The sequence below is a fragment of the Pediococcus sp. genome, assembly GCF_003533255.1.
Lineage (GTDB): Bacteria > Bacillota > Bacilli > Lactobacillales > Lactobacillaceae > Pediococcus > Pediococcus parvulus.
In genome coordinates this window covers 1-57,671 of the sequence record NZ_DOEM01000035.1, presented here as the reverse complement: position 1 = coordinate 57,671, position 57,671 = coordinate 1, and the positions used below count along the sequence as shown (strand labels likewise).

Below are 57,671 nucleotides of genomic sequence, written 5' to 3'. Positions count from 1 at the left end.
CCGAAAGCTTATGAACAATCAGTTGGTTTCTTAAGAATTGTTCAGGGGAAAAATGCGCTTGATAATACAGACATTCATCCAGAAAGCTACAAGGCTGCTAAAAAGTTATTAACTGAAGTTGGGTTAAGTTTGGATCAGATTGGGACTCCAGAAGCTGCACAAGCATTTAAACAGTTAGATCTTAACCAAACAGCAGCTGACTTAGAGATTGGTGTCGAAACCCTTCAAGATATTATTGCCGGATTAGAAAAACCAGGGCGCGACTTGCGCGATGGTATGCCTGCTCCGCTGTTGAGAAGCGACGTGCTTACTTTAGAGGATTTAAAGGTAGGGATGAAACTGCAAGGGACGGTTCGAAATGTGGTTGATTTTGGGGCCTTTGTCGATATCGGGGTTAAACAAGATGGGCTAGTTCATGTATCTAAGTTAACCAAGAAATTTATTAAGAATCCAGGTGAAGCTGTTTCAGTTGGTGATGTCGTCACCGTTTGGGTTGAAAGTGTTGATTTAGACCGACATCGAATTCAACTCACCATGTTAGATCCGGCTGACGCAACAAGTAAATGACAGATTATGAATTACAAAAATTAGTGGAAGAAGTTTCAGAAACTGATTTTCACCGAAAATTTACGCATGAAGCCTACTTTAATTCACGTTTGCGCACTACAGGTGGTCGTTATCAGTTACAGACCCACAACATTGATATTAATCCTCGGATGTTATCAGAACATGATTTACCGACTTTAATTGGCATTATAAAACATGAATTGTGCCACTATCATTTGCACCTGACGCATCAAGGCTATCAGCATCGGGATGCTACGTTTAGGCACTTATTGCGGCAGGTCGGTGGCTCGCGTTTCGCTCCAGCAAGCCCTGTAAAAAGCCGAAAGAAAGTCCGATTGATTTATGTTTGTCAGCAATGTGGTCTTCGTTATCCGCGTCAACGACACATTGATTTGAAAAAATATCGGTGTGGAAAATGTGGGGGTAGATTGCAACTTGTTCAAGCAAGTTAACGTGATTTTAAGGAAAAAGGTTGTAACTATTACCGTTTTTTGCTAATATAGTTTAGGTAATAGTTTTGTTGCACCCATGGCGGAATTGGCAGACGCGCAAGATTAAGGATCTTGTCGGGAGTTCTCCCGGTGGAAGTTCGAATCTTCTTGGGTGCATAATAGGTTTTAAAAAGGTAAGGAATTTATTCCTTACTTTTTTTCTCGCCAAAAATAGGAATACACAAAATTTAAAAATTAACTTTGTGTCGTAAGATTGGTTAAGTAAGCGTTATAAATCTTGAAAAGGTTAATTTCTGTATTAATTGACACAGTATGCTAAACTGATACTGTCTTGTGCAAGTGTATCAACACAGTATCAAAAGATGAGGGTCATCATATGAAAAGAAAAGATCGAATTTATGAATTTGTTTCAGAAAAAACAACTGGTAGTACGGTAACAGAATTGAGCGAGGGTGCCGCTGTAACAACTGAGGAAGTTGCCAATGCGTTGGATTTAATTCGTTCTAATGTGAGCAAGGAATTAAATCAGCTGGTTCGTGAAAACAAACTGACCAAGATTTCTGGACGACCAGTACGATACTGTCGTTTAGTGGAAGAAAATCAAGCTGGGGTCAAAGAAGTTGTAACCTCTCCTTTGGCAGAAGGAAAACGGCGCATTCATAGTGGCCTTGAAAAGCGTGAAATTTCAGAGCAAACAATACACCCCATTAATGAAATTAGCGATGTGTTTGAACACATGATTGGCAACAGTTCCAGTATGCACAACCAAATTGAGCAGGCTAAGGCAGCCATTTTATACCCCCCGCGTGGTTTGAATACATTAGTGATTGGTCCAACCGGTTCTGGGAAAACTTATTTTGCGAATGCTATGTTTGAATTTGCCAAACAACAGCAGCTGATTAAAAAAACAGATGAGTTAATTACGTTTAACTGTGCTGACTATTCACATAATCCAGAGTTATTAATGTCGCATTTATTCGGTTATGTGAAGGGCGCGTTTACCGGCGCTAATGAAGATAAAGACGGCTTGATTCAAGAGGCAGATAACGGGATGCTTTTCTTAGATGAAGTTCACCGGTTGCCACCTGAAGGTCAAGAAATGATTTTTTATTTCATGGATCACGGAACCTACAGCAAACTTGGCGAAACTTCAAAGATACATCATGCAAATGTGCGGTTAGTTTGTGCCACAACTGAAGATCCTGAAAGCTCGCTTCTAAAGACGTTTGTTCGTCGAATTCCGATTACAATTCAGTTACCAGCATTTAACAAGCGAAGTGCAAAGGAACGAATTGAACTTTTGAAGGCTTTATTAAGTATTGAAGCCAATCGGACACACAAACAAATTACTTTAACGGAAGATGTTGTACAGTCCTTGTTGGGCAGTGTCACTTATGGAAACGTGGGTCAGTTAAAGTCTAATATTCAGTTGGTTTGTGCGCGTGGATTTTTGAATAATATTGAGAATAAGGGTGAAATCATGATTTCGGTGGACGATTTACCACCGAATATTAAGGACGGTTTAGTTCATTTAGCTGCTAATCGTCGTGACTCTGGTGAGATTTCTAAATTATTGGAACCTTACATGACGATTCAACCGGATTCTGATACACACGTTTTGACCAACCGGAACGATAGTTATGAATTACCGTATAATTTATATGAAATTATTGGAGATAAAGCCACATTACTGCGGCAGCAAGGCTTAGATCAGGATCACATTAATCATTTTATTAAAACGGATATTAATCTTCATTTAAAAACATTTTCACCGGATGAAGATGATATGCGGGCAGAAGCTAAATTGGCCGAAATTGTGGACCAAAATATCATTGACTTCACAAAAGAGATCCAGACTAAGATTGAAAAGGAATTGAACTATCGTTTTCGCGATAATTTCCTTTATGCCATGAGCTTGCATATTAGTTCCTTCATTAAACGGATTCAGTCTGGGAAGCCGATGCGGACCATGAGTAAAGATTTGGTCGCGATGGTGGAGGATTATCCAAATGAAATGAAAGTAGCTCAAGAAATTAAAACGCAGTTAGAAAATCGGTACAATGTCCCAATTCCAGAGTCGGAAAGTTATTATTTGGCAATTCTATTGGTATCTTTAAAAATTGCACCAACTTCTGGTAAGGTGGGCATTGTCGTTGCAGCACATGGAAGCAGCACGGCGACTTCCATGGTTCAGGTTGTTTCCCAATTATTATCGGATAACTCCGTTCAATCATTCGATATGCCATTAGATATGGAGCCCCAAACAGCCTATAAAGAAATTGTGGACTGTGTCAAACGAGCAGATGAGGGTAACGGTGTGTTGCTTTTAGTTGATATGGGTTCGCTAAGCACGTTTGGAAATAAGATTACCGATGAAACCCATATTCCAGTCAAAGTGATTGATATGGTGACCACAGCCATGGTCTTGGAAGCTGCGCGCAAGGCATCCTTTATTGATACCGATTTGGCGGCGATTTATTCAGAGTTGCGTGAATTTCATGGTTACTCACGGATTAATGTTTCTACAGAACAGAAAGAAAAACACGTTGATTTATCGGAAAAACCTGTGCCGGGAACTATGCAACCTAAAGCAATTGTGGCAATTTGTTCAACTGGTGAAGGGACAGCAAAAAAGATCAAAAACATTTTAGATCAATTATTGGTTGAAAATTTGATTGATGATATTAAGGTGATCCCAATTTCGTTGGTTGGAATGGATCATCATCTGAAAAAAATCCAAGCTAAGTATCAGGTGATTGCAACCACTGGGATTACCCATCCTAATATTCAGGTACCATTTATGCCATTACAAAAAGTTCTTCAAGGTGGCGGTAAGGCCTTCATTAATAAAGTGGTTGAACGGGACTCAATTCAATCAATTGAAGATCATCAAGACGTAAAGTTGACTAAAGAACTTTGTTGGCAATATTTGGACGAATTTTATACTTTTATTAATCCCCACAAAATTACGGATGTTCTGTGGCAATACATTGATCAGCTACAAAGTGACACACAAAAGAAATTTAACGAATCTTTTAAAATCAATCTGATCATGCATATCGCTGGTGCGATTGAACGAACCGTTACCAAAGGGGAAATTTCCGCGCCAAAAGCAGAATTGGAAAAATTGAGTAAATCTGAATGGTATCCAGCGGTTGAAGCCGTTAATGAGAGCCATCTTCGGAGAATTCGGATTGATTTACCAGTTGAGGAAGTTTACTACATTGTTAAACTTCTAGAAACTTGGCAGACTAAGGAAGAAAATCCGGATCAGCCTGTTTCTGGAAATGCAACGCTAGCCCGAAAATAGATGGTTAACGGACTAAATAACACACAAGATTGATACATAAGTAGTGTATCAATCTTGTGTGTTATTTTTAATTGCTTTAAAGTAGGCGTTTTCATCTAGTGTATCTTGGCACGGTTTTTGCTTATATATAAGTGAGTGCAAATAATGATGGTCTTGTACTTAAGTGTCAATGTCTGTCCAACAGATAAATTTAGTTACAGGTTATTAAGAAATTATTCGTTATATTTTTGTTTACTGTAACAATCATAATAGGAGGTATAAAAATGGTAGGGATTATCATTGCTAGTCATGGTGAATTCGCCAATGGGATCTTACAATCCGGTTCAATGATTTTCGGAGAACAAAAGGATGTTAAGGCCGTTACATTAAAACCCAGCGAAGGACCCGATGATATTAAAGGAAAATTGGAAGAGGCAATTGCTTCTTTCGAAAACCAAGATGAGGTATTGTTCTTAGTTGATCTCTGGGGTGGAACACCTTTCAATCAAGTAAATAACTTGTTTGAAGCTCACAAAGACAAATGGGCGATTGTTGCCGGATTGAACTTACCAATGTTAATTGAGGCATATGCTTCAAGAATGTCTATGGATAGTGCCCGTGATATTGCAGCACACATTATCGAAACAGGTGTTGAAGGCGTTAAAGTTCGTCCAGAAGAATTACAGCCTAAAGAAAAGGCTGCTGCAGCTTCCGCACAACCATCAAATGCAGGAGCACCTGGTAAACTTGAGTACGTTTTAGCACGTATCGATTCACGTTTGTTACATGGTCAGGTCGCAACAGCTTGGACAAAGACTACCAACCCTACTCGAATTATCGTCGTTTCGGATAACGTTGCCCACGATGATTTGCGTAAGAGTATGATCCAACAGGCTGCACCATCTGGTGTTAAAGCTCATGTTGTGCCAATTGATCAAATGATTAAATTGGCAAAAGATGACAAACATTTTGGTGGCCAACGTGCCTTGTTACTTTTTGAAACACCTCAAGATGCCCTTAGAGCAATTGAGGGTGGCGTACCTTTGAAGACATTGAATATTGGTTCAATGTCACATTCAGTTGGTAAAGTTCAACCAAATACAGTTTTGGCTTTTGATCAAAATGATATTGATACCTTTGCTAAGTTGAAAAAAGACGGCGTCGACTTCGATGTTCGTAAAGTCCCAACTGATTCAAAGGGTAACATGGAAGATATTCTTCAAAAAGCACAAAGTGAGTTAAACAAACAGAAGAAAGCTTAATATTCAAGAAAAAACGGAGGAATAATCATGACATTAAATGCTATTCAAGTGATATTAGTGATTTTTGTATCATTTCTAGCTGGTATGGAAGGAATTTTGGATGAATTTCATTTTCATCAACCAGTTATTGCATGTACCTTAATTGGTTTAGTAACAGGTAACTTAGTTCCATGCATGATCTTAGGTGGATCACTTGAAATGATCGCTTTAGGTTGGGCAAATATCGGTGCTGCTGTTGCGCCTGATGCTGCTTTAGCATCTGTTGCTTCTGCAATTATTTTAGTTCTTGGTGGCCAAGGCAGAGCCGGAGTTCCATCTGCTATTGCTATTGCTATTCCACTTTCAGTTGCCGGCTTATTATTAACAATTATCGTGCGTACCATTGCAACTGCTGTCGTTCATTTGATGGATGCTGCTGCAGAACGTGGAAGTATTCGCGGTGTTGAAGGATGGCAATTATTCGCTGTATGTATGCAAGGTGTGCGTATTGCAATTCCTGCAGCTTTAATCTTAGCCGTTGGTGCTGGTCCCGTTAAAGGAATGCTAGATGCAATGCCAAGTTGGTTGACAGATGGTTTGGCAATTGGTGGTGGTATGGTTGTTGCCGTAGGTTATGCTATGGTTATCAACATGATTGCAACTCGTGAAGTATGGCCATTCTTTGCCATTGGATTTGTTTTAGCAACCATTAGTGAATTAACTCTCATTGCTCTTGGTGCTATTGGTTTGTCACTTGCTCTTATCTACTTATCACTTTCTCAACAAGGTGGTTCTAACAATAACGGCGGTGGTTCAAACACTGGTGATCCAGTCGGCGATATCATAGATCACTATTAGGGAAAAGGAGGATAACACAAAATGGCTGATAATAAACAATTAAAATTAACACGTAGAGATCACATTTCGATCTGGTTGCGTCAGACCTTCATTCAAGGTTCTTGGAACTATGAACGTATGCAAAATGGTGGTTGGTGTTACTCACTAATCCCAATGATCAAGCGCTTATATAAAACAAAAGAAGAACGTTCAGCAGCATTAAAACGTCATTTAGTATTCTTTAACACTCATCCATATTTAGCTTCACCAATCATCGGTGTTACGATGGCTCTTGAAGAGGATCGTGCAAATGGTGCACCAATTGATGATGCAACCATTCAAAACGTTAAAGTTGGTATGATGGGACCCTTTGCTGGTATCGGAGATCCTGTGTTCTGGTACACTGTAAAACCAATTATTGGTGCCGTTGCAGCTTCACTTGCAATGGGTGGCAATATTATGGGACCTATCTTGTATTTCGTTGTATGGAACGTCATTCGTATGGGCTTCATGTGGTACACACAAGAGTTTGGTTATCGTGCAGGTAGTGAAATCACTAAAGATTTATCTGGTGGTCTTTTACAAAATGTTACCAAAGTAGCTTCCATTGTTGGTATGTTTGTCATTGGTGCCTTAATTAACCGGTGGGTTGTGGTTAAGTTCACGCCCGTTGTCTCAACAGTTAAACAGGCTAAAGGTGCTTATATTGACTGGAGTCATCTTCCATCCGGATTTGCTGGAGTCAAAGAAGCTTTGATTCAACAAGCCGCTGGTCGGTCCTTAACAATTGATAAAGTGACTACTTTGCAAGATAACTTGGATCTTTTGATTCCAGGATTAGCCGCAGTTTTGCTAACATTCTTATGTATGTGGTTATTAAAGAAGAAAGTTTCTCCATTGGTTGTTATTCTTGGATTATTCGTTGTCGGTGTTGTATTCCATATTATTGGTTTAATGTAAAATTAAATTAGTTTAACAGATATAACCTGATGATTAACATTCAGAATATGAATGAAGATCTTGAATAAGTAAAGTCAGAAATGATTTTACTTATTTTTTTAATTTAAGTTTTTTGATCGTTAATTGATTGTTTTGCGTAAATTAGCAAAACGCCTTATAATTATGGTCATTAAGAGGAAGAAATGGAGTAAATTTAAATGCCACAATCAATTAATACAAAAGTTGATTTAGTTATGGAAGGAACCTCATTTTTGGGGATGACCGATTACGGGAAAATTATGATTGGTAATCACGGATTTGAATTCTTTAATGATCGCGATGTTCGGAAATTTGTTCAAGTTCCGTGGGCCGAAGTGGATTACGTCATCGTTTCGGTTATTTTTAAGGGTAAATGGATTCCAAGATTTGCCATTAAAACAAAGAAAAACGGAACCTATTCATTTTCCGCAAAGGATCCCAAAAAGGTTTTACGTGCTATTCGTAAGTATATTGATCCCAGTCATATTGTGCGTTCTTTGGGTATGTGGGATATCATTAAACGACTCTTTACAAGAAAAAGTCGCAGGTAGAGGTTAAGTAGACCACATCATTCAAAATGTGTTTGATTAAATAAAAGGGGACTTATTTTTATGATTGCATATATTATTGCAGGACATGGCGATTTTGCTGAAAGTATCATGAATTCTTCATTTATGATTTTTGGAAAACAAGAAGAGGTTCAGGCAATTAATTTTCAGCCAAATGAAGATCCGGAAGAATTAGAAGCACAGTACAAAAAAAGTGTGGCTGATTTTTCTTCGGAAGATCAGATTGTATTTTTAGTTGATTTATATGGTGGGACACCATTTAATGTGGCCACACAGATTGTGGCGGAAAATGCAGGCCGAATGACCTTGATTGCGGGTCTGAATTTACCAATGTTAGTTGAAGCATACACTGTTCGTGATCAATCAATTGACACTGTTGTCAATCACTTGGAAAAAACTGCTAAAGCAGGGGTTCGTCATTTAGAAATTCAAGATGGCGATAAATAATGCCAATGGAAATATTATTAGCGCGAGTGGATAGCCGGCTGTTACATGGACAAGTTGCTACCTCATGGACTAAAAGTGTGCATCCTAATCGCATTTTAGTGGTTTCTGACACAGTGGCAAATGACGAGCTCCGAAAGACGTTAATTACACAGGCGTCGCCAATGGGAGTTCCTACAAATGTGATCACCATTGAAAAAATGTTGCGTCTCTACCAAGAGCCAATGTTTGATTCATTTAAGGTTCTACTGTTGACGGAAACAATGCAAGATATGCTGCGTTTAGTTAAGGGTGGTGTTGATTTGCATGCGTTGGGTATCGATGTGGGCAGTTTAGCATTTTCTGAAGGCATGACCATGCTAAATGATACGATTGCAGTCGGTGAAAAAGAAGTAGATGCCATTCGTTCCTTGACTGAGTTGGGATTAAATGTGTTTGCTCAAAAAGTACCGAGTGATGGAAAGAAAGATATCTTGCCAATGCTTGAAAAAAACAAGTTGTAGTGATGAAGATTGTGTCAGTGAGGGAGTGACTTACTGAGACAGTCTTTTTTTGCTGAAAAGCTAATTTATTATAAAGATTTACATGGGAATTTCTTCAAATTCGCCAATCCCCAAAAAGATTGGTAAAATAAAGAAAATAGGTTAAGTGAGGAATGAAAGAATGACGGTACATGTTAAGATTGCAGCAACGGGGCATTACGTTCCTGAACGAATTGTCGATAATTTTGAATTAAGCAAAATTATGGATACTAGCGATGAATGGATTCAGATGCATACAGGAATTCAAACGCGCCACTTTGCCATGCATAATGAGAACACATCTGATTTATGTGTGCAGGTGGGAAACCAACTTTTAAATAAGAGTGGGTTGAAAGCAACAGACATTGACTTGATTTTGGTTTCAACAATCACACCTGATAGTTTAACGCCAGCAACAGCTTGTATTGTTCAGGATAAGCTTGGAGCTAACAATGCGTTTGCAATGGATATTTCAGCAGCTTGTGCTGGTTTTGTATTTGGATTAAGTACAGCCGAAAAGTTCTTAAGATCTGGCCGGTACCACAATGCACTCGTTATAAGTGGCGAAACCAATTCTAAGGTGATGGATTTCACAGATCGAACTTCCGCAGTCTTCTTTGGGGATGGCGCTGGTGGCGCACTTTTAGAAGTGACGGGAAACCCTGAAGAAGAATTTTTTGTTGATGAAAAATTGCAGAGTGTTGGAAGCCAACATCAAACCATTCACAGTGGCAGAATTGCTCCCATTCAAGAAATAGCAGCAACTAACTATCCAAAACTAGATGCCTTCTATCAAGATGGGCGGTCCGTATTTTCATTTGCGACTGAAACTGTGCCGACGCAAATGAAACAAATTTTGAGTAAGAATCAGTTAAACGCGGATACAATTGACGCGGTTATTTGTCATCAAGCCAATCTTCGGATTATCGAAAAAATTAGCGATATATTGGCAATTCCAATGTCTAAGTTTCCGGTCAATGTCACGGAGTATGGCAATACCTCATCAGCTGGAATACCAATGGCCTTAGATCAATTAAAACGTGATCCAAAACGGTCAAAAAAGGTTTTATTAACTGGATTTGGGGCTGGTCTCGATTATGCGAGCATGTTGATTAGCTTCTAGGAGGTTATCAGAATTGAAGTTAGAAGATCTCAATAAATTATTAGATAAATTAGAACAAATGAATTTTAGTGAGGTAGAACTTGAAATTGACCAAACTAAAATTCATGTAAAAAAGGGGTTTGATGCCACAACTAAACAAATGGTTTCAGTTAAACCAGAGCAAAGTCAAAGGGATGTAACTTCTGATGAGTTTGTCATTAAAAGTCCCATGGTGGGAATTGTGCACTTCGAAACACCTTTGAAAAATGGCCAGAAAGTGAGTGCCGGTGATGTCGTCGCTCAAATTGAAAGTATGAAATTATTTAATGATGTCACTAGTCCGCGTGGTGGTCTAATTGATGACGTAAGGGTTCAAGATGGTGATTCAGTTGAGTTTGACCAGCCATTATTATCAATAAAAAAGGATAAGTAATTATGTTTAAAAAAGTATTGATTGCGAATCGTGGCGAAATTGCCGTGCGTATCATTAAAGCATGCCATCAATTGAATATCGTAGCTGTGGCTGTATATTCAACAGCCGATCGACAAGCACAATTTGTAAGGCTTGCTGATGAATCTGTCTGCATTGGCCCAGCTAGTGCAAAAAATTCCTATCTTAATCGAGAAGCAATTCTAATGGCCGGAATCAATACAAATGCGGATGCAGTTCATCCAGGATATGGTTTTTTATCTGAAGATGAGCTGTTTGCACAAATGTGTGAAGAATGTGGTATGACGTGGATTGGTCCCCAAGCTAGTCTTATTCATGATTTTTCAGACAAAACAAATTCACGAAGAATTGCTAAACAGCGGGGATTGCCCATTATTCCAGGCTCAGGCATGATTACTAGTGAGACTCAGTTGTATGATCAAGCAAACAAGCTAGGGTATCCAATATTATTGAAAGCTAGTCATGGCGGGGGTGGTAAGGGAATTCGCATGGCACATTCTGCCAAAGAGTTGTTTGCTAAATATCAAATTGTGAAAGAAGAGGCAGATTCCTCCTTTTTAGACGGGTCGATTTATTTGGAAAGGGATTTTGAAGATGCTCGTCATATTGAAGTTCAAGTGTTAGGACTACCGGATAAACTCTTAATTTTAGGTGATCGGGATTGCAGTTTACAACGTCATCGCCAAAAAATTATTGAAGAAAGTAATGCTAGTGTACTGACAAAACCAGAGCGCCAAGAACTTTACAAACTGGTCCACCAGTTATTGGATGATGCCAATTATCAAAGTCTTGGCACAGTCGAATTTTTGTTGGTTCAACACCAGTTTTATTTTCTGGAGATGAATACCCGCTTACAAGTGGAACATAGTATCACTGAAGAAACCAGTGGTGTTGATATTGTTCAAGCCCAAATAAAAGCTGCGGCACATAATTCTTTAGGATTTTCCTATGTAACTTTTGATGGTCATGCCATTGAATGCCGATTAAACGCAGAAAACGATTTGACAAATTTTGTCTTTGAGACGGGAAAGTTGCAAACATTTTTAATGCCAACGGGAGTTCGTGTGGATACTGGTTTGCAGAGTGGTGATAAAGTCACCCCGTTTTATGATCGCTTGTTGGCAAAAATTATTGTTTATGCTCCAGATCGGGATCAGGCGATTCGACAAATGCAAAAGGCTTTATCCCAAGTAGAAGTTTGTGGTATTGGAACAAATTTAACTGAATTAAAACGCGTGGTGGCCAGTCAAAAATTTGTTACGGATCAGTACGATATTCATTCAGTAGGTAAGCTGATGGAGGAATCAAATCATGAGTCATATGCCTGAAGAAAATAGTTGGCAAGTTTGTCAACATTGTGGGAAACATGTGCATGATTTACAGTGGGCACCGGATTTTCGGTGTCCATTTTGTGGTGTCCTGCAACGATTAACAGCTGACCAACGATTAAAAATCACAGTAGATGCTGGGAGTTGGCAAAAAATTGATTTGAAGTTTCAGACAACTAATTTTTTGAACTTTCCAGGTTATTCGGAAAAATTAAAAAGAGCAAAAACTACAACTGATGACGAAGAGGCTATTAAAATTGGGATCGCCAATATTGGTGGCTTTCCAGTAGCAATGGGTGTGATGGACAGTCACTTCATGATGGGAACTTTGAACACAACGGTAGGTAGTGCCATTAAACAAATCATGCAAATTGCAATTGAACAACAATTACCATTGATTTTTTTCGTTGCTTCCGGTGGAGCTCGAATGCAAGAAGGCATTTTTTCATTACTACAGATGAACACAATCTTAAATCAGTGGCCAGATTTGGAAACAACCAAACATGTTGTGATTAACGTTTTAACTGATCCAACGATGGGGGGTGTTTCCGCAAGTTTTGGATTTAAAGCAGATTATGTTCTGGCAGAGGATCACGCTCAAATTGGTTTTGCTGGGAAAAGAGTCATTGGCCAAACCACCCATGAAAAGCCTGCAGAGAATTTTCAAACGGCAGAAGATTTGCTGACCCATGGGTTGGTGGATCAAGTTGTAGCACGTGAGAATATGAGAACTAAGTTGATTACGCTGTTGCGTTTACATAGTGGGGATGATGTTCATGACTAAAACGCTAGAAGAAAAAATTAAGTTAATTCGTTCACCCAATCGTTTGACGGCCCGGCAAGTTATCAGGCAATTAATTTCAGATTTTTTTGAAGTTCACGGGGATCGGTTGCTGGGAGATGATCCAGCATTAACTGCTGGAATTGGGCTCTTTCACAAACAACCAGTGAATGTTTTGGGAATTAATCGGGGAAGCAACATTCAGCAACGGCGCGAATTAAATGGTGGCGCTGTGCGTGTGACTGGTTACCGCAAAGCATTACGAGTCGTTGAAGCGGCGGAGAAGTTTAAACGGCCTGTTATTTCACTCATCAACATGCCTGGCGCAGATGCCAGTGCATTTTCAGAAGAACATGGACAAAGTGAGGCAATTGCAGATCTTATTTTAAAAATGGGTCAGCTAAGCGTGCCTAACGTTGCCTTATTTTTAGGTGAAGGCCATAGTGGAGGTGCGTTAGCGTTTAGTAATGTCAATCAAATTTTAATGCTGGAAAATGCTTTGTTTTCGGTGGCTTCACCAGAAGCGGTACAAGCCATTTTAAAAAACCGGAACAAAACACAAGATGCCAGTGAGTTTATGCCAATGACTGCTCAGCAATTAAAAGAAATCGGGTTAGTAGATCAGATAGTAGTGGAGTCCCCGTCGAATACTTTGATGGACAGGATAGATAAAGCTATAGTAAATTCTTTGAACGAACTAGAGAAATTGAATGGCTTGCAGTTAAAGACGCAACGGTTTAAGAAATTTGAAAATATTACGCAAATATAGCTTATTTCAAGCAAAAAAAGAGAAGTACTTCAATAAAAGTTGAAGTGCTTCTCTTTTTTGTTTGGTTAAACGTTATGGTCTAGTTGGGGCGCCTGTATAAGAACTGTCACTGCTAGAGGTGCTATATCCATATGAGTCAGTACTAGTACTAGTCGATGTGCTGGCAGAACTCTGCTCACTAGTCGATGAACTGGTTGTATCTGTGCTTGAGCTTGAAGCTGTGAGCTTTTTAGTTTTGGACAGCCCTAATTCTTTTCGAATCTTATTTGAAATTTTCCGACGTTCGGCCATGGAAGCAACTTGATAAGATAAACCGTCAATTGTTTCGCTTGTTCCTTCCAATGTGTCAGACTTAACATGATGAGAGGCGTTCTTGTAAGCGAAACGCAGTGCCAACATATCGTTGAAAGTTAGATTCGTTTTCATGTTCTTTTGGATAGAATTCATAATCTTTTGGAAACGAGTGACTGATGAGATTGAGAGGGCCTTTTTAACAATGGCCAAAATGACTTGGCGTTGTCGTTTTTGACGACCGTAATCACCGTTAGGATCATCGTAACGCATTCTTGAATAAGAAAGGGCTTCTTTACCTGTCAGATGAGTTTTAACACCTTTTTTCACGTTGGCTGAACCATATTTAAAGGTTAGAGGTGGTGTGACATCTACACCGCCAACTGAATTAACTAGTTCTTTAAGACCACCCATATTCATCACAACATAAAAATCGATTGGCACATCAAGTAAATTTTGAACTGTCTTAATCGATTGGGTTGCGCCGCCAATATTATACGCAGCGTTGATTTTTTGAGTCGTGTTATTAATGGTGACTTCCGTATCACGCGGAATACTTGTCATATAGGTCGTCTTTTTTTGAGCGTTTAATGAGGCCACAATCATTGTGTCACTCAAGCCTTTGTTTTTTCGTCCAAGGGCACCAGTATCGGTTCCCAAAATTAAAACGTTAAGTGGGTCCTTATTTTTGATTACCTTTGCAACGTTTCGAACGGTCGGTGTTTTTACTTTTTGATATGCCTGTTTTGCTGTTTTTTGGGCACTTGTGTACATGGTGTAAGCTTTAACACCACCAGCGGCCAATAAAAGCAGAGCAATAATGCCAATACTCCACCAAATTTTTTTGTGCGATTTTTTAGAGCTCTTCATGTGTTTCTCACTCACTAAGGTGAACCTCTTTTCAATTATTTAATTTTAAAAATTAAAACGTTTTCCTCGTGGTTACATCATATTTTGGCGGCCTTTTTATGAAAACAAGCTATGAAAATATGCTATACTAATCATTGTTGCACTTATCATACACCATCTAGGGAAGGGATAAAATCACAATTTTTATACATAGTATTCAAGGCGTTATCATAATTATTGTGATGATTGCCGTTGGATATAATCTGTCTTGGCGAAAGTGGTTTGATGAAAGTTCCTCAAAACTGATCGCAAAATTAGTTACTCAAATTGCTTTGCCTGCCTACATGATTAGCACGATTACAAATGATTTTACTGCAAAAAAGCTACTAAGTACACTACCAGATTTGCGTTTTCCGGTTTTGTCGATGTTAATTTTATTTGCATTAGCTGCTGTTTTGTACCGGGTCATGCAAATAAAAGAGCAACATAAGGGACTATTTGAATCAATGTTTTTAAATTCTAACACAGTTTTCATTGGGTTACCTGTGAATATGGCACTTTTTGGGAACCGCAGCTTACCATATGTGTTAGTTTATTATATGGCAAACACCACAATCTTTTGGACGTTAGGTGTTTGGCTGATTCAACGGGATGGTACGGAAACTGAACAATTCAGTTTAAAGACGACATTAGGGAAGATCTTTTCACCACCGCTTCTCGGTTTTATTTTGGGTGTGTTGTTGGTTATTTTTCATATCCAACTCCCACAATTTATCTTAACGGATTGCCAGTACATTGGCGGATTAACAATCCCACTATCTATGTTCTTTATTGGGCTTGCGATTCAACGAGCTGGTATTCAAAACGTCAAAATTAACCGTGATAGTTTAGGGGTTTTGTCTGGAAGATTTATTTTTGCGCCCATTCTCATGAGTCTTTTGGTATTGCCAATGCCTGTGCCAGTGTTAATGAAACAAGTTTTCATTTTACAGTCTGCAATGCCAGTTATGACAAACGCACCAGTGGTTGCAAAATTATATCATGCCGATGAAAAGTATGCGGCCATCATGGTTACGGAAACCACACTTTTGAGTTTGATTGTCATTCCATTATTAATGATGTTTGTTAAGTCTGGATTGGTTACTTAAGATTTTGTAAAGATATAGTAGGAAAAGAACTTTAGTTTAAAATATTTGGGAGATAATAAAGAAATTGAGAAAAACAGTCGGTTACATTAGTTTTTCAACTTTAATGTTTAGTTTGATGGAGATTGCCTTAAAAATGGCGGGCGGCGCATTTGATCCAATTCAATTGAATCTGATTCGTTTTGCAGTAGGTGGATTAGTTTTACTACCAATCGCTTTGAATTCTCTAAAAAAACAGCAACGTAAGCTGAATTGGAAAGATTTAAGGTTGTTCGGGATTACTGGATTTATCTGTGTCATCATTAGTATGACATTGTATCAATTGGCAATTGTTTATTCACCGGCAGCAACAGTTGCAGTATTGTTTAGTTGCAATCCAGTGTTTGCCTTAATTTTTTCGTATTTAATCTTGCATGAACGTTTAGGACGTGCTAATTTAATTTCAGTAGTTGTTTCAGTAATCGGACTGTTGGTTATTGTTAACCCTGCACATTTAACAAATGTCGTGGGACTAACCTTAGGGGTCACTTCGGCATTAACGTTTGGGTTATACAGTATCATTTCCCGTTATGGTTCTCAAAAACGAGATTTAAACGGGATCGTAATGACTTGTTTTACCTTTTTAACCGGGACAGTTGAGTTGTTGGCCATTGTCTTGTTAACACATGTTTCAGCTATCGGTCGTTCAATGGGTCAAGTTAGTTATCTTAAGCAGTTTGTCAATATTCCCGTTTTCGAGAATATTAGTTGGCAGTACTTACCATTGCTCTTCTTCATTGGTGTTTGTGTCACTGGTGGTGGATTTGCATTTTACTTCTTGGCAATGGAGACATCAGATGTTTCAACTGCTTCACTTGTATTCTTTATCAAACCAGCACTGGCACCTGTACTGGCAGCACTGATTTTGAGTGAACAAATTACATTACCAACCATTATTGGAATTGTGATTATTTTGATGGGATCAGTGATTACATTTATTGGTAATCGTTCTAAATCAATTCGTTCCGAAATGGGACAACCAGTTTATCCTGAAAAAGAAGATCAAACTGATTCAAATGACTTAATTGGAAAAGTAGAAAGCTTTAATTCAAATGTTGAAGATGAGGATTAAAAATGACGGATTTAGTCTTATTGCGACATGGTCAAAGTGTAGCTAACCGCGATAATGTCTATACAGGCTGGAGTGATGTACCACTTACCGAACAGGGTAGGCAAGAAGCACATCAAGCTGGTAATCTTATTTTGCAAACGGGGATTCAGTTTGAGGATGTCCATACCTCGATGCTAAAAAGAGCAATCACCACTGCAGACATTGTGATGGATGAGATGCATCAAAATTGGTTGCCAATTCATAAAACATGGCGTTTAAATGAACGGCATTATGGGGCTTTACGTGGACAAAACAAGGACGAAACCCGAAAAACATATGGTGTCCATCAGGTTGCTTTGTGGCGACGAAGTTTTAAAGCCGTCCCACCACTTTTAACGACAACTGAATCAGATCGTCGCTACGTGGAGTTGGGTGATGTTGAGCCACGGGGCGAGAGCCTTGAAATGGCCTATAATCGGTTACTGCCGTATTGGATGGATAAGATTGCACCAAAGCTTTTAGAAGGTAAAAATCAGCTTGTTGTGGCTCATGGAAGTACCTTGCGAGCCTTAATTAAATATTTGGAACAAATTAGTGACGAAGGTATCGATGGGGTTGAAGTCGCTAATGGAGAACCCATTATTTATCAATTCGATGAAGAATTAAATATTATTAGTAAAGAAGTTTTAGACTAAATTAGTAAGGGCGGGTGACCTCTGAATTTCAGAGGTGCCTGTCTTTTTTGATTATCTGATGTTGGTTTAGAAAGGTAGAAAACTACATAATACAGAACTAACAAAAAATAGGTAAAGCTGTCAGTCAGGAATTCACCTGACTTTCGCTTCACCTATTTTTATCGAACTAATCGCTTTGTTTCGTTCACTAATGGACAGTTCCACACAGCAGTTTCATAATTATAAGTAAGATTCCTGCGGGATTGCGATCCCCACCTCCATCTCACTTATAATTACGAAATTAAACACCGTGTTTCACTCACTATTAGGACAACTCCACAACACAAGTCCAAATAAATAAGAACGCCTACAGCAGGAATTCTCCTGCTTACAGCGCTCTTATTTATTTGGACTTTAACGTGTTGTTTCGTTCATTAATCCTTATATGCCAATGCACCCATTGGATCCCATGGCAATAATTGAGTTGGTTCCTCTGCTTGTGCCTTACGTTGGTCTTCTGTTAAGAATTGTTTGTCCACAACGACTTGGTAGCAATATTCGCTCATCCATTCGTCAGTCATGACCATATAACCCTTAGTTCCAACTTTTTCGCCCCAGCTGTTTTCGACTTTCCATTTCTTTGGTTCGCCGTCAACCAAGTCAACACCAGTAATAACCATCGCGTGAGTCATCAAGCTTTCGCTGTAATCCAAACGTTCTGCCTTAGACATTGATAAATCAATATCAAACAAAGCTTCTTCATCGTAAACGCCAAGATCCAATAAACCACGTTTTCTTGGTTCTGAATGCTGACCGACATCACAACCAAACCAAACACTATGACCAGCCTTAAGTTGGTTGATAGCAGCTTGCTTGAAGTCATGCATATTTAAGTTTAAATGCTTAACCTGACGACCACCCACAACATTACCCAACATTTCGATTGAGTATGTGTGGTTAAATGGTTTGTCATCTGTAGGCGCATTGATGATTGAAACATAGTTCTTAAGGTCCCAACCAACAAACTTTTCAAAGAATGACTTAGGTGTTAATCCAGCTTCACGATGGAAGTTTTTGTCATCATCACGGTATTCCCAGTCAAATGTTGTAGGTGGTTCACCAAAGCTGTATGAAGCCATGCGGTAAACTTCTTCCAACATTTTTTCTTTACGTGACTGAACTTGCTCATCTGAAGTTTCAGCATTGTTGACAAGTTCGCGTAATTCAACGGCATCTTTACGAAGTTTTTCGTTTAATAAAGTGTTGAATTCGTTTGATTTGTTACTGTTGTAAGTTTCGGGGTAAACAGATTCAGGGACAATGCCATATTTATCAATGAGGGCACATAACATGTCCCATTGACCACCATCACCTTGAGGTTCGTTTAACAACCATGAAACCTTACGATCTGAGGTTGGTTTGTCAGCAGTAGCGATGACATTTTCGTAGAACCAGTTTGACTTTTCAAACTTGTCCCAGAAGAAAGTGTAGTTTTGAGAAAGTTCAAAATCTTTGATCTTGAATTCTTCAGATAAATGATGACGCATCGTGTTCAATGCGGCAAACATCCAACAACGGCCACTTTGCTTCTGATTGGCAACAGCACCTGTCTCTAAGTCAATTGAGAAAACGGGACTGAAATCAGCACCGCCACGAAGGCCTTCGCTAGCCGCTAAGATACCGTTCTTAGTAACCGCGCGTTCAAGGACTTTAGACTTGTTTTGTTCGTTATAATTTTTTGCGTAACGAGCAACTTGATCTTTAGAAATACTATTATTACTCAATTTGTTCACTCCTAACCTTTAATATATAAACATTGTAGTCGAAAAAGAATAATTAGTAAATGCTTAAATCTTGATTAAAAACTCTTTAGGGACGGGCTTGAATAACCTCGGGACCGTTCTGGCGACCCACAATGATGGTATTCACCATATCTAAGAACAGGCCCTGTTCAACGATCCCAACCTGTTTGATCAGATAATCAGCCAATTCGTGAGGATGTTCAATTTTGCCTAGATGTAAGTCGATGACGTAGTTTTTTGAATCGGTTAGGACATTTTTGCCAGCCTCGTCTAATCGAAATTCAGGATGGAGGTTTTTAGCGGCAAGCTTTTTATAAACCTGTTGACTACCATAGGGAATGACTTCTAAAGGAAGTGGAAATTTTCCAAGCGTCTGAACCATTTTTGATTCATCCACAATCCACATGACTTTTGTTGAGTTAGTTGCGACAATTTTTTCAAAAAGATGAGCCGCACCGCCACCTTTAATGCCCTGAAAATCTGCACTAATTTCGTCGGCTCCATCAATTGTGAGATCAATGTGGTCAACTTCATCAACCGACTTTACTTCGATGCCCAGTGATCCGGCCTGTTTAGCTGTCCGATTAGAGGTAGGGACCCCAATAACATGAAGATTTTCGTTTTTTACACGTTCACCTAGGGCATCAACCATGAATTTTACGGTTGATCCAGTTCCAAGACCCACAACGGTGTTATCTTGAATAAATTTGACAGCTTCTTGACCAACTAATTTTTTGAGTTCATTTTGATCCATTACTTTTCTCCTTTTCTTTTTGAACTTCTGCTTCCGAATGATTTTCAATTAAAGCTTGGTATTCCAAGTGCTTTTTCAAATAAGCACGGGCATATGGACAGAGTGGATAGATTTTCTTGTTCTGTTGTTTTGCAAAATTTAGCATTTCAATCATGAGCTGCTGTGCCATGCCTTGCCCACGTAATGCTGGATTCACAAAAACTTGTTCAATAACTAAGGTTTGGTCATCACGGATTGGAAAATAGGTGACGCACCCGCCAATTTTATCTTGATAGTTAAAACTAATTTTCTGACCATCATTAGTGAATTTCATCCCAACACTTCCTTGTCAAATTGTTAATTCCCCTTAATTGTCACCTCCGAATTTTGCAAAGTCAATTAGGAAACTTAAATTTCCCTATTTTTTAAATGAATTAGTTTACAAAACGGCATTTCAAACGGATAATATACAAAGATTGAACCTTTTAATGCGAAATTAATCATTAGATGAATAAGAAGGGAATTTTTAAGTATGAAGCGTGGTTTTGAAATTGTTTCTAAATATCAAGATAAAAATCTCAATCTTCCATATCGATCCACAGAGCACGCAGCGGGTTATGATTTTGAGGCGGCTGAAGATTTTGTTTTACCCTCTATTTGGAAAGGTAACTTTTTAAAGGTGCTCTGGTCACTACATCATAAGCGACCAGTCAGTGAAACTGACTTGGTGAATGGTAGTAAGGACCTAAAGCCTTTCTTGGTTCCAACCGGAATTAAAGCATACATGCAAGATGACGAGTTTTTGTTGGCCGCAAATCGTTCTAGCAGTCCTTTGAAACGAGGAGTGATACTGCCAAATGGTGTAGGGATTATTGATGCGGATTACTATAATAATGCTGGCAATGAAGGTGAAATTTACTTTCAACTCATTAATATGGGGTTAAGAGATATTACCATTAAAAAAGGTGAACGGATTGGACAGGGAATCTTCATGTCCTATTTACAGGCCGACGGAAAAGATGAACGAGCTGAAAAACGAGTAGGTGGTTTTGGTTCATCTGGTAAGTAGTTAGTTAAAGATTTATAAAGATATTTTCAAACCAATTGTTTTGGTAAGAATATGCTAAAATTGAAGGGAGCAGATACTACTATGGCAAAAGCAAAGACTCAGTTTGTCTGTCAAAATTGTGGCTACGTTTCGCCTCGATTTTTAGGCCGGTGTCCAAGTTGTGGTCAATGGAACACTTTGGTTGAAGAGCGGGTTGAAAGCGAAAAAGTTAATCACAAAGCTCGAGTTAGTTTCGAAGGTAACCGAGCCAAACCGCAACTAATTAGCCAAGTTGATATGAGTGAAACTCCCCGTGTAAAAACAGGTTTGGATGAGTTTAACCGAGTTTTAGGCGGTGGCATTGTAACTGGATCACTTGTTTTGATTGGTGGTGATCCAGGAATCGGAAAATCAACATTGCTTTTGCAAATTTCTGGTCAACTAAGCGAAACAAAGCATCGCGTTTTATATGTATCTGGGGAAGAAAGTGCTGCCCAAATCAAAATGCGTGCCGACCGTTTACATGTTGCTAGTGAGAATTTTTATTTGTTCCCAGAAACTGACATGAATAGCATCCAAGCGGCTATCAAAGAACTCAAACCAACCTATGTGATTATCGATTCGATTCAGACAATGCAGGAGCCGGATATCCAATCTGCTGTTGGTAGTGTAGCGCAAGTTCGTGAGATCACTGCCGAACTGATGCAGATTGCAAAAACTAACAATATTACAATTTTTATTGTCGGTCATGTGACTAAGGGCGGTGCAATTGCGGGGCCGAAGATCTTGGAGCATATGGTGGATACAGTTCTTTACTTTGAAGGCGATTTGCATCACACTTATCGGATTCTTCGGGCCGTAAAGAACCGATTTGGTTCAACTAATGAACTGGGAATTTTTGAAATGCGTGAAACGGGTTTGCAAGAGGTTGCCAATCCTTCAGAAATTTTCTTGGAAGAACGGCTAAAAGATGCTACGGGTTCCGCCATCGTGGTTTCAATGGAAGGGACACGACCAATTTTGGTTGAAGTCCAAGCTTTAATCACGCCCACTACTTTTGGTAATGCAAAACGCACAGCTAGTGGACTGGATCATAACCGAGTTTCTTTGATTATGGCAGTTTTGGAAAAACGGGCTAATTTTTTGCTGCAGAACCAAGATGCGTATTTAAAAGCTGCCGGTGGTGTCAAGTTGGATGAACCGGCAATTGATTTAGCTATTGCAATTAGTATTGCGTCTAGTTACCGCGATAAGGGAACGGACCCGATGGACGCATTTGTGGGTGAAATTGGATTGACGGGTGAAATTCGCCGGGTAAACCGAATTGAACAACGGGTGGCTGAGGCTCAAAAGCTGGGCTTCAAACGTATTTATTTGCCTAAAAACAACCTTCAAGGATGGACACCACCAACTGGTATCGAGGTTGTGGGTGTCGCAACTTTGTCAGATGCGTTGCGAAGAATTTTTAAATAGTAGGTTTAAATTTGAAAGGAGGGATGTTTAATGAAAAGGAATATTATTAAGGCCGTTTTTGCGTTAGCAGGTGGTGCGCTAGGTGCTATTTTGTTACCACCATTATGGCTGTTATTGTCGTTAGGTAATCATTGGTGGCTAAGTAATTCAGTTACAAATTTCGTGGTTGGAGCAATTATTTTCTTTATTATTTCACTGTTCTTAGCCGGCTACATTGAACGATTAATAAGTCGCTTAGAAAAACAGATTTCAAAGATTCCACCGGTCCGTTTGCTATATGGAAGCTTATCAACGGTTGTTGGGCTGGTTTTGGCAATTTTGATTTCAACATTGTTTTATCGTCAACAAATCTTCTTTTTGAATACTGTTGTACCCATCATTTTAATGTTGACTTTGGGTTACTTGGGATTTCGGATTGGAACCACACAGGCTGACGAATGGCGTAAATTGTTCACGCGTCGTAAGGAACCTGAGAATGCCAAAAACGTCTTAGATCGCAAGTATTCAGATAATTTTCATCACTATAAAATTTTGGATACCAATATTTTGATTGACGGTCGAATTTATGATTTGATTAAGACTGGTTTTATTGAGGGAACGCTACTGGTTCCTAACTTTGTTTTGTATGAATTACAATATATTGCGGATTCTTCAGACAGTATCAAACGAGTACGTGGTCGTCGTGGTTTGGATATTTTAAACAAATTACAAAGTGATCATGTTATCCCGGTGGAAATGTATGAAGGTGATTATGAAGAAATTGATGAAGTCGATAGCAAACTTATTCGATTGGCAAAGGATAAGGATGCGGTGATTGTCACCAATGACTATAATCTCAACAAAGTGAGCCAATTTCAAAATGTTCAAGTATTAAATATTAACGCTCTAGCCAATGCATTGAAACCACGGGTCATTCCCGGTGAAAACCTGCATGTGATGGTGGTTAAAAACGGAACAGAACGGCAACAAGGAGTTGCGTATTTGGATGATGGTACCATGGTTGTGGTTGAAGAAGGTAAGTACTTCATTAATCAAGAATTGGATGTTGTTGTCACAAGTGCGCTTCAAACGGATGCCGGGCGAATGATTTTCGCAAAACCGTTACATTCGACACGAGGAATTAGTGAGCGTAACTCAGAAAATAGCTAAGATTGTGGCTTTATTTATTTGAGTGGCAATTGTACAATTGATTAAGCAATAAAATGTGAAAAACTTAGAAAGAGGCGTTAATTTTGGCAAAAAGTAAGATTCGTGTTCGTTATGCACCAAGTCCTACTGGTCATTTGCATATTGGAAATGCACGAACAGCTCTGTTTAATTATCTGTTTGCACGTCATTACAAGGGCAAGTTTATTATTCGAATTGAGGATACGGATACCAGCCGTAATATCAAGGATGGTGAACGTAGTCAGCTGGACAATCTAAAATGGTTGGGGCTGGATTGGGATGAAGGTCCCGATAAGCCTGGTGATTATGGTCCTTATCGTCAGTCTGAACGAAAGGCTATATATGAACCTTTGATTCAAGAGTTGTTGGACAAAAATTTGGCTTATGAATCTTATGAGACAGAAGAAGAGCTTCAAAAACAACGTGAAGAACAAAAGGCACGTGGCGAAATGCCTCGTTATGTTTATGAATACGCTGGGATGAGCGATGACGAAATCAAAGCTAAAATTGCTGAATCTAAGGCAGCTGGTTTAGAACCAGTTATTCGTTTCCGCGTTCCAGAACACAAAACTTATACCTGGGATGACATTGTTAAGGGCAATATTTCATTTGACTCAAGTACAATTGGTGGCGATTTTGTCATTCAAAAGCGCGATGGGATGCCAACGTATAACTTTGCCGTTGTGGTGGATGACCATAAAATGGAAATCTCGCATGTCTTCCGTGGTGATGATCATGTTGCCAACACGCCAAAACAATTGATGATCTATGAAGCATTTGGCTGGCAGCCACCCAAGTTTGGTCATATGAGTTTAATCATAAATAATGAGACTGGCAAAAAGTTAAGTAAACGTGATGAGAGTGTACTTCAGTTTATCGAACAGTACCGTTCACTCGGTTATTTACCAGATGCTATGTTAAACTTCATTGTTTTGCTTGGTTGGTCACCAGTTGGTGAAAGTGAAATCTTTACCCAACGTGAATTAATTAAAATGTACGATGAAAAACGTTTGAGTAAGTCACCTGCAACTTTTGATGGCAAAAAATTGGAATGGATCAATAACCAATACGTCAAGACGGCTGATGAAGATAAAGTGATGGATTCCGCTTTGCGTCAATTGATAAAGGCTGGTAACATTGAAAAAAATCCTGAACCAGAACGGGTTGAGTGGGCACGTAAATTAATTAACGTTTATAAACGTCAAATGAGTTATACTGCGCAAATTAATGAAATGGCTGATTTGTTCTTCAATGGTCCTGATGAGATCAATGAAGAAGCGAAGCAAGAAATTTCGGCAGACACTGCCTTGCCAGTTTTAAAGGCAATGTATGCTCGGTTTGATAAGATGGAAATCTTTGATACAGTCGAAATTTTAGCTGCTATTAAGGCGGTTCAAAAAGAAACTGGTGTTAAAGGGCGTGCGTTATGGATGCCAATTCGAATTGCCATTACCCATGAAATGCATGGACCAGAATTACCAGAAACCATTGAACTTTTGGGTCAAAAGACCGCAATGTCTCACTTGAAAGCAATGATTGATGAACTGGATAAGTAATAAAAAAGGATTGTGGGAGATGAGTTTCTTCACACAATCCTTTTTTAGGTGGTTTCTGGGATATGTGATAAAATCAAAACAGAATATAAAATGAAAAGAGGCCGTTTGAATGATAAACGTTTATAATACAATGACGCGACGAAAAGAAGCGTTTCAGCCCATCACTCCCGGGATTGTGAACATGTATGTTTGTGGTCCCACTGTATATAATTACATTCATATCGGTAATGCACGTAGCATCATTGCGTTTGACACAATCCGACGCTATTTTGAGTATCGTGGTTTTAAAGTGAATTTTGTTTCTAATTTTACCGATGTTGATGATAAAATGATCAATACCGCTAAAAAAGAAGGGACAACGGTTCCCAAATTAGCTGATAAATTTATTCAGGCTTTCATGGAAGATAGTCGCGCAATTAATGTGGAACCGGCAACTATGAACCCCCGGGCAACCGAAAATATCGCAGAAATCATCGATTTTATCCAGGTTTTGCTCGATAAAGGTTATGCATATGTGTCTGACGGGGATGTTTATTATCGAACTCGCAAATTTAAAAAGTATGGTGAACTTTCGGGCCAAAATATTGATGATTTGGAACAAGGCGCCAGTGAACATGTAAATGATGAAGAAACAGCCCGTAAAGAAGATCCCATTGATTTTGCGTTATGGAAAGGTGTCAAAGCAGACGAAATTTCTTGGGAAGCACCTTGGGGTAAAGGTCGTCCGGGTTGGCACATCGAGTGTTCCGTAATGGCCACAAAGTACCTAGGTGAAACCATTGATATTCATGCTGGTGGTGAAGATTTAGAGTTTCCCCATCATGAAAATGAGATTGCACAAAGTGAGGCCAAAACTGGTAAAACCTTTTCTAATTATTGGATGCATAACGGTTTTGTCACGGTTGGCGACGAAAATGAAAAAATGAGTAAGTCGTTAGGCAACTTTGTGACTGTTCACGATATTATCAAAGAAATGGATCCCCAAATTCTCCGTTTGTTTATGGCGACTACCCAGTATCGTCGTCCAATTCAATATACACGAGAAAATTTGACTGAAGCTGGTAATAATTTAGCTAAACTGCAAAATGCCTTTGCCAATCTAAATTATCGTTATGCAGATGCAATTGATGGCGAAGATCCCGAAATAGCAACGCGGGTTAAGGAATTAACTGACGATTTCAATCAGGCTATGGATGATGATTTTAATGCCCAAAATGGGATTGCGGTTGTGTATGAATTGGCCAAAGTTTTAAATGTGTATAGTGAACGCGAAACCGTTAAACGAAACTCACTAGATTTGTTAAAGGCTCGATTTATTGAACTGGTAAGTATTTTTGGAATTAAATTAGAAGAAACAAAATTAGAAGATGAAACGATTAAACAACTCATTACACAACGCGATCAAGCCAGAGAAAACAAGGACTTTCAACGTAGTGATGAAATTCGGGATCAATTAAAAGACCAGGGAATTATCTTGGAGGACACCCCTCAAGGAACTCGGTGGAAAAGGGAATAATATCGAATGACAGAATATGACGATTATAAACAATTAAATGGCATTGCATTAGCGTACTTAGGTGATGCAGTATACGAAGTTTACATCAGAAGACACTTGATTCAAAAAGGCCTGACAAAGCCAACTAAGCTCCATCATACGGCAACCAACTTTGTTTCGGCAAAGGCACAGGCAGCTTTAATTGATGCCATGAAGGCGCAAAAAATCTTAACTGAAACTGAAGAAGAGTATTTTAAACGGGGCCGTAATGCTAAAAGTCATACTTCCGCTAAAAATACTTCCGTTTTGACGTATCGGATTTCCACAGGGTTTGAAGCACTAATGGGGTATCTTTCTTTAAGTGGTCAGCAGGAACGCTTAGATTGGCTTGCTAACTGGTGTATTGCACAAGTAGAGGAAGGAAAAATTACACATGCCACAAAGTAAAAACGAAGATCAGAATGCAGCAGAGACGCAAGGTGATTTTATTATTGGCCGTCATCCAGCAGTTTCCGCTTTAAAGTCGCAACAAACAATCAATAAAGTGTTCATTCAAGAAGGCTTAAAAGCAGATGCAATTCACGATATTGTCAAACTTGCAGAAAAACGCAAACTTATTGTGTCACAGGTGCCTAAACATAAGTTAGACCATTTATCTGATGGACAAAATCATCAAGGCGTCGTACTTGCCATTGCAGCTTTTGAGTATGCTGATTTGGACGATGTTTTCAAAAAAGCCAGTGATAAAGACGAAGCGCCATTTGTCGTTATCTTGGATAATATTGAAGATCCACATAATTTGGGTTCAATTTTACGAACTGCTGATGCCGCAGGGGTTCATGGTGTGATTATTCCAAAACACCGTGCAGTTGGCTTGACTAGTACCGTGGCAAAAACGTCAGCAGGGGCCATTGAGCACGTGCCGGTTGTGCGTGTCACAAACTTGGTCAATACTGTTAAAGAATTAAAAAAGCGCGGCATGTGGATCTTTGGTACTGATATGGATGGTACTGATTATCGTAAATGGGATGCAAAAGGATCAGTGGGCTTAATCATTGGTAATGAAGGTAAAGGAATCTCACCTTTATTGAAGAAACAGGTTGATGAAACATTGACCATTCCGATGGTGGGGCAAGTGCAAAGTTTGAATGCCAGTGTTGCGGCAAGTTTATTAATTTATCAAGGATTTTCAACACGCCATTCTTTATAAAAAGTACGACAAAAAATTCGATTACTCCGACAAAAGTAAAGTTTACTGCGAGGTTTTACAGTGAATTTTGCTTTTTTTGTGGCTATAATCCGCGTCATATCAACGATTTAAACGTGTGTTCCCTTGCCAGCCAAATACTTAATCTGGTATATTATTTTCTCGAGGAGGCTGGTTAGGAGTGACACATGACAAACAACACGTACGAAACTGAGTTAAGTTTAATTGATAAAGCAAAATATGGGGATTCTACAAGCTTTGAGCTATTATTTCATCAGTACAGTCCAATCGTGCTTCACATTAAGGAAAAGTATTTTTTACGAGGATACGAATTGGATGATTGGTTACAGGAGGGAAGGGTGTCTTTCTTTAATACGATCGCGAACTACGACAGTGAACGGCATATTACATTAGGAAAATTCTTTCAAACCAATTTTCAAAATCGGGTCTGCAGTCTTATTCGTCGAGAAATGGCCTTCAAACGGCGTTCAGATTTATTTAGCAATTCTCTGGAGGCAATGCAAGAAGAGAATAGTGACTGTGAGCGTTTGTTCATGACCAAACATGGTGGACCACACGAAATGGCAGTATTGAAGGAAGATTGTGAACGCTATTGTTCAGATCTTTCTGGGTTTGAAGCACAAGTTTTTCGTCACTTTTTTGCCGGAAAAGATTCAGCAGAGATTGCGACTATTCTAAATTGTGATCGTTCAAAAGTTTTAAACGCAATTAGTCGGTGTCGCAGCAAGTTTGAACAACGTGTTTCTCATGATCGGTAAATAAAAATAGGACTCAGGTCCTATTTTTTACTGTCATCAATTTTATTAATTGGTTGAAATTGACATGGTGGAGCTGGCATGATAAAGTTAGATTTGATTAATTAGGGAGATAAATTATGTCGCAAAAACAAATTGCTTTAGCATGTTCAGTTTGTGGATCACGGAACTATACAGTTGCGGCGAATCCAAACAGAACTACAAGATTAGAAGTTAAAAAGTATTGTAAACACTGCAACAAACACACGTTACACCGAGAAACACGCTAGGAGGAAAGTTCAATGAAATTTATTAAAAGTGTTATACAAGAGATGCATGATGTGACCTGGCCAAATGCACACCAGCTCCGCAAAGATGCTTCTTCTGTCATTGGACTCTCAGTATTCTTTGTTGCTTTCTTTGCACTGGTGGACTGGTTAGTTCAACTTTTTCTTGCTTTATTCCAGTAAAAGCATGGCACTAGATCGTTTTTTTTGATACAATAACTGTGTTGGAACTTCGTGTAGACGGAGTTTTTTTATTTTGTTTAAAATCAAAGGAGAAATACAATTGGAAACAGCTGCAAAAAATTGGTATGTTTTGCATACCTATTCAGGATATGAAAACAAAGTCAAAGCTAACTTGGAATCTCGTTCTCTATCAATGGGAATGCAAGATAATATTTTCCGAGTAGTTGTTCCTGAAGAAGAGGAACATGAAAACAAAAATGGCAAAGACAAGGTTACAATGAAAAAGGAATTTCCTGGATATGTTTTAGTGGAAATGGTCATGAGCGATCAAGCTTGGTACATCGTGCGAAACACTCCTGGTGTTACTGGCTTTGTAGGCTCACATGGTTCAGGTAGTAAACCATCTCCATTGTTGCCAGATGAAGCAGAACGAATTCTTCGTCATTTGGGGATGTCAGTACGGCATGCCACAATTGAAGTTGAAGTTGGGGAAACGGTCAAAATTGTTGATGGTGCTTTCTCTGGATTGACCGGGAAAATTACTGAAGTCGACAATAAAAATATGAAATTGAAAGTTAATATCAACATGTTCGGTCGTGAAACGAGTACAGAGCTTGATATGGAGCAAATTGACAAACTGGATTAGGGGTTTGTCCTTTTGATAATTACATGGTATACTTTTAAAGTATGCTTTTGTGCATATGTAAGCGTGGGAGAGGAAATTTAAATCCTCATCATACCACACACGGACTTATAAGGAGGTATGTCTCGTGGCAAAAAAAGTAGCTAACGTTGTAAAATTGCAAATTCCTGCCGGAAAAGCAACTCCGGCTCCACCAGTTGGTCCAGCTTTAGGACAAGCAGGTATTAATATTATGGGATTCACAAAGGAATTTAATGCACGTACAGCTGATCAAGCTGGCATGTTAATTCCTGTTGTAATCACAGTTTATGAAGATCGTTCATTCGATTTCGTTACAAAGACTCCACCTGCTTCTGTTCTCTTGAAGAAAGCTGCCGGTGTTGAACATGGTTCTGGTGAACCTAACACAAACAAGGTTGCAACTGTAACCAAGGATCAAGTTAAGGAAATCGCCGAAACAAAAATGCAAGATCTAAACGCTGCAAACGTAGAGTCTGCAATGCGCATGGTCGAAGGTACTGCACGCAGCATGGGCTTTGAAGTTAAAGACTAAGTTGTTGTAGTCGGATACTCCATTAAAATGGATGTATCAAGTGGGAGGAAAATCCGATAAAACCACATTTGCAAGGAGGAAAACACAGATGGCAAAAAGAGGTAAAAAGTATCAAGATGCCTTAAAGCAAGTTGATACAACAAAAGCATATGCACCAAAGGAAGCTTTGGACTTAGTTAAGAAAATGGATTTTGCTAAGTTTGACGCAACTGTAGAAACAGTTTTCAAATTAAATGTAGATACAAAACAAGCTGATCAACAATTACGTGGCGCTGTTGTTTTACCAAATGGTACAGGTAAAGAACAAACAGTTATCGTTTTTGCTAAAGGTGAAAAAGCTAAAGATGCCGAGGCAGCTGGCGCAGACGTTGTGGGTGACGATGATTTAGTTCAACGTATCCAAGGCGGCTGGCTTGATTTCGATGTTGCAATTGCAACACCTGATATGATGGCTCAGGTTGGACGTTTAGGTCGGGTTCTTGGACCCAAAGGTTTAATGCCTAACCCTAAGACCGGAACAGTTACAATGGATGTAACCAAGGCTGTTACAGAATCTAAAGCTGGAAAAGTTACTTACAGAACTGACCGTGATGGTAATGTTCATGTGCCAATTGGTAAGGTGTCATTTGATGCTGACAAGTTACTTGGTAATTTGACAGTTATTGAAGATACAATCGTTCGTGCACGTCCTGCTTCTGTTAAAGGAACATACGTACAAAACGTTTCTGTAGCTTCAACATTTGGCCCTGGTGTCCATGTTGATTTATCACAGTTTTAATTAATTGTGCATTGACATAGATAGCTTTTCTATGGTAACTTTGATTAGTAAATTATAATAAAATTTGCCTAAGACTCAGGTGACGAGTGATCGTCTTAATTTTTTGCCTGCCGAGGAACGTAGAAATGTAAATTTCCGTATCCCGTCTGGGTGCGGATTTTTTTATAATTAAAAAATTGCTGGAGGTGAAATTTAATGAGTAAAGAAGCAATCGCTAAAAAATCTGCAATTGTTGATACAGCTGTTGATTATTTTAGCAAAGCCGCTTCCGCAATCGTTGTTGATTCACGTGGATTGACTGTTGCAGAAGACACAGAGTTACGTAAGGAATTGCGTGATGCTGGTGTTACGTTGCATGTAATTAAAAACAAAATTTTAACTCGTGCTGCTGAAAAAGCTGGTTACAAAGAGTTAAACGATATTTTTGTTGGCCCAAGTGCTGTTGCATTCTCTGATGAGGACCCAGTTGCACCTGCAAAGGTTTTGAAAAAGTTTGCCGACGAACATGACGCACTTACACTTAAGGGTGGCATGATCGAAGGAAAAGTAGCTACACTTGATGAAATTAACACATACGCTTCAATGCCTAGTCGTGAAGACTTGCTCAGTATGCTTGCTAATGTATTACAAGCACCTGTACGTAATGTTGCTTATGCTGTTAAAGCTGTTGCAGATAAAAAGTCTGAAGAAGACGCTGCATAATTAAATTAGACAAATATAATGGAGGAAACAAAAATGGCATTAGATAAAGACCAATTTATTGAAGACTTAAAAGGTGCTTCAATTACTGACTTAAATGACTTAGTTAAAGCTATCGAAGACGAATTCGGTGTTTCAGCTGCTGCTCCAGTTGCTGCCGCAGGTGCTGCTGGTGGCGATGCTGCTGCAAAGACAACATTCACTGTTGAATTAACAGAGGCTGGATCAGCTAAAGTTAAAGCAATCAAGGCTGTTCGTGAAATCACTGGCCTTGGCTTGAAAGATGCTAAGGACCTTGTTGACAAGGCACCTTCAGCAATCAAAGAAGACGTTTCAGAAGACGAAGCAAACGATGTTAAAGCTAAGCTTGAAGAAGCTGGCGCTACAGTTACTGTTAAATAATCTGTTAACATCCAAAAAGAACTCACAATTGTGGGTTCTTTTTTTATCTTCAAATAAACTTCGAATCCATTATTGACATTGGGAGAAGTGAATGTTAAGTTAAGTAAAAGTTAAAAATATTAGATGTTGATGAGAAAAGTAAGATTGGAAACCTTCTTAAAGAGAACCTCGGTTGGTGCAATGAGGTGTGGGGAAAAAGTCTGAAGATGAGCTCGGAATTGACAACTGGTCGTTAACTGGCTGGTTGTCCGGTAGTAACCGATAACTTACAGAGCATTCCGATTTATTATGGGAGTGCTTGCTGAGTTTAATATTGAAAAATATTGAAAAATTGGGTGGCACCGCGAATGTCTTCGTCCCATAATCTTATACAAGATTATGGAATGAAGACATTTTTGTCAATAGGAGGGTGATGTGGATGACAGCAAACGCAAAAAACGGATTCTTAGAGGCTTATCAAGAATGGCAAAATGTCAGGTTAAGCAATCCTGTAAATATTCTCATGTTAAATTTAATGCCAACAAAGAAAACAACTGAACGGCAGTTTCTGAAAGCCTTCAATCACATGAAACAAGATGTTAGCTTGACCTTCGCCTATCCGGCCAGCCATAGCTTTAAAAATACTTCAGCGGCATTAATGGCGAAATCCTATACCAAGTTTAGTGAAGCTTCAAAAAATAATTATGATGCCTTAATTATTACCGGGGCGCCAATTGAAACGTTAACTTTTGATCAAGTTGATTATTGGCAAGAATTTAAACAAATTATTGCTTGGTCCCATCACCATGTTAAGCAATCCTTATTTGAATGTTGGGCTGCTCAGGCCGCTTTGGCAGTCGAGTTTAATATTAAAAAAGTGAATTTAGACGAGAAAACATTTGGTATTTATTCGGCGACTGAGATTGATAAAGAAAGTCCGCTTGTTACCGGAATCAGGAAAAAGAAAGAATTAAAAATACCACAATCACGGCATATCACGATTGAGCACTTTTCTGGTGTCAAAGTGGTTGCAAGTAATGCTGAAATTGGACCTATGATTCTACATGCTCCTCAGATTAATCAAACCTATTTAACTGGTCACCCTGAGTATGAAGCAGATACGCTAGAAGTTGAATATAAACGAGATTTAAATAAAAAGGAACAGATATTGGCTCCAAAAAACTACTTTGATGGTGACGGCCGCATTCGCTATACTTGGCAAAATAGTCGTCAACTTATCTATCAAAATTGGCTTAACTTAATTTCTAAAGCTGACAATACATTTGCAAAAATTTGAGTCTAAAGGAGGTCTTTGTGATGACAACTATTTCGGTTGGAATGCTGGGTTGTGGTACCGTTGGAACGGGTGTCTTGACGTTATTAAACCGTGCTACTAATCAGATTGCGGAGTCTATAAAAGTTCATTTTAATGTTAAGAAAATTGCTGTTAGTCATCCTGACAAGAAAAGAAATTTGCACTGGGATGAAGATGTTCAATTTACTGGTGAAATTGAAAACGTCACAACTGATCCTTCAATTCAAATTGTGATTGAGGTCATGGGAACCGTTGACCAAGCCTATCACGCAGTTTGTCAAGCTATTAACCACGGAAAAGCTGTGATTACTGCCAATAAGGAATTGATTGCTTTAAAAGGTCCCCAGTTGACCAAACTAGCACGACAAAATCATGTAGATCTTTACTATGAGGCGAGTGTCGGTGGTGGAATCCCAATTTTGCGGGTTTTGAGTGACAGCTTAATTACCGATCAAATTACTGGGTTAACTGGAATCGTAAATGGGACCTCGAATTACGTTTTAAGTGCAATGAAAGATGAAAGTTCTAGTTATGCAGACAGTTTGAAACGCGCTCAAAAATTGGGATATGCAGAGGCCAATCCAATTAATGATTTGAGTGGCTTTGATTCGGCCTATAAATTGGCTATTTTAAGTCAGTTAGCGTTTGGGCATACGATTAATTTAAAACAATTAGAGCGCACTGGAATTGATAAAATTACGTTGGATGAGCTCAGTGGGGCGGCACACTGGGGGTTGACCATTAAGCCAGCGATTGTTGCTCGAAAAAAGGAGCATACCTTATACACGTTAGTGGCGCCTGTGGCAGTTACGAAACAGCATCCGCTTGCCAATGTGAGTGGCGTAGAAAATAGTGTGTTAGTTACGAGTACTGCTCTGGGAACAACGTCGTATACAGGAGCAGGAGCCGGTTCTGAGCCAACGGCAAACAGTATTATGAGTGATTTATTAACGATTACTCATCATATTTTGACCGAACAATGTGGCTCAAGCTATAATGCTCCATCTACGCATATTTCGGAATATTCACTGCTGAAGTTGCCGCTAGAGTATTTTATTGCGTTGGGAGAGCCTGCAAAAAAAGAGCCGAAATTCTCTAATGAAGCTTCCCAGTACATAGAGGACACTTTTAAAACTGGTAAGGCCGTTTTTTGCATTACATCCGTTTTAGATAAAAACGAGAAAACCAATCTTGAAAAAAGTCTTTCCTTCATGTTTCAGAACGTTCATTTTTACCCCATTTTAAAAGAAAATTAGTTTTAAAAAATACCGATGCTAAAACTGACAAAAATCAGTTCGACATCGGTATTTTATGTGGAAACATTAGACATTTAATTCGTCCATTTATTAGGTAGTGTGTGTTGAAATGTTGTAAGCTGGGCAAACAAATCAGGGACGTTATCAGAGTTAACAAAAAGGCTTAAGTTTTCTTTAGGCGCAAAGCCAGCTTCAGTAGTTTGTTTTAGAAATTGAACCAGAGGGTCGTAGAAACCATCGACATTGAGTAAAGCCAATGGGTTTTGGTGCAGATTGATTTGGCTCCAAGACAACATTGTGAGAAATTCCTCAAAAGTTCCAAAGCCACCTGGTAAGGCAATAAAAGCATCTGAAGCGTCCAACATGTATTGCTTGCGCTCGGAAATGTCTACTGTAGTGATAATTTTATCGCTTGGAATCCGGGCTAGTTTTTCATTGACCAGTACCTTGGGGATAACGCCAAGGACATCACCACCCTTGTCTAACATTTCGTTGCCTAAAACGCCCATTAAACCAAGGCGTCCGCCACCATAGACCAAACGATAATGATGCACCGCTAAATAATCGGCCAATGCAATCGTTGCTTTTTTATAATTTTCATCGTAGCCCGTGTTTGAGCCGCAAAATACACAAATTGATCGAATCGATTTCATAATCTTTGCTCCTTAAAGATAGAAAAAAGAATGCCACTAAGTTAGAAAACTTAGAGACATTCTTTTTAGTTCATTACTTATGGTCTTTAGGTTTACCAATATCATAATCTTTATCAGACATTGTTTCGAGTTGACCTAAGCGATAACCATTACCAACTTGTGAGAAGAAGTCATGGTTAGCTGTACCTGTTGAAATTCCGTTCATAACGATTGGGTTAACATCGGCTTCTGTATCAGGGAAGAGTGGATTTTGGCCCAGGTTCATCAAAGCTTTGTTGGCATTATAACGTGTGAAAGTTAAAACTTGATCTGACCAACCAACTTGGTCATATAAAACGTGAACGTATTTTTCTTCATTATCATAAAGTTCATAAAGAAAGTTAAACATCCAGTCTTTTAATTCCTGTTGTTTAGTTTCAGATAAGCTCTTCATAGCCAACTGGAACTTGTAACCAATGTATGTGCCATGGACAGATTCATCACGTAAAATTAATTTTATAATTTCAGCAACGTTGGTTAGTTTGTTGTGGCCCAAGTAGTAAAGTGGCGTGAAGAAACCAGAATAGAATAAGAAAGTTTCAAGGAAGACACTTGAAATCTTTTTCTTGAGTGGGTCACTGTCGTCATGATATAGTGTGTAAATTTTCTTGGTTTTGTTTTGAAGAAATTCTTCACTATCACTCCAAGAAAAGATTTCATCAATCTCGCCTGGTGTATTTAATGTTTCGAAAATAGATGAATAACTCTTAGTATGAACGGACTCCATAAATTGGATGTTATTTAAAACAGCCGTTTCATGAGGTGTCCGGACATCCTTTCGTAAGGCTGCCATTCCGTCTTGCGACTGTAAGGTGTCAAGTAAGGTAAGACCACCAAAAACGTGTCCTACGACCCATTTGTGATCTTCATCTAATGTACGCCAGTCGTCAAGATCGTTTGAAATTGGAATCCGGGTATCTAACCAAAACTGTTCGGTTAATTTTTCCCAAGTTGCTTTATCAATTTCATCGGAAACTTGATTCCAGTTGACGGCTTTGTAGTTACCATCTGCATTCCATTTCATTGGATCTAATTTTAAATCTGCCATTATTTAGTTCCTTTCCAAACGTAATTAAATTGAGCAGCTTTCACATTGATTAACGCCAACTTCACCGTCATTGTCAGTGAAAGTTCGAATATAATAAATTGATTTAATTCCCTTATTATACGCATAATTACGCAAAATGTTCAAATCACGAGTCGTCATTTTGTTTGTGCGGCCATCTTTCCATTCATAAATGCCTTCCGGAATGGTTGAACGCATGAAGAATGTCATGCTCATCCCTTGATCGACGTGTTGTTGAGCGGCTGCATAAATGTCCACGACTTTGCGCATATCAATGTCATAAGCAGATTGATAATATGGCAATGTATCGTTATCAAGGTATGGAGCTGGAAAATAAATTTTACCAATTTTCTTTTCTTGCCGTTCCTCAACTCGGTTGACAATTGGTTGTAAACTAGCTGTGGCATCGTTAATGTAAGAAATGGAACCAGTAGGGGCAACAGCCATTCGATTTTGATGATAAAGGCCATCTTTCATTACAGATTCTTTTAAGGCTTCCCAATCGGCTTGTGTTGGAATTTCAATTGACTTGAACAATTCCTTTGCTTTTTCAGTTTTTGGACCCCAGTCCTTGGCAACGTATTTATCAAAATAGCTACCATCAGCGTATTTGCTCTTTTCAAAATTGTGGAAAGTTGTTTGCCGTTCACGTGCAATTTCATTGGAAGCTTTTAAAGTCCAATAGTTTAATAGCATGAAATAAACGCTGGTAAAGTCCAATGAATCTGCGTCCCCATAGTACATATGGTTCTTGGCAAGGTAACCATGAAGTCCCATGGCACCCAATCCAACTGTATGGGAAAGATGATTTCCATTTTGAATGGATGGCACTACGCTAATATTGGAATGATCCGTTACAAAAGTTAGAGCGCGAACCATGGTTTCAACTGAGTGACCAAAATTAGGTGTGTTCATCATGTTGACGATGTTAGTGGATCCTAAATTACAACTAATGTCGGTTCCCAATGTGGTGTATTCTTGTTTGTCATCAATTTCAGAAGGAGTTTGCACCTGCATAATTTCTGAACAGAGATTGCTCATCACAATTTTTCCGTAAATTGGATTGTCGCGGTTAGCGGTATCGACGTTGACAACATATGGATAACCAGATTCTTGCTGTAATTTAGAAAGCTCATTTTCCAGGTCCCGGGCCTTTAATTTTGTTTTCCGAATTTCTGGATTAGCCACCATGTTGTCATACTCTTTTGTGATATCCACATATGAGAATGGTTTGCCGTATACTTTTTCAACTGAGTAGGGACTGAAAAGGTACATGTCTTGGTCTTTTCGTGCTAATTCATAAAACTTATCAGGAACAACGACACCAAGTGACAAAGTTTTAACCCGAATTTTTTCATCTGCGTTTTCTTTTTTAGCAGATAAGAAAGAAATAATGTCAGGGTGGAAAATATTGAGATAAACCACACCAGCTCCTTGTCGTTGACCAAGCTGGTTAGCGTATGAAAAACTGTCTTCCAAAAGTTTCATAACCGGAACAACACCACTTGCAGCGCCCTCAATCCCCTTAATAGGAGCGCCGGCCTCTCGTAAGTTGCTGAGGTTAATTCCGACCCCACCACCAAGTTTAGACAGTTGCAGTGCTGAATTAATTGTTCGGCCGATAGCATTCATGTCATCTGTTGCCTGGATCAAAAAACAAGAAACCAATTCACCACGATGTTTTCTACCAGCGTTTAAAAAACTGGGGGTTGCTGGTTGGTAACGTTGGTGAATAATTTCATCGGCAATGTTCATTGCTAAGTTTTCGTCACCCTCCGCAAAATAAGTGGCATTCATGGCAACGCGATCAATAAAGTTTTCCAAGTAATAACTATTATCGTTTGTTTTTAACGCATACTGCGCATAGAATTTGTAGGCCGCCATGAATGATTGAAAATGAAAGTTCTGCGCGTTCAAGTAAGCATAAAGCTTTTCGAGAAACTCTGGTGAATATTTGTTGATGGAATCCTCATCTATGTAGTCATTTTTGATGAGGTAGTCAAAACGAGCTTGCAAGGAATCAAATTTCTTGGTGTTAGGTTTGACATTTTGAGCTAAGAAGGCGGCCAATGCATCATGGTCTTTGTTTAGTGGGATCTGATTATTAACAGGAATGTTAATTTCATTATTTAAATCATAGTATGTGACATCTTTAAGATTCTTGAGACTCATAATTTCACGCCTTTCTGCGATAAATACTAAATTTTAAGTAAATAAAAAACGCCTAGCTGTAATATGCAGCACGTGCGTTTTACCCAGCCTGATAAATATATAGGTTGCTAAATAGCAAGTTGTTTTAAAACGTCAGGTCGAAATCCAGCAATAGGTTCATTACCGTTTGATTCTACAACGGGAACAGCTTGGAATCCACGTGACTTTAAATAGTCGATATAATCAGGATTTGTATTAATATTACGTTCCTTAAAAGGAATGTTATGTTCGCTTAAGAAACGCTTTGTCATCTTACATTGCATACAGTTGTTTTTTGTATAAATTGTTACTTCACTCATGTAATCACCTTCAATTCTCTGTTTCTTTTATGTTTATACGATAGATTCAGTATACAGCATTCAATGTAAAATTCAATGAAAAACCACCATATTTAGTGTGTTTTTTTGATACTACACTAAATGTGGTGGTTTAATAAGGTTTTGAAGCAAAACTTTTTTTGTTCACTTTTTGATGGAGAATCTAACGCTAAGTTAGTTATGTATTAAGCAAGATAATCCTTTATAATAGAACCTATAAAGAAGGAGAAAATAATGACTGAATACTATTATACACAAAATCCAGAAGTTTTACATGAGAAACGACAGTGGCAATTTACATTATTGAATCAAAATTTAACTTTTAATTCTGACAACGGTGTTTTCTCCAAAGCCACGGTTGATTTTGGAACGCGAACTTTACTGGAAGCTTTAAATTTAAAAGAATTTACGGGTGAGGTTTTAGATGTAGGGTGTGGTTATGGGCCGATTGGATTAGCAATTGCCAAGGCAGTTCCAGAAATTCATGTTGATTTGGTTGACGTTAATTTACGGGCGTTGGATTTGTGCAAAGAAAATGCCGAGCAAAATAATATTCATAACGTGACAATTTGGGAATCGGATACGTATGATAAAGTTGAGAAGACCACCTATCAAACTGTTGTTTCTAATCCACCGGTTCGCGCTGGTAAATCAGTTGTCACGAAGATCCTAGTAGAAGCAAAAAATCATTTGCAAGTTGGCGGCTCTTTAATTATTGTTTTACAAAAAAAGCAGGGCGCGCCATCGGCCAAAAAAAAGATGGAACAAGTTTTTGGCAATGCCGAAATTATTCATAAACAAAAAGGTTATTACATCATTAAAAGTGTGAAGGAGTCCCAGTAATGGCGAACGACTTATCTGTTAACCAAGAATTATATTTTATGAGTCTGGCGTATGAAGAAGCCAAAAAAGCTAAAAGCATGGGTGAGGTGCCAATTGGAGCCATAATTGTTCATAAAAATCAAATTGTTGGTCAAGGACATAACTTGCGGGAAAAAGATCAAGATGCCACTGCCCATGCGGAATTGATTGCCATTCAAGAAGCTTGTCATACGTTAAAGAGCTGGCGTCTTTGGGACTGTCAACTCTTTGTCACTATTGAACCATGCATGATGTGCAGTGGTGCAATTATTAATTCTCAATTACCAGAGGTTTATTTTGGAGCGCGGGATCCTAAAGCTGGCATGGTGCAAAGCTTGTATCAGCTTTTGAATGACCGACGATTAAATCATCAAGTGCAAGTTCACGAAGGACTTTTTCAAAAAGAAGCGAGTCAAATTATGCAAAACTTTTTCCGAGAAATTCGGGCTCGAAGAAAAAACATAAAAAAAAGTAAACAAATTAGTAGAAATTCTGAGTAAAATCGAGTATTATTAATAGTGCCGAGAGGCCTTAAGGCAAGGGTGGACTTACGAATTGTGTCAGATCCGGAAGGAAGCAGCACTAAGTCTGATCTGTCTTGTGCCTTAAGTTATTGGGAAATTGATAAACTCTTAGTCAACATGGCTAGGAGCTTTTTATTTAGGTTTATAGAAACGATTGAAGGGAATTCAAAAATGAGTTATCAAGCTTTATATCGTGTTTGGCGACCACAACGTTTCGACGAGATTGTGGGACAACAAGTCATTACCCAAACTTTAAAAAACGCACTCATTACTGGGCAAACTAGTCATGCCTATTTGTTTACTGGTCCACGGGGAACAGGGAAAACATCGGCTGCTAAGATCTTTGCTAAGGCTGTTAATTGTCACCATTTAAAGGATGGTGAGCCATGCAACGAATGTGCAACGTGTAAAGCAATTACACAAGGACGCTTAAACGATGTGATTGAAATTGATGCGGCCTCCAATAATGGTGTCGAAGAAATTCGTGATATCCGTGACAAGGCAAAATACGCACCAACCGAAGCTGATTATAAAGTTTATATCATTGATGAAGTTCATATGTTGTCAACAGGTGCGTTTAATGCGCTCTTAAAAACCTTAGAAGAGCCGCCAGCAAATGTGGTGTTCATTTTAGCAACCACTGAGCCTCAAAAGATTCCTCTCACCATTATTTCCCGAACCCAGCGTTTCGATTTTCGCCGTATTTCAACGAAAGATAGCTTTGATCGAATGGTTTACATTTTGGGTCAAAAGAAAATTACGTATGATGAAAAAGCACTAATGGTTATAGCCAAAGCTGCCGAAGGAGGAATGCGGGATGCACTTAGTATTCTGGATCAAGCCCTGTCATTTGGTGATAATGAAATCACATTAAAAAATGCACTTCAAGTTACAGGCAGCGTCAATCACGATCTGTTAAATAAATATGTAGCCGAAATTTCGGATCAACAGGTGAGCGCAGCACTGGAAACCTTAGAAAAAGTTTTGGCAGAAGGTAAAGATGCAAATCGTTTTATTGAAGATTTGATTAATTTTTGTCGGAATCTTCTGCTATATCAACAGGATCCAACGTTGATTGTTGACCAAGAGTTAGGCGATGTTGATGATCAATTTAAAACATTTGCTGCTTCTCTTTCAGCTGAACGTATCTATAAAATGATTGATCATTTAAATAATACTCAGCAACAAATGCGATTTACGACACATCCGGACGTCTATATGGAAGTTTTAACAATCAAATTGGCGCAGCCGACAACACCGGCAACTAATTCGGGTGCAGAAAAAGCACCAGTCAAACAAGCAAAAAAACCTGTGACTGACAGTGCTGAAGTCACACGGCTAGAAGATCAGGTCAAAAAGTTGGCTGATCAAGTCAAACAGTTAGAAAGCCAAAAAAGTACCGGAGCTTCAAAACCCACTAATAATATCAATCGCAGTAATGGTCCCAAGAAACACGGACGGCAAGTTAAACCAAATCTCTCAAAGATTTATCCAGTTTTAGAGAACGCAACCAAAAAAAATTTGGTACAATTAAAGGAGATCTGGCCGGATTTAATGTCAATGTTAAGTGTGACACAGCGCGCTTTAATGCATGTGGCACAACCAGTCGCAGCAAGTGAAAAAGGGGCTGTAATTGCGTTTAATTACGCTTTCTTGTATGAACAGGCGGCTGATGACGGTGATCTTCGTCAATTATTGAGTGACGATATTGATAAGCTAGTCGGTCATGATTTGAAAATTGCTTATGTGGATGCGGATCAATGGCCAGAAATTCGTCAGGGGTACATTCAACAGCATAAAGCAGATCTGCAAAGTAATAATGAAAATGCGACATCTGATGTGGAAGAGCCTCCTGCTGAAAGCGAGCAGGGAACGGATGGCGATCTACAAGAAAGTAAGGATCCGTTAGTGACGAAGGCAGAAGCTTTGTTTGGCAGTGAAACGGTAGAAATCAAAGACGATTAAACAGAAAGGCGGAGTTAAAATGCGCGGTGGAATGGGAAATATGCAAAATATGATGCGACAAATGCAAAAAATGCAAAAAAAGGTAACTGAAGAACAAGATAATTTGGATGCGACAGAATTTACAGGAGTTGCCCCTGATGATATGGTCAAAGTCACTTTTACTGGTGATAAGACAATGAAAGATATTGCGATCAAACCAGAAGCAGTGGATCCGGATGATGTTGATATGCTGCAGGATTTAGTGGTAGCAGCAGTAAATGATGCAATGAAAAAGATTACCGACGAAACTAATAAAACGATGGGTAAATACACAAAAGGTTTGCCTAGAATGTAAGAATGAGGGCTTAATAAATGCAGTATCCAGAGCCAATTGCAAAACTAATCGATAGTTATATGAAGCTGCCGGGGATTGGTGAAAAAAGTGCGACCCGATTGGCTTTTTTTACCATTAATATGGATCAAGACGACGTCAGTGAGTTCGCAAAATCCTTAGTCTCCGCTAAACGAGATTTACATTTTTGTAGTATTTGTGGCAACATTACCGAGGATGATCCGTGTGAAATTTGCCGTGATAAGAGTCGTGATCAAGCGACTGTTTTAGTTGTGGAAGATCCCAAAGACGTCATGTCTATGGAAGAGATGAAAGAATATCATGGTCTGTATCATGTGTTGCAAGGTGTGCTTTCACCAATGGAAGGTAAGGGACCAGAAGATCTGAATATCTCTAGCCTTTTGAAGCGTCTTCAAACCAATCAATCCATCAAAGAAGTGATTGTGGCCACTAATGCAACACCTGAAGGAGAAGCGACGGCTATGTATTTATCACGGTTGATTAAACCAGCTGGGATCAAAGTTACAAGATTGGCCCATGGATTATCAGTTGGCAGTGATATTGAGTATGCGGATCAAATGACCTTATTTAAGGCTGTTGAAGGCCGAACTGAAATGTAAAAGACTAAATTTAAGAAGCGAGATGGCATGTTGACAGGAAAGTTTATTTCATTTGAAGGACCAGATGGTGCTGGGAAAACGACGGCATTAAATTCAATTGTGGCGGACCTCACCCCTCAATTAAATGATAATTTAGTTGTCACACGTGAACCAGGCGGAAACCGGATTTCTGAAGCAATTCGTGATATTATTTTAGATCGAAAAAATACAGAAATGGATGATCGAACTGAAGCATTGCTTTATGCAGCGGCACGGCGACAACATATTGTCGAAACAATTATGCCAGCATTAAAGAGTGGCAAAATGGTTTTATGCGATCGTTATGTGGATAGTTCTGTTGCTTATCAGGGAGCAGGACGTGAAATTGGGGTTGATGAAGTTTACCAAATGAACCTTTTTGCAACAGCCGGCTTATTGCCAGATTTGACAATCTATTTTGATGTTCCGTCTGAAATTGGATTGCGACGCATTATGACACACCGAACGGATGAAATAAATCGATTAGATGTCGAACAACTTTCGTTTCATAAACGTGTGCGGGCGTCTTATCTTAAGATAGCTGAGCAAAATCCACAACGAATTCAAGTGATTGATGCCACACAAAGTAAAGCCAAAGTTGTTTCAGATGTTGAAAAGATTATTTATCAAGCTAATAAGGGCCTTTTTAATAAGTCAGGAGAGTGAAGATTATGAAATTAATTATTGCAATTGTCCAGGATAAGGATGCTAGTCAGTTAAGTGATCAATTTATTGATGCCAATATTCGAGCTACCAAGCTTTCAACAACGGGTGGATTTCTTAAGTCAGGCAATACAACTTACATGATTGGAATTGACGATCAGGGGGTTGATGAAGTTTTAGCAATGATTAAGGAAGCTTCACATAGCAGAGAAGAGTTTATGACACCGCCTGTGAATCTGGATGCCAGTATGGAAGGAACCACTGCGTATCCTGTCAAGGTTCAAGTTGGTGGTGCAACTGTATTCGTTATGCCAATTGAAAAATTTCAACAATTTTAATTACAGCAACAAAGGAGCAGCAAATGACTGAAGACAAAATTCAAACGGCAGTTTCAAATAAACAACCAGAGTTACTCAAACATTTTGCCCAGATCATTGCTGATCACAAATTGGCACATGCTTATTTGTTTGCTGGAGAATCAGGAATTGGAAAAGACGAATTAGCAACGTGGATTGCAATGCGTCTTTTTTGTTTAAATGTGAAAGGAAATCAACCTTGTGGGCAATGTCAGGAATGCCGACGAATTAGTACTGGACAGCATCCAGATGTCGTCATTGTCAAACCTGATGGTCTAAGTATTAAAGTTGATCAAGTTCGTTTTCTTAAATCAGAGTTTACCAAAAGTGCGGTTGAAGGAAATCAAAAAATCTTCATTATCTCTGATGCGGATAAAATGACAGCTGGAGCGGCCAACAGTTTGTTGAAGTTCATTGAAGAACCTAGTCCGAATGTGACGGCTTTTCTATTAACAACGAATAAAAACTTAATGCTACCGACCATTATTTCACGGACTGAAGTTGTGGAGCTAAAGCCCTTAGTTCCGGCGCAGTTTAAGGCTCAGTTACAAGAAAAACAAATCACGCAGAGTTTAATTGCAGTGGCAATGAACTTGACTAATAGTGTAGTTGAGGTCGAAAATTGGGTTAAAGATGATTGGCTATCACAGGTGCAATCGGCACTCAGTCGTTGGTTTTTATTGACCTTTCAAAAAGATATGCGCGCTTTTGTAGAAGTGCAATCTAACATCATTGGTTTGGCAAAGACAAAGGATTCGCAACAATTAATTCTCGATATTGTGATGTTATATTGTCGAGAAGCCTTGCTTTTAAAAGTCAATCCGCAGAATTTGCGATTGAGTTTTCCTAATCAAGATCCACAAATTGAAAAATCCTTGATGACCAAATCTTCTTCAACTTTGATGCAAGCTACTGAAAAAGCCTTAGAGGCCAAAAGCTTATTGAATCGAAATGTAAGCTTTCAAAATGTATTAGAATCTTTGACCATCAAGTTGTGCCAAATTTATTAGGTACTCTGAGATTTAATAACTGTGAATGAGGTGAGATTGTGAATAAAAGGGAAATATATGAAAGTTTTAATGGCATTCAAGATCAGACACAAAAAATGTTAGATCAAATCAAAGAACTGCAGAGTGGAATGGCAGAGATTCTAGAAGAAAATGCAGAATTAGTGATTGAAAATGATCACCTGCGCGAACAATTAGAGAAGTACGAACGGCCATCTAAAAAAGAAGCCCAAAAGAGCACTAAGCATGGTCTCTCTAAATCACGGAAAAATCTGGAGAAGTTATACGGACGTGGATATCATGTTTGTAATGAATGGTTTGGTAAGCATCGAGAAAATGATGAGCCATGTGCATTTTGTCTTGATGTCATTTATGGAGATCGGTAAAGGAGATTGAAGCGTGCAATCACAAAAAAGTTTTGCCAAAAATCAAACTAGTGGAATTCTTTACCTTGTACCAACACCGATTGGCAATTTAGGTGATATGACATTTCGCAGTGTTGAAATATTAAAAGAAGTGGATATTATTGCTTCGGAAGACACAAGAAATACACAAAAATTATTAAATCACTTTGATATTGAAACGAAACAGATTAGTTTTCACGAATATAATACGAGACAACGGGTTCCAGAGTTGGTGGAACGCTTGCGTAATGGGGAGAACATTGCCCAAGTTAGTGACGCGGGGATGCCTTCAATCAGCGATCCAGGGCACGACTTAGTGGTTGCTTGTGTGAAACAAGCTATCTCGGTGGTTCCTTTGCCGGGAGCTAATGCTGGTTTAACAGCTTTGATTGCATCTGGGTTGTCACCCCAACCGTTCTATTTCTTTGGATTTTTAAATCGAAAGCCTGCTGAGCAGAAACGACAGCTAGAAAAACTAGCAAACAAAGAAGAGACTTTGATCTTTTACGAAGCGCCACATCGACTAAAAAAAACACTCACAAATATGAGTGCTATATTTGGTGCGGACCGATCGGCCGTTTTGTGTCGAGAATTAACGAAGAAGTTTGAAGAGTTTTTACGAGGTAGCATTCAGGAACTTTTGGACTGGGCAACGGATAATGAAATTCGTGGTGAGTTTGTAGTCATCGTTGAAGGAAATGCTCATCCAGAAAATCCAGAAGAAGCTCTACCAGAAATGTCTGTGGAAGATCAAGTTACTAATCTTATTAGTACCGGTGAAAAACCAAATGATGCGATTAAACAGGTTGCAAAATTGCGTGGGCTGAAGAAACAAGATGTTTATGCAACTTATCACCATTTACGGGATTCAAAATAGATAAATCAAGAAAATGAAAGAAGGAAACCACTTGGCAGGAAAAAGATTTAGTGAGAAACATCGATTAGTATATTATGACGGTGATCGTACTTATCATGCTTCAATTCCAATGTTGGTAAATTTAATGGTTTTGGCTTCTGAAGATCAGAGCGAAGAACTTGGCGTTGGTACGGAAGAAGTTTCAAAGTACGGTGTGGGATGGGTAGTCACACAGTATTTAATGACCATTAATGATCTCCCCAAAATCGGCTCAACCATCGAGTTGTCAACCGAAGCAACCGCGCATAACAAATTTTTCTGTGAACGACGTTTTTCAATTGCTGATGAAGCAGGAAATTCGTTATTAGAAGCTAACAGTAACTTTGTTTTAATGAATCATAAAACACGGCGAATGGGAAAACTAATCCCTGAATTGCTTGATCCATATGGTAGTGATGAAGTCAAACGCATTACCAGATTGCCACGTGTTCCGAAAATTACGGATGACCAAGGAACTGTTTCAAAAGAGTATCCTGTGCGTTACTTTGATTTGGATACTAACGGGCATGTCAATAATTCGCATTATTTTGAATGGCTGCTTGATGTATTACCAGCAGAATTTTTACAAACTCACATTCCAACTCGCTTGAACATTCAGTATCACAAGGAAATCCAATATGGTCACATTGTGAAAAGTGAAGTTGTCAAAACAAATGAAACAGATACCGAGATAAATACGTTACATAAAATGACAGTTAATGGCGAAATTTATTGCGAAGCAGAATGTAGTTGGAAAACAGTAACAGCTAATTAATTTGTTGTGTAATCGTTATGGTATAATCGAGTCATAAATTATGAAATACGGGGAGGCAAATTATGTCAGTTTTAGTCCTTGGTGGAGCAGGTTACATTGGATCACATATGGTCAAAAGGTTGATTGAACAAAATGAAGATGTTGTCGTTATTGACAATTTGGTTACAGGTCATCAACAGGCAGTTTCTAAGCAAGCCCGCTTTTATAAGGGTGATGTCCGAGATCGTGCATTTTTAGATCAAGTTTTTCAAAAAGAATCAATTGATACGGTGATTCATTTTGCAGCTTTTTCAATTGTGCCTGAATCAATGAAGGATCCACTGAAGTATTTTGATAATAATACGGGTGGTGTCATTACTTTATTAGAAGCGATGCATGCTAATCATGTTTCACGCATTGTCTTTTCGTCAACAGCAGCAACTTATGGTAATCCAGAAAATGCCATGATTAAAGAAACAGACGTTCAAGCACCTATCAATCCTTATGGTGAAAGTAAGTTAATGATGGAAAAAATCATGCATTGGGCAGACGTTGCTTATGGAATTAAGTTTGTAGCCTTGCGTTATTTCAATGTTGCCGGGGCTGCAGCTGATGGTAGTATTGGTGAGGATCATCATCCAGAAACACATTTAATTCCGATTGTTTTACAAGTAGCATCTGGAAAACGGGCAGAATTACAAATTTTTGGTGATGATTATGAGACACTAGATGGTACAAATGTACGTGACTATGTCCACGTCACTGATCTGGCAGATGCTCACATTTTGGCTATGAAGTACTTACAGGCAGGTAATGAGAGTAATGCGTTTAACTTAGGATCCTCAACTGGATTTTCAGTTAAACAAATTTTGGAAGCGGCCCGTCAAGCAACAGGCAAAGAAATCCCAGCTAAAATTGCGGCCCGCCGTCCAGGTGATCCAGATACGTTAGTTGCTAAGAGCGATAAGGCAAGAGAAGTCTTGAAGTGGCAACCACAATATGACGATATTCATGAAATTATTAAAACGGCTTGGAATTGGACCCAAAAGCATCCTAATGGTTTTGAAGACGAAAACTAAAACTGGAGAACTCGAGAATCGTTAATGATTTCGAGTTCTTTTTTATCAATTGTCATTCATCATGGAAATTGTGATAAGATATTTAGGGAAGAATACGAAAAGTTAGTTTTTTAACTATAAAGTAATTATAAACATTTTTAATGAAAAGGACGTATTATGAAAGTATTGGCATTGGACACTTCAAATCGACCGTTAAGTGCAGCGGTTTTGGATGATAATCAGCTATTGGCCATGACGACTACCAATATTCGAAAAAATCATAGCATTCAGTTGTTGCCAATTGTAGAAACACTTTTGAAACAAACTGGGTTGGAAGCAGAAGATTTGCAACGAATTGTTGTGGCACAAGGACCAGGCTCATATACAGGCTTAAGAATTGCTACAACTACTGCAAAGACATTGGCCTATACTTTAAACGTTGATTTGGTTGGTGTCTCTAGTTTAAAGACATTGGCAGCTAATGTGAACGACGAGGGTCGAATCATTGTGCCTTTATTTGATGCCAGAAGAGATAATGTGTTTGCTGGAATTTACCAACGAACTGCTACCGAAATGAAGACGATTATGGCCGACCGTCATATTTCAATTAAACATTTAATTGCTAATCTGTTAGAAATGCAAGTCCCTGTGTGGTTTATTGGGCAAGACGTTTCCATTTATGAAGAAACCCTAAAATTACAATTGACTGATAATTTTCACAGGGTATCGCGTGCACAAGATTTGCCAGATGCATATGTATTAGGACAACTCGGCTTAAACGAGAAACCGGTTGAGCATCCCTTTAATTTTGTGCCTAAATATTTACGTTTGACGGAAGCAGAAGTTGAATGGAAGAAAAAACATCCACACGAGGATACGAAGCCGTATGTTGAAAAAATTTAGAGAACTTATTCAAAATCGTTTTTTTAATCGTACTAAACAATTACGAGAACAAGCATTTGAAATTCATGATCATGTCATTCAAATTGAAGATGACACTTATTTTATTGCCAAAGCCATGATCCCAGATATTCCAGATATTTTGAATGTGGAACGTTCTGTCTATGAAGGACAGACTCCTTGGGATCGCGCGGCCTTTGCGAATGAACTACGCCGTAAGTTTGATCGACTTTATTTGGTGATTCGGTATCACGATCGCATGCTTGGCTTTATCGGTGCCTCTTTTGACGATCGAACAAAGACGGCCCATATTACAAATGTGGCTGTGGTTGAAGATAAACAGAACCGGGGAATTGGGTCTTATTTACTCAAAATAATGATTGGTAAGGCAGAATTTATTGGTTATAAAAAGCTCACTCTCGAAGTCCGCAAAAGTAATGCGCGCGCCCAGGCGTTGTATTTAAAATTAGGGTTTGAGAAAACCGGTGTCAAGGCCCATTATTACTTTGGCGATCATGAAGATGCCATTGATATGACATTGGCACTGACACAAAAAGAGTAGGAGAATTATGGATAAGAAAAACTTGATTTTGGCATTTGAATCCAGCTGTGATGAAACCAGTGTGGCAGTCATTGAAAATGGTGAAAAGATTTTGTCAAATGTGGTAGCAACGCAGATCAATAGTCACAAACGATTTGGCGGCGTTGTGCCAGAAGTGGCTAGTCGTCATCATATTGAACAGGTCACAATTTGTATTGATGAAGCATTGAAAGAAGCAAATGTGAAAACAACCGATTTAACGGCAGTTGCGGTCACATATGGTCCAGGATTGGTGGGAGCATTGTTAGTTGGCGTTGCGGCCGCCAAAGCGTTTGCCTATGCGAATAACTTGCCATTGATTCCAGTGAATCATATGGCAGGTCATATCTATGCGGCTCGATTTGTTAAGCCCATTGAGTTTCCTGTGATAGCTTTATTGGTTTCAGGCGGGCATACGGAATTAGTATATATGCCTTATGAAAATGAATTTCAAATTATTGGCGAAACTCGTGATGATGCGGCTGGCGAAGCTTATGATAAAATTGGCCGTGTGTTAGGAATAACTTATCCAGCGGGCAAGGACATTGATGAATTAGCACACAAGGGTAAAGATAGTTTTCATTTTCCTCGCGCTATGATGCACGAAGAAAACTTTGATTTTAGTTTCAGTGGTCTAAAGAGTGCTTTTATTAATACTGTGCATCATGCAGACCAAATTAATGAAACTTTGGATCGGGCTGACTTAGCGGCTAGTTTTCAACAAAGTGTCATCGATGTCATTGTGGAGAAAACATTATGGGCATGCGAACAGTTTTCCATTAAACAGCTGATTTTAGCCGGAGGGGTTGCCGCAAATCATGGTTTGCGTGATACCTTGTCAGAAAAATTAAGTGAGCAATATCCGGACTTGGATTTTGTTAAAGCGCCTCTCAAATTATGTGGGGATAACGCTGCAATGATTGGTGCGGCTGGTTATGTAGCTATGAAACATCATGTTTTTGCGGACGCAAGTTTAAATGCAGAACCAAGTTTAGAATTTGACTGGGTCCCAGATGCCGTCAAATAAAACGAAGTGGAGACAAGTAGATGACAGATAACAAATTTACTAAAATGAAAGACGAAATCGACATGTTTATTGATCGTGGTGATATTTATGGCGCTTCGTTTAGTTTTATTAATGAAAATCAGATCGATAGTTTTTACCATGGTTTTCAAGGTAAAGATGCGTTTGCGGAACGTTTAGATCCTTCTATGATTTATGATTTATCTTCATTAACCAAAGTAGTGGCAACAACTACCCGTGTTTTTCAGTTATTGGCAATTCATGAATTAGGCCTGAAAGATTCTGTTACGGCTTATTTGCCTGGCTTTTCACATCCAGAGGTGACCATTGAAAATCTATTGTTGCACAATAGTGGTTTGCCAGCCGATGTAGAAAATGAACGCAATTTGACGGGTGTGGAACTCATCAAAAAGTTGTACGAGGATCCACTGGTGTATCAACCGGGAGAAAAGACGGTTTATTCAGATTTAGGTTTTATTCTGTTGGGTTTAATTATTCGCTCTTTAAATGGTTCGATTGATAAAAGTGTGCAGGATCATATTTGGTACCCGTTGGCAATGACTAATACTGGCTACAATTTGAACCGACCGAAGTCTCGGTTTGTGCCGACCGAAGTGGATGCCCAACGAGGCCAAATTCAAGGCCAGGTACATGATTACAAGGCACTGTTACTAAATGGAGAAAGTGGTCATTCTGGACTCTTTTCTACCTTGAGCGATTTAACTGTTTTTACTGAAATGATGATTAATCGGGGAAAATATCAGAAAAAAGAAATTTTGGATCCTAACTTGTTTGATTTAATGGCAAGCTATGATGAAAATGGGCGCACTTTGGGTTGGCGACGTGTTAACCATAAGGAACAGTATGTTCAGACTGGCTATACTGGCACCATTTTATCGTTTGATCCTGAAATTAAACGTGGGTTTGTATTTTTAACTAACCGTATTTACCCAACTCGGGAAAACAGCCGATGGAGTGAAGATCGGGATCGCTTAATTGACTTATTTTTCGAAGACTAGTTATTAAACTAAAAAAGACCAAATTTCGTAGTCACACATCACGTGATTTTGAAATTTGGCCTTTTTTAATTCAATTTTTCGAGTTGTTCACTAAGTTGGGTCCATTTATTTTCAACCTGTGTAATTTTATCCTGTGTTTCGGTTAATTTGTTTTGTAATTCTTCAAGTTTTAAATGATCGTTAAAAAATTGGGGATCGGCCATTTTGGTTTGAATTTGCGTTTCAGCTTCAGAAAGTTCATCTAATTGTTTTTCTTGTTTATCAACTTCTCGTTGCAATTTTCGCTGAATCTTCTGATTTTCTTTGGAAGCACGGTAGTCTTGTTGCTTCGTACTTTCATTAGAATTGAAAACGTCATCAGTCCCATCAGTTGCGTCTACAGAATTAGTTTCTTGGTCTGCTTTTTTCATTAAATAATAATCGTAATCACCTAAGAACAATTGACTTCCATGAGGTGAAATTTCAAGTATTTCGGTTGCAACCCGGTTAATGAAATACCGATCATGAGAAACAAACAAGACAGTACCATCAAAGTCATTAAGAGCATTTTCAAGCACCTCGCGGCTATCAATGTCTAAATGATTCGTCGGTTCATCCAAAATAAGAAAATTGTCAGCTTGCATGGTCAGTTTAGTGAGTAATAAGCGAGCTCGCTCGCCGCCACTAAGGTTTTTCACCGGCTTTAAGACATCATCACCAGAAAATAAGAAACTACCAAGAAGTGAGCGAATGTCCTTTTCGGGAACTAGGGGATGCTGATCCCATAATTCATTCAAAACCGTTTTTTTATCATCAAGGTTATGTTGTTCCTGATCATAATAGCCAATTTCAACGCCAGCACCAAGTCTGACCGTGCCATCAAGCAAAGGAATTTTACCCAGAATAGTTTTCAATAACGTTGATTTACCAATTCCATTTGGACCCACAATTCCTAAGACGTGATGTTTATTAAGCTCGATATTAATTGGCGCAGACAAAACGTGATCATCGTAACCAATGGCGGCCTTTTGAACGGTTAATACCACATTACCACTGGCATGGTTAGCTGCAAAATGAAAATGCATTTCTGCGTTGTTATCGGTAGGACGATCTAAAACAGTCATTTTTTCCAATTGTTTACGACGGCTTTGCGCCCGTTTCGTTGTAGATGCACGCACTAAATTCTTGTTAACGAAATCCTCTAACTTATCAATTTTAGTTTGTTGTTTTTCGTAGGCTTTCCATTCCGTTTTCAAACGGGCAGCCTTTTGATCGACATAGGCTGAGTAGTTACCAGTGTATGCAGTTAATGTCTTTCGATCCATATCAAGAGTTCGTGTCACAACGTGGTCTAAAAAGTACCGGTCATGAGAAACTATGAGTAAAGCGCCACTATATGATTTGATATATTTTTCCAACCAAGCCAACGTATTCATGTCAAGATGGTTTGTTGGTTCATCTAAAACTAGTAAGTCATGTTGTTCCAACAACAGTTTGGCTAAGGCCAGTTTTGTTTTTTGACCGCCAGAAAGGGTGTTTACTGGCCGTTGGTAAACGGCTTCTTCAAATCCAAAGCCGTGTAAGACGCCACGAATTTCAGCCTGGTAGCCAAATCCATTACGAGCTTTGAACTCTTGCTGTTTTTGATCATACAAATTAGATAATTTTTCGAATTCTTTTGCGTTTGCAATGACAGTGGGATCACCAAGTTGATTTTCTAGTTCATGAATTTCTTTTTCGAGTTGAATAACAGCCTTAAAAACAGTCAGCATTCCATCCCAAATTAAATTATCAGTATTCAGGCCTTGATTTTGAGCCAGATAGCCTATTGAAAGGTCCTTTTTGGTTGTGATTTCACCAGAATTTGGACGAGTGTCGCCAATTAGCATCTTAAGCAGGGTGGTTTTGCCGGCGCCGTTACGTCCAACCAAACCGATTCGATCCTGTTCTTGAATGTCAAAAGTTACATGAGAAAACAAGGGCTCACCGCTAAACTCACGGCTAACATCTTGGGCTTGTAATAAGATCACAATCATTCATCCTTTCGTGTTGCTCTTTTATTATATCTTAAATTTTGTTTTCTGTAGTAAGTGGTAAAATAAAGTTTGTTAATTATTCACAAACTTCATTGGAGGTTTACAAAATGGAAACAAAAATTCCAGAAGCAACTGCTAAACGGTTGCCACTTTATTATCGATATTTAAATAATTTATTGTATGCAAACAAGTTGCGAGTTTCTTCTGCTGAGTTAGCCGAATCAATTCAAGTCGATGCGGCCACAATTCGCCGCGATTTCTCCTATTTCGGGCCATTAGGGAAGCGCGGATATGGGTATGACGTTCACAAATTAATTGATTTCTTTAAAAAGATATTGGATCAAGACACGCTTACGAACGTTGCCCTCATTGGGGTTGGTAATTTAGGCCATGCCTTGTTAAATTTTAATTTTCATAAAAATAGCAATGTCAGGATCAGTGCGGCGTTTGACGTTAATCCTAAATTGATTGGCTCCGTGCAAAGTAATGTGCCTGTTTATGACATGAGACAATTACAAGAACAGCTGAAGGATCAACGGATTGAAATCGCCATTATTACGGTTCCAGCCACAATTGCCCAAAAAGTAGTGGACGAGTTAGTCCAGGGTGGCATTAAAGGAATCATGAATTTCACCACTGTGCGGATTTCTGTGCCAGAAGGCGTTCGTATTCAAAATATTGATCTTACCAATGAATTACAAACTTTAATTTATGCCATTAATCATGGTTAAATGATCAAAGCCCTAGAAAAGGGAGGACAACTAAAGAGTTCATTAGAATGTGAGCAATCATCGAGGTTTGAATTTTGCCGGTATGATGGTACAGCCAACAAAACCATAGTCCAATAGTGGCATAGAGCACAATATGACCGTCCGAATGAGCGATTGCAAATAAGCCACTAGAAATCAAGGCAGTTAGTATCTGTGAGACTTTAGGGCCTAAAAAGCCAAAGAGATTTGAGAGATTTCCAAAAAGAGTTTTTCGAAAAACAATTTCTTCCATAATGGGAGCGCCAATAATAATGGGCAAGACAAATAAGGGATAATTTTTGATGATTTTTAAAATGGCACTCGTATTTTGAGAAGCTGCACTTCCACCAGTTTGAACGGTTACTTTGAGGATAAGGCTCTGTAAAAATATGACAATAATAAAACCGAGAATGCCCCACAGAATAATCTGCCAGGTATGACTCGATTTTTTTTCGGGAAGGTTTTGGGGCATATTATGAAATGCCAAAAAGCCTAAAATTAGTGCACCAGCTAAATAATCGATAATTTGGACGCTAAAGATCATGCTGTGTGTGAATTTAAAAAAGCTATTTAGGAAGCTTGGCAAAAGATACACAATTAAATACGTAATTAAGATATAGATAGATTTCTTTTCAAGTTTCAACTGACGACACCTCACAAATATTACTATAGTATAGCATGTTTAAAGGCTTTTGAATTTTTTCGTCAAAAAAGGTCAGTAAAATGCTTGCATTCTAGTTTGAGAATGATATAGTAAATATTGTTGTTAGCACTTAGCAGTTAAGAGTGCTAAATTTATAAAATAAATAACTGGAGGGATTCATTTTGTTAAAACCATTAGGAGATCGCGTGATATTAGAAGCACAGGAAGAAGAAGAACAAACTGTTGGTGGCATCGTCCTTGCAAGCAATGCTAAGGAAAAGTCACAAAGCGGCAAGGTTGTTGCTGTGGGTGATGGACGCGTATTAGATAACGGTGAAAAGGTTGCACCTTCTGTTAAAACCGGTGACACAGTTATATTTGATAAATATGCCGGTACTGAAGTCTCATATGAAGATAAAAAGTACTTGGTACTTCATGAAAAAGATATTGTGGCAATTATTGACTAACTAAAATTAGAATTCTTGAGGTGAAATATTTATGGCAAAAGAAATAAAATTTTCTGAAGATGCACGGACAAAGATGTTAAAGGGTGTCGACAAATTAGCTGACACTGTTAAATCAACAATTGGACCAAAAGGACGCAACGTTGTTTTGGAGCAATCGTATGGTTCACCAACAATTACAAATGATGGTGTGACGATTGCTAAGGCGATTGACCTTGAAGATCATTTTGAAAACATGGGTGCTAAGTTAGTATCGGAGGTTGCTTCAAAAACTAACGATATTGCTGGTGATGGTACCACAACAGCTACTGTTTTGACCCAGGCAATTGTGAATGAAGGTATGAAGAACGTGACTGCTGGTGCCAACCCAGTTGGTATCCGTCGCGGAATTGAACGTGCAACAAAGGCTGCCGTTGAAGGCCTTCACAAGATGTCACATGATGTTAAAACTAAGGACGATATTGCCCAGGTTGCTTCAATTTCAGCTGCTAACGAAGAAGTTGGTAAGTTAATTGCTGACGCTATGGAAAAGGTTGGAAACGATGGTGTCATCACTGTTGAAGAATCACGTGGGGTTGATACAACCCTTGATGTGGTTGAGGGAATGCAATTCGATCGTGGATACATGTCTCAATACATGGTAACTGACAACGATAAAATGGAAGCTGATTTAGACAATCCTTACATTTTAATTACGGATAAGAAGATTAGCAATATTCAAGATATCTTACCATTGTTACAATCTGTTGTTGAACAAAGTCGTTCACTTTTAATCATTGCTGATGATATTACAGGTGAAGCTTTACCAACATTGGTATTGAATAAGATGCGTGGAACCTTTAATGTTGTTGCTGTTAAGGCACCAGGTTTTGGCGATCGTCGTAAGGCTCAACTTGAAGATATCGCAACCTTGACTGGTGGTACTGTAATCACTGATGATCTAGGTTTGAACTTAAAAGATGCAACCATTGATCAATTAGGCCAAGCAAACAAGGTTACTGTCACAAAAGACGACACAACAATCGTTGAAGGTGCTGGTGACAAGGATCAGATTGCAGAACGAGTTGCGACAATCAAACAACAAATTTCAGAAACTACATCTGATTTTGATAAGGAGAAGTTACAAGAACGCTTAGCTAAATTAGCAGGCGGTGTGGCTGTTGTCCGTGTCGGTGCAGCTACTGAAACTGAACTTAAAGAAAAGAAGTATCGAATTGAAGATGCTTTGAATGCTACTCGAGCAGCTGTTGAAGAAGGTTTTGTTCCTGGTGGTGGTACAGCATTAGTTAATGCTATTTCATCTCTTGATGGCCTTAAAGCTGATGGTGACGAGTTAACAGGTATCAACATTGTTAAACGTGCTTTGGAAGAACCAGTTCGTCAAATCGCTGAGAATGCTGGTGCAGAAGGCTCTGTCGTTGTTGAAAACTTGAAGAAGCAGAAGCCAGGTATTGGTTATAATGCAGCTACTGGTAACTGGGATGACATGGTTAAAGCCGGAATCGTTGACCCAACTAAGGTTACTCGTTCTGCTTTACAAAATGCAGCCAGTGTTTCAGCTTTGTTGTTAACAACTGAAGCCGTTGTCGCTGACAAACCAGAACCCAAAGATGATGCAGCAGCCGGTGCACAACCACAACCAGGTGGCATGGGCGGCATGATGTAATTCGTTAAACAATTAAAGCCGTAAAATTAGATTCAATTCTAATTTTACGGCTTTTTTATATCCTCAACTAAAGGTCGAAACTACAAAAACTTATCTTGTTGCTTGATATGAAAATGTTCATGGCAACAAAATTAAATAAAATGCCGTCTTCCAGCAAATT

63 protein-coding genes, 1 tRNA gene, 1 other RNA gene and 2 other annotated features (1 of these 67 running past the window's edge) are annotated in these 57,671 nt (G+C 38.8%); of the genes, 55 read left to right on the top strand and 10 right to left on the bottom strand.

The features are described from left to right. From DD627_RS08460 to accA, 15 genes are all read left to right on the top strand, one after another. A protein-coding gene (locus DD627_RS08460) for a Tex family protein (RefSeq protein WP_375710194.1) crosses the window boundary here: on the top strand, window positions 1-567 show its final stretch. The gene continues 1,572 nt to the left of window position 1, outside the view; 567 of the gene's 2,139 nt are visible here — the last part of the coding sequence; its start codon lies beyond the left edge, outside the window; the stop codon is at window positions 565-567. Further along, window positions 564-1,019, top strand: a complete 456-nt coding sequence (locus DD627_RS08455; RefSeq protein ID WP_057784629.1) for a SprT family protein — start codon at window positions 564-566, stop codon at window positions 1,017-1,019. Before DD627_RS08460 ends, DD627_RS08455 begins: the two co-directional genes overlap by 4 nt. Window positions 1,020-1,089: 70 nt before the next feature. Then, a tRNA-Leu gene (locus DD627_RS08450) sits at window positions 1,090-1,175 on the top strand. Window positions 1,176-1,395: 220 nt separating this feature from the next. After that, window positions 1,396-4,329 (top strand): sigma-54-dependent transcriptional regulator, encoded by a 2,934-nt coding sequence (locus DD627_RS08445; protein ID WP_260267851.1) that lies wholly within the window; start codon window positions 1,396-1,398, stop codon window positions 4,327-4,329. Window positions 4,330-4,592: 263 nt separating this feature from the next. Beyond that, window positions 4,593-5,570: a mannose/fructose/sorbose PTS transporter subunit IIA gene (locus DD627_RS08440; protein ID WP_068806240.1), complete on the top strand. Its 978-nt coding sequence runs from the start codon at window positions 4,593-4,595 to the stop codon at window positions 5,568-5,570. A gap of 27 nt (window positions 5,571-5,597) precedes the next feature. Next, entirely contained in the window at window positions 5,598-6,407 is an 810-nt protein-coding gene (locus tag DD627_RS08435) for a PTS mannose/fructose/sorbose transporter subunit IIC (RefSeq protein ID WP_260267852.1), read from the top strand. Between the two features lie 21 nt (window positions 6,408-6,428). Continuing rightward, a complete protein-coding gene (locus DD627_RS08430) occupies window positions 6,429-7,346 on the top strand; it encodes a PTS system mannose/fructose/sorbose family transporter subunit IID (RefSeq protein ID WP_260267853.1) in 918 nt (305 codons plus the stop codon). A 197-nt stretch (window positions 7,347-7,543) separates the two neighbouring features. Continuing rightward, window positions 7,544-7,915: a DUF956 family protein gene (locus DD627_RS08425; RefSeq protein ID WP_057784543.1), complete on the top strand. Its 372-nt coding sequence runs from the start codon at window positions 7,544-7,546 to the stop codon at window positions 7,913-7,915. Between the two features lie 60 nt (window positions 7,916-7,975). Beyond that, on the top strand, window positions 7,976-8,380 hold the full coding sequence (locus tag DD627_RS08420; protein WP_057784542.1) for a PTS sugar transporter subunit IIA: 405 nt from the start codon (window positions 7,976-7,978) through the stop codon (window positions 8,378-8,380). Then, entirely contained in the window at window positions 8,380-8,880 is a 501-nt protein-coding gene (locus DD627_RS08415) for a PTS sugar transporter subunit IIB (RefSeq protein WP_260267855.1), read from the top strand. Before DD627_RS08420 ends, DD627_RS08415 begins: the two co-directional genes overlap by 1 nt. A 160-nt stretch (window positions 8,881-9,040) precedes the next feature. Beyond that, window positions 9,041-10,021: a beta-ketoacyl-ACP synthase III gene (locus tag DD627_RS08410; protein ID WP_260274831.1), complete on the top strand. Its 981-nt coding sequence runs from the start codon at window positions 9,041-9,043 to the stop codon at window positions 10,019-10,021. A gap of 13 nt (window positions 10,022-10,034) precedes the next feature. Then, complete coding sequence (locus DD627_RS08405; RefSeq protein ID WP_057784539.1) at window positions 10,035-10,433, top strand: acetyl-CoA carboxylase biotin carboxyl carrier protein; 399 nt, start codon at window positions 10,035-10,037, stop codon at window positions 10,431-10,433. A 2-nt stretch (window positions 10,434-10,435) separates the two neighbouring features. Then, window positions 10,436-11,779 (top strand): acetyl-CoA carboxylase biotin carboxylase subunit, encoded by a 1,344-nt coding sequence (locus DD627_RS08400; protein ID WP_260267857.1) that lies wholly within the window; start codon window positions 10,436-10,438, stop codon window positions 11,777-11,779. Further along, complete coding sequence (locus DD627_RS08395) at window positions 11,763-12,563, top strand: acetyl-CoA carboxylase carboxyltransferase subunit beta (RefSeq protein ID WP_260274832.1); 801 nt, start codon at window positions 11,763-11,765, stop codon at window positions 12,561-12,563. The genes DD627_RS08400 and DD627_RS08395 overlap by 17 nt, the downstream gene beginning before the upstream one ends. Next, complete coding sequence (gene accA / locus DD627_RS08390; protein WP_068806221.1) at window positions 12,556-13,329, top strand: carboxyltransferase subunit alpha; 774 nt, start codon at window positions 12,556-12,558, stop codon at window positions 13,327-13,329. The genes DD627_RS08395 and accA overlap by 8 nt, the downstream gene beginning before the upstream one ends. 72 nt (window positions 13,330-13,401) lie before the next feature. Here the strand turns inward: accA and DD627_RS08385 are convergent, their stop codons facing one another. Beyond that, a complete protein-coding gene (locus DD627_RS08385; protein WP_260274833.1) occupies window positions 13,402-14,505 on the bottom strand; it encodes an LCP family glycopolymer transferase in 1,104 nt (367 codons plus the stop codon). 158 nt (window positions 14,506-14,663) lie between these two features. Between DD627_RS08385 and DD627_RS08380 the strand changes: the two genes are divergently transcribed. The 3 genes from DD627_RS08380 to DD627_RS08370 all read left to right on the top strand — a co-directional run bounded on the left by DD627_RS08380 (window position 14,664) and on the right by DD627_RS08370 (window position 17,399). Further along, the gene (locus DD627_RS08380; protein WP_260274859.1) at window positions 14,664-15,617 is read left to right on the top strand and encodes an AEC family transporter; all 954 of its coding nucleotides are present in this window, start codon (window positions 14,664-14,666) and stop codon (window positions 15,615-15,617) included. 64 nt (window positions 15,618-15,681) lie between these two features. Continuing rightward, entirely contained in the window at window positions 15,682-16,725 is a 1,044-nt protein-coding gene (locus tag DD627_RS08375) for a DMT family transporter (protein WP_260267860.1), read from the top strand. 2 nt (window positions 16,726-16,727) lie between these two features. Then, the gene (locus DD627_RS08370) at window positions 16,728-17,399 is read left to right on the top strand and encodes a 2,3-bisphosphoglycerate-dependent phosphoglycerate mutase (RefSeq protein WP_260267861.1); all 672 of its coding nucleotides are present in this window, start codon (window positions 16,728-16,730) and stop codon (window positions 17,397-17,399) included. 413 nt (window positions 17,400-17,812) lie between these two features. Here DD627_RS08370 and DD627_RS08365 read toward each other — a convergent pair whose 3' ends face one another. From DD627_RS08365 to DD627_RS08355, 3 genes are all read right to left on the bottom strand, one after another. Next, on the bottom strand, window positions 17,813-19,147 hold the full coding sequence (locus DD627_RS08365) for a C1 family peptidase (RefSeq protein ID WP_229923094.1): 1,335 nt from the start codon (window positions 19,145-19,147) through the stop codon (window positions 17,813-17,815). Between the two features lie 100 nt (window positions 19,148-19,247). Then, window positions 19,248-19,934, bottom strand: a complete 687-nt coding sequence (gene rpiA, locus DD627_RS08360) for a ribose-5-phosphate isomerase RpiA (protein WP_057784531.1) — start codon at window positions 19,932-19,934, stop codon at window positions 19,248-19,250. Further along, entirely contained in the window at window positions 19,921-20,247 is a 327-nt protein-coding gene (locus DD627_RS08355; RefSeq protein ID WP_057784530.1) for a GNAT family N-acetyltransferase, read from the bottom strand. Before DD627_RS08355 ends, rpiA begins: the two co-directional genes overlap by 14 nt. A 198-nt stretch (window positions 20,248-20,445) precedes the next feature. Here DD627_RS08355 and DD627_RS08350 point away from each other — a divergent pair, with 198 nt between their 5' ends. The 17 genes from DD627_RS08350 (at window position 20,446) to DD627_RS08270 (ending at window position 34,709) form a co-directional block, all read left to right on the top strand. Then, the gene (locus DD627_RS08350) at window positions 20,446-20,982 is read left to right on the top strand and encodes a dCTP deaminase/dUTPase family protein (RefSeq protein WP_057784529.1); all 537 of its coding nucleotides are present in this window, start codon (window positions 20,446-20,448) and stop codon (window positions 20,980-20,982) included. Between the two features lie 81 nt (window positions 20,983-21,063). Further along, window positions 21,064-22,434 carry a DNA repair protein RadA gene (radA, locus tag DD627_RS08345; RefSeq protein ID WP_068806214.1) on the top strand — a complete coding sequence of 457 codons (1,371 nt, stop codon included), beginning with the start codon at window positions 21,064-21,066 and terminating at the stop codon, window positions 22,432-22,434. 30 nt (window positions 22,435-22,464) lie between these two features. Beyond that, window positions 22,465-23,583, top strand: a complete 1,119-nt coding sequence (locus DD627_RS08340; RefSeq protein ID WP_260274834.1) for a PIN/TRAM domain-containing protein — start codon at window positions 22,465-22,467, stop codon at window positions 23,581-23,583. Window positions 23,584-23,666: 83 nt separating this feature from the next. Next, window positions 23,667-25,157, top strand: coding sequence for a glutamate--tRNA ligase (gltX, locus tag DD627_RS08335; protein ID WP_057784526.1), 1,491 nt, complete (start codon window positions 23,667-23,669; stop codon window positions 25,155-25,157). 109 nt (window positions 25,158-25,266) lie between these two features. Then, entirely contained in the window at window positions 25,267-26,673 is a 1,407-nt protein-coding gene (gene cysS / locus DD627_RS08330) for a cysteine--tRNA ligase (RefSeq protein WP_260274835.1), read from the top strand. A 6-nt stretch (window positions 26,674-26,679) separates the two neighbouring features. Continuing rightward, the gene (locus tag DD627_RS08325) at window positions 26,680-27,099 is read left to right on the top strand and encodes a Mini-ribonuclease 3 (protein ID WP_068806207.1); all 420 of its coding nucleotides are present in this window, start codon (window positions 26,680-26,682) and stop codon (window positions 27,097-27,099) included. After that, window positions 27,086-27,862: a 23S rRNA (guanosine(2251)-2'-O)-methyltransferase RlmB gene (rlmB, locus tag DD627_RS08320; protein ID WP_057784523.1), complete on the top strand. Its 777-nt coding sequence runs from the start codon at window positions 27,086-27,088 to the stop codon at window positions 27,860-27,862. The genes DD627_RS08325 and rlmB overlap by 14 nt, the downstream gene beginning before the upstream one ends. Window positions 27,863-28,047: 185 nt before the next feature. Then, a complete protein-coding gene (locus DD627_RS08315; RefSeq protein WP_057784522.1) occupies window positions 28,048-28,638 on the top strand; it encodes a sigma-70 family RNA polymerase sigma factor in 591 nt (196 codons plus the stop codon). Between the two features lie 116 nt (window positions 28,639-28,754). Further along, complete coding sequence (gene rpmG, locus DD627_RS08310) at window positions 28,755-28,904, top strand: 50S ribosomal protein L33 (protein ID WP_084254274.1); 150 nt, start codon at window positions 28,755-28,757, stop codon at window positions 28,902-28,904. A gap of 12 nt (window positions 28,905-28,916) precedes the next feature. Continuing rightward, window positions 28,917-29,084, top strand: coding sequence for a preprotein translocase subunit SecE (gene secE, locus DD627_RS08305; protein WP_057784521.1), 168 nt, complete (start codon window positions 28,917-28,919; stop codon window positions 29,082-29,084). 100 nt (window positions 29,085-29,184) lie between these two features. Then, window positions 29,185-29,730, top strand: coding sequence for a transcription termination/antitermination protein NusG (gene nusG / locus DD627_RS08300; RefSeq protein ID WP_057784520.1), 546 nt, complete (start codon window positions 29,185-29,187; stop codon window positions 29,728-29,730). Between the two features lie 124 nt (window positions 29,731-29,854). Next, complete coding sequence (gene rplK / locus DD627_RS08295) at window positions 29,855-30,280, top strand: 50S ribosomal protein L11 (RefSeq protein ID WP_057784519.1); 426 nt, start codon at window positions 29,855-29,857, stop codon at window positions 30,278-30,280. Between the two features lie 88 nt (window positions 30,281-30,368). Further along, window positions 30,369-31,058: a 50S ribosomal protein L1 gene (rplA, locus tag DD627_RS08290; RefSeq protein ID WP_068806201.1), complete on the top strand. Its 690-nt coding sequence runs from the start codon at window positions 30,369-30,371 to the stop codon at window positions 31,056-31,058. Window positions 31,059-31,107: 49 nt separating this feature from the next. Then, window positions 31,108-31,230: a sequence feature (ribosomal protein L10 leader region), on the top strand. Between the two features lie 23 nt (window positions 31,231-31,253). Continuing rightward, entirely contained in the window at window positions 31,254-31,760 is a 507-nt protein-coding gene (rplJ, locus tag DD627_RS08285) for a 50S ribosomal protein L10 (RefSeq protein ID WP_068806198.1), read from the top strand. Window positions 31,761-31,793: 33 nt separating this feature from the next. After that, window positions 31,794-32,159 carry a 50S ribosomal protein L7/L12 gene (rplL, locus tag DD627_RS08280; protein WP_057784516.1) on the top strand — a complete coding sequence of 122 codons (366 nt, stop codon included), beginning with the start codon at window positions 31,794-31,796 and terminating at the stop codon, window positions 32,157-32,159. Window positions 32,160-32,276: 117 nt separating this feature from the next. Continuing rightward, window positions 32,277-32,523, top strand: a binding site (T-box leader). A 54-nt stretch (window positions 32,524-32,577) separates the two neighbouring features. Further along, window positions 32,578-33,435: a homoserine O-acetyltransferase/O-succinyltransferase family protein gene (locus tag DD627_RS08275; RefSeq protein ID WP_260274836.1), complete on the top strand. Its 858-nt coding sequence runs from the start codon at window positions 32,578-32,580 to the stop codon at window positions 33,433-33,435. A gap of 20 nt (window positions 33,436-33,455) precedes the next feature. Next, entirely contained in the window at window positions 33,456-34,709 is a 1,254-nt protein-coding gene (locus tag DD627_RS08270; RefSeq protein ID WP_260274837.1) for a homoserine dehydrogenase, read from the top strand. A 74-nt stretch (window positions 34,710-34,783) separates the two neighbouring features. On the opposite strand, the gene DD627_RS08265 is transcribed toward DD627_RS08270, so the two are convergent. From DD627_RS08265 to DD627_RS08250, 4 genes are all read right to left on the bottom strand, one after another. Beyond that, on the bottom strand, window positions 34,784-35,362 hold the full coding sequence (locus DD627_RS08265) for an LOG family protein (RefSeq protein WP_057784490.1): 579 nt from the start codon (window positions 35,360-35,362) through the stop codon (window positions 34,784-34,786). Between the two features lie 73 nt (window positions 35,363-35,435). Then, the gene (gene nrdF / locus DD627_RS08260; RefSeq protein ID WP_229923045.1) at window positions 35,436-36,449 is read right to left on the bottom strand and encodes a class 1b ribonucleoside-diphosphate reductase subunit beta; all 1,014 of its coding nucleotides are present in this window, start codon (window positions 36,447-36,449) and stop codon (window positions 35,436-35,438) included. Window positions 36,450-36,473: 24 nt separating this feature from the next. Next, a complete protein-coding gene (gene nrdE / locus DD627_RS08255) occupies window positions 36,474-38,639 on the bottom strand; it encodes a class 1b ribonucleoside-diphosphate reductase subunit alpha (protein WP_260267869.1) in 2,166 nt (721 codons plus the stop codon). Between the two features lie 107 nt (window positions 38,640-38,746). Next, window positions 38,747-38,977, bottom strand: coding sequence for a redoxin NrdH (locus tag DD627_RS08250; protein ID WP_046871054.1), 231 nt, complete (start codon window positions 38,975-38,977; stop codon window positions 38,747-38,749). A 252-nt stretch (window positions 38,978-39,229) separates the two neighbouring features. On the opposite strand from DD627_RS08250, the gene DD627_RS08245 reads away from it, so the two are divergent. From DD627_RS08245 to DD627_RS08165, 17 genes are all read left to right on the top strand, one after another. Next, a complete protein-coding gene (locus DD627_RS08245) occupies window positions 39,230-39,838 on the top strand; it encodes a class I SAM-dependent methyltransferase (RefSeq protein ID WP_057784488.1) in 609 nt (202 codons plus the stop codon). Then, on the top strand, window positions 39,838-40,356 hold the full coding sequence (gene tadA, locus DD627_RS08240) for a tRNA adenosine(34) deaminase TadA (RefSeq protein WP_068807902.1): 519 nt from the start codon (window positions 39,838-39,840) through the stop codon (window positions 40,354-40,356). Before DD627_RS08245 ends, tadA begins: the two co-directional genes overlap by 1 nt. 28 nt (window positions 40,357-40,384) lie before the next feature. Then, an RNA gene (ffs, locus tag DD627_RS08235) (signal recognition particle sRNA small type) lies at window positions 40,385-40,471 on the top strand. Window positions 40,472-40,551: 80 nt separating this feature from the next. Continuing rightward, window positions 40,552-42,345 carry a DNA polymerase III subunit gamma/tau gene (dnaX, locus tag DD627_RS08230; protein ID WP_057784486.1) on the top strand — a complete coding sequence of 598 codons (1,794 nt, stop codon included), beginning with the start codon at window positions 40,552-40,554 and terminating at the stop codon, window positions 42,343-42,345. 19 nt (window positions 42,346-42,364) lie between these two features. Beyond that, on the top strand, window positions 42,365-42,679 hold the full coding sequence (locus DD627_RS08225; protein ID WP_057784485.1) for a YbaB/EbfC family nucleoid-associated protein: 315 nt from the start codon (window positions 42,365-42,367) through the stop codon (window positions 42,677-42,679). Window positions 42,680-42,696: 17 nt separating this feature from the next. Then, window positions 42,697-43,296 carry a recombination mediator RecR gene (gene recR / locus DD627_RS08220; RefSeq protein ID WP_057784484.1) on the top strand — a complete coding sequence of 200 codons (600 nt, stop codon included), beginning with the start codon at window positions 42,697-42,699 and terminating at the stop codon, window positions 43,294-43,296. Window positions 43,297-43,326: 30 nt separating this feature from the next. Next, the gene (tmk, locus tag DD627_RS08215; RefSeq protein WP_186806966.1) at window positions 43,327-43,980 is read left to right on the top strand and encodes a dTMP kinase; all 654 of its coding nucleotides are present in this window, start codon (window positions 43,327-43,329) and stop codon (window positions 43,978-43,980) included. A gap of 5 nt (window positions 43,981-43,985) precedes the next feature. Continuing rightward, the gene (darA, locus tag DD627_RS08210) at window positions 43,986-44,315 is read left to right on the top strand and encodes a cyclic di-AMP receptor DarA (protein WP_260267891.1); all 330 of its coding nucleotides are present in this window, start codon (window positions 43,986-43,988) and stop codon (window positions 44,313-44,315) included. A gap of 23 nt (window positions 44,316-44,338) precedes the next feature. Next, window positions 44,339-45,343 carry a DNA polymerase III subunit delta' gene (gene holB, locus DD627_RS08205; RefSeq protein WP_260267893.1) on the top strand — a complete coding sequence of 335 codons (1,005 nt, stop codon included), beginning with the start codon at window positions 44,339-44,341 and terminating at the stop codon, window positions 45,341-45,343. Window positions 45,344-45,381: 38 nt separating this feature from the next. Next, window positions 45,382-45,726, top strand: coding sequence for a DNA replication initiation control protein YabA (locus DD627_RS08200; protein WP_068807896.1), 345 nt, complete (start codon window positions 45,382-45,384; stop codon window positions 45,724-45,726). Between the two features lie 13 nt (window positions 45,727-45,739). After that, complete coding sequence (rsmI, locus tag DD627_RS08195; protein ID WP_057784480.1) at window positions 45,740-46,621, top strand: 16S rRNA (cytidine(1402)-2'-O)-methyltransferase; 882 nt, start codon at window positions 45,740-45,742, stop codon at window positions 46,619-46,621. A gap of 31 nt (window positions 46,622-46,652) precedes the next feature. After that, the gene (locus tag DD627_RS08190) at window positions 46,653-47,414 is read left to right on the top strand and encodes an acyl-[acyl-carrier-protein] thioesterase (protein ID WP_057784479.1); all 762 of its coding nucleotides are present in this window, start codon (window positions 46,653-46,655) and stop codon (window positions 47,412-47,414) included. Between the two features lie 62 nt (window positions 47,415-47,476). Next, the gene (gene galE, locus DD627_RS08185) at window positions 47,477-48,472 is read left to right on the top strand and encodes a UDP-glucose 4-epimerase GalE (protein WP_057784478.1); all 996 of its coding nucleotides are present in this window, start codon (window positions 47,477-47,479) and stop codon (window positions 48,470-48,472) included. 156 nt (window positions 48,473-48,628) lie between these two features. Beyond that, window positions 48,629-49,354, top strand: coding sequence for a tRNA (adenosine(37)-N6)-threonylcarbamoyltransferase complex dimerization subunit type 1 TsaB (tsaB, locus tag DD627_RS08180; RefSeq protein WP_057784477.1), 726 nt, complete (start codon window positions 48,629-48,631; stop codon window positions 49,352-49,354). Then, entirely contained in the window at window positions 49,338-49,913 is a 576-nt protein-coding gene (rimI, locus tag DD627_RS08175) for a ribosomal protein S18-alanine N-acetyltransferase (protein ID WP_057784476.1), read from the top strand. Before tsaB ends, rimI begins: the two co-directional genes overlap by 17 nt. 7 nt (window positions 49,914-49,920) lie before the next feature. After that, the gene (tsaD, locus tag DD627_RS08170) at window positions 49,921-50,958 is read left to right on the top strand and encodes a tRNA (adenosine(37)-N6)-threonylcarbamoyltransferase complex transferase subunit TsaD (protein WP_260274838.1); all 1,038 of its coding nucleotides are present in this window, start codon (window positions 49,921-49,923) and stop codon (window positions 50,956-50,958) included. A 20-nt stretch (window positions 50,959-50,978) separates the two neighbouring features. Then, window positions 50,979-51,974 (top strand): serine hydrolase domain-containing protein, encoded by a 996-nt coding sequence (locus DD627_RS08165; protein WP_260274839.1) that lies wholly within the window; start codon window positions 50,979-50,981, stop codon window positions 51,972-51,974. Window positions 51,975-52,039: 65 nt separating this feature from the next. On the opposite strand, the gene DD627_RS08160 is transcribed toward DD627_RS08165, so the two are convergent. Then, window positions 52,040-53,983 (bottom strand): ABC-F family ATP-binding cassette domain-containing protein, encoded by a 1,944-nt coding sequence (locus tag DD627_RS08160; protein WP_260274840.1) that lies wholly within the window; start codon window positions 53,981-53,983, stop codon window positions 52,040-52,042. A 113-nt stretch (window positions 53,984-54,096) separates the two neighbouring features. Between DD627_RS08160 and DD627_RS08155 the strand changes: the two genes are divergently transcribed. Then, on the top strand, window positions 54,097-54,720 hold the full coding sequence (locus DD627_RS08155; RefSeq protein WP_068807880.1) for a redox-sensing transcriptional repressor Rex: 624 nt from the start codon (window positions 54,097-54,099) through the stop codon (window positions 54,718-54,720). A 4-nt stretch (window positions 54,721-54,724) separates the two neighbouring features. Here the strand turns inward: DD627_RS08155 and DD627_RS08150 are convergent, their stop codons facing one another. Then, window positions 54,725-55,381, bottom strand: coding sequence for a CPBP family intramembrane glutamic endopeptidase (locus tag DD627_RS08150; protein ID WP_057784471.1), 657 nt, complete (start codon window positions 55,379-55,381; stop codon window positions 54,725-54,727). A 182-nt stretch (window positions 55,382-55,563) separates the two neighbouring features. Between DD627_RS08150 and groES the strand changes: the two genes are divergently transcribed. Together groES and groL are read left to right on the top strand one after the other, a co-directional pair. Further along, the gene (groES, locus tag DD627_RS08145) at window positions 55,564-55,848 is read left to right on the top strand and encodes a co-chaperone GroES (protein WP_057784470.1); all 285 of its coding nucleotides are present in this window, start codon (window positions 55,564-55,566) and stop codon (window positions 55,846-55,848) included. A gap of 31 nt (window positions 55,849-55,879) precedes the next feature. Next, window positions 55,880-57,511, top strand: a complete 1,632-nt coding sequence (groL, locus tag DD627_RS08140; protein ID WP_057784469.1) for a chaperonin GroEL — start codon at window positions 55,880-55,882, stop codon at window positions 57,509-57,511. Window positions 57,512-57,671: the final 160 nt, after the last annotated feature.

Excerpts from the sequence above, each read along its gene's own strand:
- DD627_RS08455 (WP_057784629.1), top strand. The coding sequence starts at position 564 with ATGACAGATTATGAATTACAAAAATTAGTGGAAGAAGTTTCAGAAACT.
- DD627_RS08445 (WP_260267851.1), top strand. The coding sequence starts at position 1,396 with ATGAAAAGAAAAGATCGAATTTATGAATTTGTTTCAGAAAAAACAACT.
- DD627_RS08440 (WP_068806240.1), top strand. The coding sequence starts at position 4,593 with ATGGTAGGGATTATCATTGCTAGTCATGGTGAATTCGCCAATGGGATC.
- DD627_RS08435 (WP_260267852.1), top strand. The coding sequence starts at position 5,598 with ATGACATTAAATGCTATTCAAGTGATATTAGTGATTTTTGTATCATTT.
- DD627_RS08430 (WP_260267853.1), top strand. The coding sequence starts at position 6,429 with ATGGCTGATAATAAACAATTAAAATTAACACGTAGAGATCACATTTCG.
- DD627_RS08425 (WP_057784543.1), top strand. The coding sequence starts at position 7,544 with ATGCCACAATCAATTAATACAAAAGTTGATTTAGTTATGGAAGGAACC.
- DD627_RS08420 (WP_057784542.1), top strand. The coding sequence starts at position 7,976 with ATGATTGCATATATTATTGCAGGACATGGCGATTTTGCTGAAAGTATC.
- DD627_RS08415 (WP_260267855.1), top strand. The coding sequence starts at position 8,380 with ATGCCAATGGAAATATTATTAGCGCGAGTGGATAGCCGGCTGTTACAT.
- DD627_RS08410 (WP_260274831.1), top strand. The coding sequence starts at position 9,041 with ATGACGGTACATGTTAAGATTGCAGCAACGGGGCATTACGTTCCTGAA.
- DD627_RS08400 (WP_260267857.1), top strand. The coding sequence starts at position 10,436 with ATGTTTAAAAAAGTATTGATTGCGAATCGTGGCGAAATTGCCGTGCGT.
- DD627_RS08395 (WP_260274832.1), top strand. The coding sequence starts at position 11,763 with ATGAGTCATATGCCTGAAGAAAATAGTTGGCAAGTTTGTCAACATTGT.
- accA (WP_068806221.1), top strand. The coding sequence starts at position 12,556 with ATGACTAAAACGCTAGAAGAAAAAATTAAGTTAATTCGTTCACCCAAT.
- DD627_RS08370 (WP_260267861.1), top strand. The coding sequence starts at position 16,728 with ATGACGGATTTAGTCTTATTGCGACATGGTCAAAGTGTAGCTAACCGC.
- rpiA (WP_057784531.1), bottom strand. The coding sequence starts at position 19,934 with ATGGATCAAAATGAACTCAAAAAATTAGTTGGTCAAGAAGCTGTCAAA.
- DD627_RS08355 (WP_057784530.1), bottom strand. The coding sequence starts at position 20,247 with ATGAAATTCACTAATGATGGTCAGAAAATTAGTTTTAACTATCAAGAT.
- DD627_RS08350 (WP_057784529.1), top strand. The coding sequence starts at position 20,446 with ATGAAGCGTGGTTTTGAAATTGTTTCTAAATATCAAGATAAAAATCTC.
- radA (WP_068806214.1), top strand. The coding sequence starts at position 21,064 with ATGGCAAAAGCAAAGACTCAGTTTGTCTGTCAAAATTGTGGCTACGTT.
- DD627_RS08340 (WP_260274834.1), top strand. The coding sequence starts at position 22,465 with ATGAAAAGGAATATTATTAAGGCCGTTTTTGCGTTAGCAGGTGGTGCG.
- cysS (WP_260274835.1), top strand. The coding sequence starts at position 25,267 with ATGATAAACGTTTATAATACAATGACGCGACGAAAAGAAGCGTTTCAG.
- DD627_RS08325 (WP_068806207.1), top strand. The coding sequence starts at position 26,680 with ATGACAGAATATGACGATTATAAACAATTAAATGGCATTGCATTAGCG.
- rlmB (WP_057784523.1), top strand. The coding sequence starts at position 27,086 with ATGCCACAAAGTAAAAACGAAGATCAGAATGCAGCAGAGACGCAAGGT.
- DD627_RS08315 (WP_057784522.1), top strand. The coding sequence starts at position 28,048 with ATGACAAACAACACGTACGAAACTGAGTTAAGTTTAATTGATAAAGCA.
- rpmG (WP_084254274.1), top strand. The coding sequence starts at position 28,755 with ATGTCGCAAAAACAAATTGCTTTAGCATGTTCAGTTTGTGGATCACGG.
- secE (WP_057784521.1), top strand. The coding sequence starts at position 28,917 with ATGAAATTTATTAAAAGTGTTATACAAGAGATGCATGATGTGACCTGG.
- rplA (WP_068806201.1), top strand. The coding sequence starts at position 30,369 with ATGGCAAAAAGAGGTAAAAAGTATCAAGATGCCTTAAAGCAAGTTGAT.
- rplJ (WP_068806198.1), top strand. The coding sequence starts at position 31,254 with ATGAGTAAAGAAGCAATCGCTAAAAAATCTGCAATTGTTGATACAGCT.
- rplL (WP_057784516.1), top strand. The coding sequence starts at position 31,794 with ATGGCATTAGATAAAGACCAATTTATTGAAGACTTAAAAGGTGCTTCA.
- DD627_RS08275 (WP_260274836.1), top strand. The coding sequence starts at position 32,578 with ATGACAGCAAACGCAAAAAACGGATTCTTAGAGGCTTATCAAGAATGG.
- DD627_RS08270 (WP_260274837.1), top strand. The coding sequence starts at position 33,456 with ATGACAACTATTTCGGTTGGAATGCTGGGTTGTGGTACCGTTGGAACG.
- DD627_RS08265 (WP_057784490.1), bottom strand. The coding sequence starts at position 35,362 with ATGAAATCGATTCGATCAATTTGTGTATTTTGCGGCTCAAACACGGGC.
- nrdF (WP_229923045.1), bottom strand. The coding sequence starts at position 36,449 with ATGGCAGATTTAAAATTAGATCCAATGAAATGGAATGCAGATGGTAAC.
- nrdE (WP_260267869.1), bottom strand. The coding sequence starts at position 38,639 with ATGAGTCTCAAGAATCTTAAAGATGTCACATACTATGATTTAAATAAT.
- DD627_RS08250 (WP_046871054.1), bottom strand. The coding sequence starts at position 38,977 with ATGAGTGAAGTAACAATTTATACAAAAAACAACTGTATGCAATGTAAG.
- DD627_RS08245 (WP_057784488.1), top strand. The coding sequence starts at position 39,230 with ATGACTGAATACTATTATACACAAAATCCAGAAGTTTTACATGAGAAA.
- tadA (WP_068807902.1), top strand. The coding sequence starts at position 39,838 with ATGGCGAACGACTTATCTGTTAACCAAGAATTATATTTTATGAGTCTG.
- dnaX (WP_057784486.1), top strand. The coding sequence starts at position 40,552 with ATGAGTTATCAAGCTTTATATCGTGTTTGGCGACCACAACGTTTCGAC.
- DD627_RS08225 (WP_057784485.1), top strand. The coding sequence starts at position 42,365 with ATGCGCGGTGGAATGGGAAATATGCAAAATATGATGCGACAAATGCAA.
- recR (WP_057784484.1), top strand. The coding sequence starts at position 42,697 with ATGCAGTATCCAGAGCCAATTGCAAAACTAATCGATAGTTATATGAAG.
- darA (WP_260267891.1), top strand. The coding sequence starts at position 43,986 with ATGAAATTAATTATTGCAATTGTCCAGGATAAGGATGCTAGTCAGTTA.
- holB (WP_260267893.1), top strand. The coding sequence starts at position 44,339 with ATGACTGAAGACAAAATTCAAACGGCAGTTTCAAATAAACAACCAGAG.
- galE (WP_057784478.1), top strand. The coding sequence starts at position 47,477 with ATGTCAGTTTTAGTCCTTGGTGGAGCAGGTTACATTGGATCACATATG.
- tsaB (WP_057784477.1), top strand. The coding sequence starts at position 48,629 with ATGAAAGTATTGGCATTGGACACTTCAAATCGACCGTTAAGTGCAGCG.
- rimI (WP_057784476.1), top strand. The coding sequence starts at position 49,338 with ATGTTGAAAAAATTTAGAGAACTTATTCAAAATCGTTTTTTTAATCGT.
- tsaD (WP_260274838.1), top strand. The coding sequence starts at position 49,921 with ATGGATAAGAAAAACTTGATTTTGGCATTTGAATCCAGCTGTGATGAA.
- DD627_RS08165 (WP_260274839.1), top strand. The coding sequence starts at position 50,979 with ATGACAGATAACAAATTTACTAAAATGAAAGACGAAATCGACATGTTT.
- DD627_RS08155 (WP_068807880.1), top strand. The coding sequence starts at position 54,097 with ATGGAAACAAAAATTCCAGAAGCAACTGCTAAACGGTTGCCACTTTAT.
- groL (WP_057784469.1), top strand. The coding sequence starts at position 55,880 with ATGGCAAAAGAAATAAAATTTTCTGAAGATGCACGGACAAAGATGTTA.